Origin of the sequence: Plantibacter sp. M259 (assembly GCF_006065115.1) — a bacterium.
In the GTDB taxonomy this organism is placed as follows: Bacteria; Actinomycetota; Actinomycetes; order Actinomycetales; family Microbacteriaceae; genus Plantibacter; species Plantibacter auratus.
In genome coordinates, this window is sequence record NZ_CP040750.1 from 2,059,585 (window position 1) to 2,117,255 (window position 57,671).

45 protein-coding genes and 3 pseudogenes (2 of these 48 only partly in view) are annotated in these 57,671 nt (G+C 70.3%); 18 read left to right on the forward strand and 30 right to left on the reverse strand.

Annotated elements, in window-relative coordinates; translation table 11 throughout:
* The 5 genes from FGL15_RS09535 to FGL15_RS21240 all read right to left on the reverse strand — a co-directional run.
* Window positions 1–81, reverse strand: the 5' end (the start) of a protein-coding gene (locus FGL15_RS09535) for an EamA family transporter (protein WP_138945855.1). It extends 810 nt beyond the left edge of the window; only the first 81 of its 891 coding nucleotides appear in the window; the start codon lies at window positions 79–81; its stop codon lies off the left edge, out of view.
* A 239-nt stretch (window positions 82–320) separates the two neighbouring features.
* Window positions 321–725, reverse strand: a complete 405-nt coding sequence (locus FGL15_RS09540; RefSeq protein WP_064293914.1) for a RidA family protein — start codon at window positions 723–725, stop codon at window positions 321–323.
* 147 nt (window positions 726–872) lie between these two features.
* Window positions 873–1,646, reverse strand: a complete 774-nt coding sequence (locus FGL15_RS09545; protein WP_138945856.1) for an IclR family transcriptional regulator — start codon at window positions 1,644–1,646, stop codon at window positions 873–875.
* Complete coding sequence (locus FGL15_RS21235; protein WP_255467838.1) at window positions 1,643–2,179, reverse strand: PfkB family carbohydrate kinase; 537 nt, start codon at window positions 2,177–2,179, stop codon at window positions 1,643–1,645. Before FGL15_RS21235 ends, FGL15_RS09545 begins: the two co-directional genes overlap by 4 nt.
* Window positions 2,176–2,691 (reverse strand): PfkB family carbohydrate kinase, encoded by a 516-nt coding sequence (locus tag FGL15_RS21240; protein ID WP_255467740.1) that lies wholly within the window; start codon window positions 2,689–2,691, stop codon window positions 2,176–2,178. The genes FGL15_RS21235 and FGL15_RS21240 overlap by 4 nt, the downstream gene beginning before the upstream one ends.
* Window positions 2,692–2,849: 158 nt before the next feature.
* Between FGL15_RS21240 and FGL15_RS09555 the strand changes: the two genes are divergently transcribed.
* From FGL15_RS09555 to FGL15_RS09570, 4 genes are read left to right on the forward strand one after another with little or no spacing between them, the layout of a single operon-like run.
* Window positions 2,850–4,154 carry an amino acid deaminase gene (locus FGL15_RS09555; protein WP_138945857.1) on the forward strand — a complete coding sequence of 435 codons (1,305 nt, stop codon included), beginning with the start codon at window positions 2,850–2,852 and terminating at the stop codon, window positions 4,152–4,154.
* Window positions 4,155–4,177: 23 nt separating this feature from the next.
* Window positions 4,178–4,837 carry a bifunctional 4-hydroxy-2-oxoglutarate aldolase/2-dehydro-3-deoxy-phosphogluconate aldolase gene (locus FGL15_RS09560; protein ID WP_137242815.1) on the forward strand — a complete coding sequence of 220 codons (660 nt, stop codon included), beginning with the start codon at window positions 4,178–4,180 and terminating at the stop codon, window positions 4,835–4,837.
* A complete protein-coding gene (locus tag FGL15_RS09565) occupies window positions 4,834–6,474 on the forward strand; it encodes an amidohydrolase family protein (RefSeq protein ID WP_205858721.1) in 1,641 nt (546 codons plus the stop codon). The genes FGL15_RS09560 and FGL15_RS09565 overlap by 4 nt, the downstream gene beginning before the upstream one ends.
* 40 nt (window positions 6,475–6,514) lie before the next feature.
* Window positions 6,515–7,987 (forward strand): GntP family permease, encoded by a 1,473-nt coding sequence (locus tag FGL15_RS09570; RefSeq protein WP_086472615.1) that lies wholly within the window; start codon window positions 6,515–6,517, stop codon window positions 7,985–7,987.
* 109 nt (window positions 7,988–8,096) lie between these two features.
* Here FGL15_RS09570 and nucS read toward each other — a convergent pair.
* Together nucS and FGL15_RS09580 are read right to left on the reverse strand one after the other, a co-directional pair.
* Window positions 8,097–8,791, reverse strand: a pseudogene (nucS, locus tag FGL15_RS09575) (endonuclease NucS).
* Window positions 8,792–9,079: 288 nt separating this feature from the next.
* Window positions 9,080–10,324 (reverse strand): MFS transporter, encoded by a 1,245-nt coding sequence (locus FGL15_RS09580; RefSeq protein ID WP_138945858.1) that lies wholly within the window; start codon window positions 10,322–10,324, stop codon window positions 9,080–9,082.
* Between the two features lie 125 nt (window positions 10,325–10,449).
* Between FGL15_RS09580 and FGL15_RS09585 the strand changes: the two genes are divergently transcribed.
* From FGL15_RS09585 to FGL15_RS09600, 4 genes are all read left to right on the forward strand, one after another.
* Window positions 10,450–11,517: a LacI family DNA-binding transcriptional regulator gene (locus FGL15_RS09585; protein ID WP_240773895.1), complete on the forward strand. Its 1,068-nt coding sequence runs from the start codon at window positions 10,450–10,452 to the stop codon at window positions 11,515–11,517.
* A 79-nt stretch (window positions 11,518–11,596) separates the two neighbouring features.
* Window positions 11,597–12,883 carry an amidohydrolase gene (locus FGL15_RS09590; protein WP_138945860.1) on the forward strand — a complete coding sequence of 429 codons (1,287 nt, stop codon included), beginning with the start codon at window positions 11,597–11,599 and terminating at the stop codon, window positions 12,881–12,883.
* Window positions 12,880–13,281, forward strand: coding sequence for a YbjQ family protein (locus tag FGL15_RS09595; protein ID WP_138945861.1), 402 nt, complete (start codon window positions 12,880–12,882; stop codon window positions 13,279–13,281). The genes FGL15_RS09590 and FGL15_RS09595 overlap by 4 nt, the downstream gene beginning before the upstream one ends.
* 97 nt (window positions 13,282–13,378) lie before the next feature.
* Window positions 13,379–14,683, forward strand: coding sequence for a glycoside hydrolase family 125 protein (locus tag FGL15_RS09600; protein ID WP_138945862.1), 1,305 nt, complete (start codon window positions 13,379–13,381; stop codon window positions 14,681–14,683).
* A gap of 26 nt (window positions 14,684–14,709) precedes the next feature.
* Here the strand turns inward: FGL15_RS09600 and FGL15_RS09605 are convergent, their stop codons facing one another.
* The 8 genes and pseudogenes from FGL15_RS09605 to FGL15_RS09640 form a co-directional block, all read right to left on the reverse strand.
* Window positions 14,710–15,339 (reverse strand): response regulator transcription factor, encoded by a 630-nt coding sequence (locus tag FGL15_RS09605; RefSeq protein ID WP_138945863.1) that lies wholly within the window; start codon window positions 15,337–15,339, stop codon window positions 14,710–14,712.
* On the reverse strand, window positions 15,336–16,631 hold the full coding sequence (locus FGL15_RS09610; protein ID WP_138945864.1) for a sensor histidine kinase: 1,296 nt from the start codon (window positions 16,629–16,631) through the stop codon (window positions 15,336–15,338). The genes FGL15_RS09605 and FGL15_RS09610 overlap by 4 nt, the downstream gene beginning before the upstream one ends.
* Before the next feature lie 86 nt (window positions 16,632–16,717).
* Window positions 16,718–17,578 (reverse strand): ABC transporter permease, encoded by an 861-nt coding sequence (locus FGL15_RS09615; RefSeq protein WP_138945865.1) that lies wholly within the window; start codon window positions 17,576–17,578, stop codon window positions 16,718–16,720.
* Window positions 17,575–18,506, reverse strand: a pseudogene (locus FGL15_RS09620) (ABC transporter ATP-binding protein). The gene FGL15_RS09615 and the pseudogene FGL15_RS09620 overlap by 4 nt, the downstream one beginning before the upstream one ends.
* Window positions 18,507–18,680: 174 nt before the next feature.
* Complete coding sequence (locus tag FGL15_RS09625; protein WP_137242804.1) at window positions 18,681–19,256, reverse strand: hypothetical protein; 576 nt, start codon at window positions 19,254–19,256, stop codon at window positions 18,681–18,683.
* A gap of 97 nt (window positions 19,257–19,353) precedes the next feature.
* A pseudogene (locus tag FGL15_RS09630) lies at window positions 19,354–20,609 on the reverse strand (MATE family efflux transporter).
* 149 nt (window positions 20,610–20,758) lie between these two features.
* Window positions 20,759–22,831 (reverse strand): rhomboid family intramembrane serine protease, encoded by a 2,073-nt coding sequence (locus tag FGL15_RS09635; protein ID WP_138945866.1) that lies wholly within the window; start codon window positions 22,829–22,831, stop codon window positions 20,759–20,761.
* Between the two features lie 74 nt (window positions 22,832–22,905).
* Complete coding sequence (locus FGL15_RS09640; protein WP_138945867.1) at window positions 22,906–23,694, reverse strand: DedA family protein; 789 nt, start codon at window positions 23,692–23,694, stop codon at window positions 22,906–22,908.
* Window positions 23,695–23,844: 150 nt separating this feature from the next.
* On the opposite strand from FGL15_RS09640, the gene FGL15_RS09645 reads away from it, so the two are divergent.
* Together FGL15_RS09645 and argG are read left to right on the forward strand one after the other, a co-directional pair.
* The gene (locus FGL15_RS09645; protein ID WP_138945868.1) at window positions 23,845–25,824 is read left to right on the forward strand and encodes a M13 family metallopeptidase; all 1,980 of its coding nucleotides are present in this window, start codon (window positions 23,845–23,847) and stop codon (window positions 25,822–25,824) included.
* Window positions 25,825–26,227: 403 nt separating this feature from the next.
* Entirely contained in the window at window positions 26,228–27,667 is a 1,440-nt protein-coding gene (gene argG, locus FGL15_RS09650; protein ID WP_079704472.1) for an argininosuccinate synthase, read from the forward strand.
* A gap of 371 nt (window positions 27,668–28,038) precedes the next feature.
* Here argG and FGL15_RS09655 read toward each other — a convergent pair whose 3' ends face one another.
* The 5 genes from FGL15_RS09655 to FGL15_RS09675 all read right to left on the reverse strand — a co-directional run bounded on the left by FGL15_RS09655 (window position 28,039) and on the right by FGL15_RS09675 (window position 32,754).
* The gene (locus FGL15_RS09655) at window positions 28,039–29,175 is read right to left on the reverse strand and encodes an FAD-binding oxidoreductase (protein WP_138945869.1); all 1,137 of its coding nucleotides are present in this window, start codon (window positions 29,173–29,175) and stop codon (window positions 28,039–28,041) included.
* Window positions 29,172–30,257 carry a Gfo/Idh/MocA family oxidoreductase gene (locus FGL15_RS09660; protein ID WP_138945870.1) on the reverse strand — a complete coding sequence of 362 codons (1,086 nt, stop codon included), beginning with the start codon at window positions 30,255–30,257 and terminating at the stop codon, window positions 29,172–29,174. Before FGL15_RS09660 ends, FGL15_RS09655 begins: the two co-directional genes overlap by 4 nt.
* Window positions 30,257–31,027 carry an amino acid ABC transporter ATP-binding protein gene (locus FGL15_RS09665; RefSeq protein ID WP_064293895.1) on the reverse strand — a complete coding sequence of 257 codons (771 nt, stop codon included), beginning with the start codon at window positions 31,025–31,027 and terminating at the stop codon, window positions 30,257–30,259. The genes FGL15_RS09660 and FGL15_RS09665 overlap by 1 nt, the downstream gene beginning before the upstream one ends.
* The gene (locus FGL15_RS09670) at window positions 31,024–31,812 is read right to left on the reverse strand and encodes an amino acid ABC transporter permease (protein WP_064293894.1); all 789 of its coding nucleotides are present in this window, start codon (window positions 31,810–31,812) and stop codon (window positions 31,024–31,026) included. The genes FGL15_RS09665 and FGL15_RS09670 overlap by 4 nt, the downstream gene beginning before the upstream one ends.
* Before the next feature lie 69 nt (window positions 31,813–31,881).
* Complete coding sequence (locus FGL15_RS09675; RefSeq protein WP_370282195.1) at window positions 31,882–32,754, reverse strand: ABC transporter substrate-binding protein; 873 nt, start codon at window positions 32,752–32,754, stop codon at window positions 31,882–31,884.
* Window positions 32,755–32,962: 208 nt separating this feature from the next.
* Here FGL15_RS09675 and FGL15_RS09680 point away from each other — a divergent pair, with 208 nt between their 5' ends.
* Window positions 32,963–34,033: a LacI family DNA-binding transcriptional regulator gene (locus FGL15_RS09680; protein WP_138945872.1), complete on the forward strand. Its 1,071-nt coding sequence runs from the start codon at window positions 32,963–32,965 to the stop codon at window positions 34,031–34,033.
* Window positions 34,034–34,153: 120 nt separating this feature from the next.
* Here FGL15_RS09680 and FGL15_RS09685 read toward each other — a convergent pair whose 3' ends face one another.
* Together FGL15_RS09685 and FGL15_RS09690 are read right to left on the reverse strand one after the other, a co-directional pair.
* Window positions 34,154–34,798 carry a cyclopropane-fatty-acyl-phospholipid synthase family protein gene (locus FGL15_RS09685; RefSeq protein ID WP_138945873.1) on the reverse strand — a complete coding sequence of 215 codons (645 nt, stop codon included), beginning with the start codon at window positions 34,796–34,798 and terminating at the stop codon, window positions 34,154–34,156.
* Between the two features lie 222 nt (window positions 34,799–35,020).
* Entirely contained in the window at window positions 35,021–36,565 is a 1,545-nt protein-coding gene (locus tag FGL15_RS09690; protein ID WP_138945874.1) for a leucyl aminopeptidase, read from the reverse strand.
* 87 nt (window positions 36,566–36,652) lie between these two features.
* On the opposite strand from FGL15_RS09690, the gene FGL15_RS09695 reads away from it, so the two are divergent.
* Window positions 36,653–37,429, forward strand: a complete 777-nt coding sequence (locus FGL15_RS09695) for a hypothetical protein (protein WP_138945875.1) — start codon at window positions 36,653–36,655, stop codon at window positions 37,427–37,429.
* A 51-nt stretch (window positions 37,430–37,480) separates the two neighbouring features.
* Here FGL15_RS09695 and FGL15_RS09700 read toward each other — a convergent pair whose 3' ends face one another.
* The 6 genes from FGL15_RS09700 to FGL15_RS09725 form a co-directional block, all read right to left on the reverse strand.
* Complete coding sequence (locus FGL15_RS09700) at window positions 37,481–38,620, reverse strand: Gfo/Idh/MocA family protein (RefSeq protein ID WP_138945876.1); 1,140 nt, start codon at window positions 38,618–38,620, stop codon at window positions 37,481–37,483.
* Window positions 38,617–39,396: a ThuA domain-containing protein gene (locus FGL15_RS09705; RefSeq protein ID WP_064295429.1), complete on the reverse strand. Its 780-nt coding sequence runs from the start codon at window positions 39,394–39,396 to the stop codon at window positions 38,617–38,619. Before FGL15_RS09705 ends, FGL15_RS09700 begins: the two co-directional genes overlap by 4 nt.
* Window positions 39,397–39,455: 59 nt before the next feature.
* Window positions 39,456–40,337 (reverse strand): carbohydrate ABC transporter permease, encoded by an 882-nt coding sequence (locus FGL15_RS09710; RefSeq protein ID WP_086472635.1) that lies wholly within the window; start codon window positions 40,335–40,337, stop codon window positions 39,456–39,458.
* A 14-nt stretch (window positions 40,338–40,351) separates the two neighbouring features.
* Complete coding sequence (locus tag FGL15_RS09715; RefSeq protein ID WP_138945877.1) at window positions 40,352–41,350, reverse strand: carbohydrate ABC transporter permease; 999 nt, start codon at window positions 41,348–41,350, stop codon at window positions 40,352–40,354.
* Window positions 41,351–41,355: 5 nt separating this feature from the next.
* Window positions 41,356–42,615: an ABC transporter substrate-binding protein gene (locus FGL15_RS09720; RefSeq protein ID WP_082916064.1), complete on the reverse strand. Its 1,260-nt coding sequence runs from the start codon at window positions 42,613–42,615 to the stop codon at window positions 41,356–41,358.
* A gap of 70 nt (window positions 42,616–42,685) precedes the next feature.
* A complete protein-coding gene (locus FGL15_RS09725) occupies window positions 42,686–43,915 on the reverse strand; it encodes a Gfo/Idh/MocA family protein (RefSeq protein ID WP_138945878.1) in 1,230 nt (409 codons plus the stop codon).
* A 183-nt stretch (window positions 43,916–44,098) separates the two neighbouring features.
* Here FGL15_RS09725 and FGL15_RS09730 point away from each other — a divergent pair, with 183 nt between their 5' ends.
* Complete coding sequence (locus FGL15_RS09730) at window positions 44,099–45,112, forward strand: LacI family DNA-binding transcriptional regulator (protein WP_240773897.1); 1,014 nt, start codon at window positions 44,099–44,101, stop codon at window positions 45,110–45,112.
* Between the two features lie 42 nt (window positions 45,113–45,154).
* On the opposite strand, the gene FGL15_RS09735 is transcribed toward FGL15_RS09730, so the two are convergent.
* Complete coding sequence (locus FGL15_RS09735; protein ID WP_138945879.1) at window positions 45,155–46,459, reverse strand: esterase family protein; 1,305 nt, start codon at window positions 46,457–46,459, stop codon at window positions 45,155–45,157.
* Between the two features lie 184 nt (window positions 46,460–46,643).
* Between FGL15_RS09735 and FGL15_RS09740 the strand changes: the two genes are divergently transcribed.
* The gene (locus FGL15_RS09740; protein WP_064295424.1) at window positions 46,644–48,035 is read left to right on the forward strand and encodes a glycine--tRNA ligase; all 1,392 of its coding nucleotides are present in this window, start codon (window positions 46,644–46,646) and stop codon (window positions 48,033–48,035) included.
* A 252-nt stretch (window positions 48,036–48,287) separates the two neighbouring features.
* Window positions 48,288–49,310, forward strand: a complete 1,023-nt coding sequence (locus FGL15_RS09745; RefSeq protein WP_168223365.1) for a DMT family transporter — start codon at window positions 48,288–48,290, stop codon at window positions 49,308–49,310.
* On the opposite strand, the gene FGL15_RS09750 is transcribed toward FGL15_RS09745, so the two are convergent.
* Window positions 49,307–50,050 (reverse strand): dienelactone hydrolase family protein, encoded by a 744-nt coding sequence (locus FGL15_RS09750; protein ID WP_138945881.1) that lies wholly within the window; start codon window positions 50,048–50,050, stop codon window positions 49,307–49,309. The two genes, FGL15_RS09745 and FGL15_RS09750, sit on opposite strands and share 4 nt — an antisense overlap.
* A gap of 251 nt (window positions 50,051–50,301) precedes the next feature.
* Between FGL15_RS09750 and FGL15_RS09755 the strand changes: the two genes are divergently transcribed.
* The 3 genes in view from FGL15_RS09755 to FGL15_RS09765 are tightly spaced (each overlapping or abutting the next) and all read left to right on the forward strand, a layout consistent with a single transcriptional unit that may run on beyond the window.
* Window positions 50,302–55,002: a type I polyketide synthase gene (locus FGL15_RS09755; protein WP_168223366.1), complete on the forward strand. Its 4,701-nt coding sequence runs from the start codon at window positions 50,302–50,304 to the stop codon at window positions 55,000–55,002.
* Window positions 54,999–57,155, forward strand: a complete 2,157-nt coding sequence (locus FGL15_RS09760) for an MMPL family transporter (RefSeq protein WP_138945883.1) — start codon at window positions 54,999–55,001, stop codon at window positions 57,153–57,155. Before FGL15_RS09755 ends, FGL15_RS09760 begins: the two co-directional genes overlap by 4 nt.
* Window positions 57,156–57,671, forward strand: partial view of a hypothetical protein gene (locus tag FGL15_RS09765; RefSeq protein WP_138945884.1) — the 5' portion only. 492 nt of this gene lie beyond the right edge of the window; the window shows 516 of its 1,008 coding nt (coding positions 1–516); the start codon lies at window positions 57,156–57,158; its stop codon lies off the right edge, out of view. It abuts the gene before it with no gap.

Here is a 57,671-nt window from a genome sequence, read left to right on the forward strand (position 1 = left end):
GCTGACGCCGTGGGCGATGATGTTCCACGCCGCGTGGCAGACTGCGGCGGCGAGGACGATGGTGACGGCGAGCAGAGACACGTGAGACCCTTCCGATCCTCGCGGGCGCGACGATCAGGGTCCTCCGGGCTTTTATCCTGTCAGATGACGGTCGTCGGCTGGCCGCCGACCGTGGCGCCGCTCGGACCAGTCGAGCTGTCGCTCCGGAACCCTAGGCGCTATCGCGCACCACGCTACCAGCCTCCGGCGAGGCGTGTTCGCTCGCCCGAAGATGGGCGAACGAACACTCGGTCGCCCAGAATTGGGCGACCGGACCTGCCTCAGTCGACGATGGCGATGGCGTCGATCTCGACGAGCATCTCCTCGCGGGGAAGACCCGTGAAGACCGTGGTGCGCGAGGGCAGGACGCCACCCTTGACGCGCGAACCGACGAACTCGCCGTAGGCGTCGTTCATGATCGCGAAGTCCTCGCGCTTCGTGAGGTAGACGCGGAGCATCATGACGTCGTCGAAGGTCGCGCCGCCGGCCGCGAGGATCGCCTCGACGTTCTGGAGCGTGCGGGTGGTCTGCGCGGCGACGTCGCCCGGGAACAGGTACTCGTTCGTCGCGGGGTCGACGGGGCCCTGGCCGGAGACCTGGACGAAGTTGCCCTTGCGGACCCCCTGGGAGAAGGTGTGCGCGGGAGCCGGGGCGTCGGTGGTGGAGATGGCGGTGCGTTCGGTCATGGGGGTGTGTCCTTCGGTTGGTGGCCCTTCGACAAGCTCAGGGACCGGTGGAGGTGGTCTCAGGGACCGGGGGAGGTGGTCTCGGGGACCGGTGGAGGTGGTCTCTCGGACCGGATGGTGGGGCTCAGGGACGGGACGGGCGGGAGGTCAGGCGGTGGCGGGGGCCTCGGCGGGCGCCGGCGGTGCGTAGCCGAGTTCGGCGGAGATCGCGGTCGTGGTGGCGAGGAGCTGCGGCAGGAGCGCCCGGACGCCGCTGTGGGGGAGCACCATCGTCGGAACCGAGATCGACACGGCCGCCGTGACCCGGCCGTCGGGCCCGAAGGCCGGCGCGGCCACGCAGTTCATGAAGCTCTCGTGCTCCTCGTGGTCCTCGGCCCATCCGCGTTCGGTCGAACGCTCGATCTCGGCGAGCAGGGCGTCGGCGTCGGTGATGGTCTTGTCGGTGTACCGCTCGAACACGATGCCCGTGACGACGCGTCGACGCTCCGCCTCGTCGAGTCCGCCAAGGAGGACCTTCGCGACGCCGGTCGCGTACAGGGAGGCGGGCAGGCCGACGCGCGAGTACATGCGGAGGGGCTGACGGGACTCGACCTTGTCGATGTAGAAGACGGAGCCGCCCTCGTAGGCGGCGAGGTGCACCGTCTGGCCCGTGGCCGCTCCGAGCGCCCGGATGTGCGGAGCGGCGACGCCGCGGACGTCCTGCTCGTCGAGTGCGGTCTGGGTCAGCTCGAACATCGCCCGCCCGAGGTGGTACCGGAACGACGCGTCGCGCGTGACGAAGCCGTGCTCCTCGAGCGTGTTGAGCAGGCGCAGCACCGTGGTCTTGTGCACGCCGGCCGTCGCCGCGAGCGCGTCGAGGGAGTTGGTGCCCGAGACGATCTCGCGGAGGAGGTCGAGCGCGCGGGACAGCGATTGGCTCATGCGTCGATCATCCCGTGCGCTCCGACGGTCGTCCACGGCAGCGGGTGGTCCGCGGTGATGCGCCACGACGCCCACTCCTCATCGGCCGCCTCGACGATGGTGCTGACGCCCTGCGCGTCGGGTACGAGCTCGGGGCGGTCGCCGTGGCAGATGAGCGTCGACGCCGCGACCGCGTGGCCGAGCCGCGTGCAGGCGGCGTCGGTGCGACCCGAGGCCAGCCCGGCGAGGTAGCCGGCGGCGAACGCGTCGCCCGCACCGACGGTCTCGACGACGTCGACCGACAACGAACGCACTTCGATGCCCGCCTCGGAGCCGCGGTGGAGGGTGGTCGCGGCGTTCTCCTCGTCCTTGAGCACGATGCGCTGCAGGGTCGGCAGCTCGGCGAAGAGGCGGGCGGCGTCCGTGTGGCCGAAGAACAGCTCCGCTTCGTCGACGCCGAGGAACAGGACGGACGCCTGATCGAGCAGGCGGTGCAGCGGGGCGGTCGAGCGACGCTCCCAGAGTCGCGGCCGGAAGTTGAGGTCGACGCTCAGGACGGTGTCTCGGGGAGCGCGTCGCCCAGTCCGCCCACGAGCAGCGCCGTCGAGTCGGAGAGGGCCGGGGTGATGCCGGAGGTGTGCACGATGGCGGAGGCGGTGATGGCCGCCCGGGTCGCCTCGTGCCGCAGGGTGTCGGCGCCGAGCTGCGACGCTGCGGACTCGCTGCGGTAGTAGTGCATCCGCGGCCGACGGTCGCCGTCGGCGCTCACGACCGTCTCCTTGACGTAGAGGCCGGTGGGCCGGTGGTCGTCGCGTTCGACGGCGTCGGTGAGGACGCCGTCGTGCCGGGCCGTCTCGAGGATGTAGTCGCCGAACCCGTCGTCGCCGAGGCGCGAGATCCAATGGGTTGGGACGCCCAGGCGCGCCAGGCTGGAGGCGACGTTGAACTCGGCACCGCCGACGCCCGTCCGGTATTCGCGGGCTTTGGCGACGGGGAGCTGGCCCTCGGGCAGGAGGACGACCATCGCTTCGCCGATCGTGCTCACGGTGGACGGTGACGTCGTCATCACGGTTCCCCTCGCGTCTCGGCCGGGTCCGGTTGACGGCCTGTGGACGCAATGCTAGAACAGACGTAGCGCCGGATGCAATGTACGTTGCAAGATGCGCAACGCCTGATGCTCACGACGTCGGCGGGTGCGGCGCTCGATCGCGAAACGAGGAGACGATGACGGACGACTTCGATGCCGGCGAGCTAGGCGTGCTCGACGGCAGCCTCAAGGGCTTCCCGCCGGCGTCCGTCGGAACCGACGCCGCCACGTTCCTCGCCGGTCGACCGGCGCTCGCCGACTTCACGACGCCGCTCGTCACGCTCGACCGCTCGGCGGTCACCGACAACGTCGAGACCATGCGACAGTGGTGCGACCGCGCCGGAGTGGGCCTCGCGCCGCACGGCAAGACGACGATGAACCGAGCCCTGTGGCAGCGTCAGCTCGACGCGGGTGCCTGGGGCATCACCGTCGCGACCCCGTGGCAGCTCTCCGTCGCGCTCGACTGGTCGATCCCCCGCGTGATGCTCGCCAACGCCCTCGTGCAGCCCGAACACCTGCGCGCCGTCGGGCGGGCCCTCGACAGCGGCGACGCCGAGATCGTCGTGTGGGCCGACTCCGTCCGCGCGGTGCAGATCATGTCGCGCGTGCTGGCTGAGCAGCCGCCCCGTCGCCCCCTCCACGTGCTCGTGGAACTCGGTGCGCCGGGCGGCCGCACCGGAGCTCGGGACCAGGCCACCGCGCTCGAGATCGCCGAGGCCGTCGTCGCCTCACCCGAGCTCGCACTCGCCGGCGTCAGCGGCTACGAGGGAGCGCTCGCCCACCACGGCGACGACGGTTCGCTGCAGATCGTCCGCGACTACCTGGAGTCGCTCGCCGACCTCCACACCGGACTCCTCGCCGACGGCCGCTACGACGAACGCGTCGGGACCGTCCTCGTGACCGCCGGGGGCAGCGCCTACTTCGACGTGGTCGCCGAGGTCCTCGCCGGACTGCGCGACCTCGACGGTGCACACGGACGCGCCGTCGACGTGCTGCTGCGCTCCGGCGCGTACGTCACCCACGACGACGGCTTCTACCGCGGGATCACCCCGCTCGGACGCCACGACGGCACCGGCGACTTCCGCTCTGCGATCCACGGCTGGGCGACGATCGTCTCCCGCCCCGAGCCCGGCCTCGCGCTCGTCGACGGCGGGAAGCGCGACTTCCCATTCGACGAGGGGCTCCCCGAGGTGCAGGGCGTCCGCCGCGCCGGATCCGCCACCGTCGAGCCGCTCCCAGGCGCGACGACCACGGCCATGAACGACCAGCACACCTTCGTCTCCCTGCCGCCAGGCAGCGACGTCGAGGTCGGCGACGTCATCCGCCTGGGCCTCTCCCACCCGTGCACCACCTTCGACAAGTGGCGTGCCCTCGTGGTCATCGACGACGTCCGTCTCGCCGAACCGAGTGCCGTCGACGCCGTCACCACCACCTTCGGCTGAGCCGAACCGAACAGGAGCCCCGCATGACGCTCGAGACCCCTCCCTCCACGCCGCACGCCCTCGACGCCCTGTACGCCGACCGCGCCATCGCCGTCGTCCGCGTACCCGTCATCCCCGACCCGGTCGAACTCTGCCGGGCGCTCGCCGCGGGCGGGATCCGCAGCGTGGAGTTCACCTTCACCACGCCGGGCGTCGAAGCACTCATCCGCGCTGCGGCCGACGCGATCGGCGACCACGGGGCCGTGATCGGCGCGGGGACGGTCGTGGATCGCGACACCGCGCAGCGCGCCATCGACAGCGGTGCGCAGTTCCTGGTCACGCCCGGTCTGAGCGAGGAGGTGGCCGAGGTCGCCACCGCCGCCGGCATCCCGTTCCTGCTCGGTGCGATGACACCGAGCGAGGTCATGCGCGCGGCGTCGCTCGGTTCCCACGCGGTGAAGATCTTCCCCGCCGCCGCCATGGGTTCCGGCTTCCTCAAGGACCTCAAGGGTCCGTTCCCGGGTCTCCGGCTCGTGCCGTCGGGCGGACTGCACGCCGGCAACGCGCGGGAGTACATCCAGGCCGGCGCCGCCGCCGTGACCGCGGGGTCGAGCGTGGTCGGCGCCGCCGACGTCGCCGCCGCCGACTGGGCCGGGGTCACCGAGCGTGCGACCGCCTTCACCACGGCGGCCCTCCTGCCGTGACATCGCGACCGACGGACGGAACGCGCGCGGTGGTCATCCGCGGCGCTCGCATCGTCGACGGCACCGGCGGACCGAGCGTGCACGGGTCGCTCCTCATCGACGGGGGCCGCATCATCGCGATCGGGGCGTCCGCCGAGTCCGACGCACCCGCTGACGCCCTGATCATCGACGCCGACGGTCTCGTCGCGTCGCCAGGCTTCATCGACATGCACGCCCACTCCGACCTCGCCGTCCTCCGCGACCACGAGCACCTCGCCAAGGTCTCGCAGGGCGTCACCACGGAGGTCCTCGGACAGGACGGGCTCTCCTACGCCCCGACGGACGACCGCACCATGGCGATCGTCCGGCAGCAGATCGCCGGCTGGAACGGCCAGCCCGACGACGTCGACTTCGCGTGGCGGACCGTCGGCGAGTACCTCGACCGGGTCGACCGCGGGGCCGCGCTGAACGTCGCCTACCTGGTGCCGCAGGGCTCCGTCCGGATGCTCGTGGTCGGCACCGAGAACCGCCGGGCGACCGCTGACGAGATCGCTCACATGCAGGAGGTCGTCGCCGCCGGGATGCGGGAGGGGGCCGTCGGCATGTCCTCCGGGCTCACCTACGTGCCCGGCATGTTCGCCGACACCGAGGAGCTCGTCGCGCTGTGCAGCACCGTCGCGGAGCACGGCGGTTTCTACGCACCGCACCAGCGGTCGTACGGCAAGGGCGCACTCGAGGCGTACGCGGAGATGATCGACGTCAGTCGCCGGTCCGGGTGCGCGCTGCACCTCACGCACGCGACGATGAACTTCGGCATCAACGCCGGCCGGGCCGCCGAACTCGTGGCGCTCATCGACGCCGCCATCGCCGACGGGGTCGACATCACGCTCGACACCTATCCGTACCTGCCGGGGTCCACGACGCTGTCGGCGTTGCTGCCGAGCTGGGCGGCGGTCGGCGGGCCGGACGCGACGATCGAGCGTCTGGGCGACGACGACGTCCGTGCGCGGATCCGATACGAGCTCGAGGTGCTCGGCACCGACGGCTGTCACGGTGTCGTCACCGACTGGACCACCATCGAGATCTCCGGCGTCGCGAACCCCGAGCTCGCCGGCTTCGTCGGGCGGACCGTCGCCGACATCGCCGCGGAGGATGCGGGACACGCGTGGTCGGGGGACCCGACAGCCCTGTTCTTCGCGCTCCTCGAAGCCGATCGGCTCGCGACCGGCATCCTCCAGCACGTCGGCGACGAGGCCAACGTGCGCACGATGATGGTGCACCCGGCCCACACCGGCGGGAGCGACGGGATCCTCATCGGCGCGAAGCCACACCCGCGTGCCTGGGGCACCTTCCCGCGCTACCTCGGCCACTACGTCCGCGAGGAGGGGGTGCTCGGGTTGGAAGACGCCGTCGCCCACCTCACCTCGCGACCGGCCGCGCGCCTCGGCCTCAGCGACCGCGGCGTGCTCCGCGTCGGAGCCGTCGCCGACCTCGTCCTGTTCGACCCCACGACCATCGCCGACCGCGCGACGTTCGCCGAGCCTCGGCAACAGGCCGCCGGCATCCCGTGGGTCTTCGTGAACGGTGTCGCCGTCATCGCCGACGGCCGCCGCTCCGACGCCGTCCCCGGCCGCTCGATCCGCCGACGCCCGGCCTGATCGCTTCCCCTTCCTCACCGCCGACACAGAAGGTACTCCCATGCCCATCACCGCCCTCGCGCGCAGCGTCGTAGCCGCCGCCGCACCAGCCCCGAGCGATCCCATCGGGTGGCTGCAGCAGACCACCCCCGGCCTGCTCATCCTCTGCGCCGTCGCCATCGCGGTGCTGCTGTTCCTCATCATCCGGGTGAAGCTCGAACCGTTCATCTCGCTCTTCATCGTCGGCATCGGCCTGGCGCTCGCGACCGGGACGAGCATCTACCAGATCGTCGGCGTGGCCGTGCCGGACCCCTTCGACGACGAGCAGATCAAGCCGGGGGCGTCGCTCCTCGAGACCGGCTTCGGTGGCATCCTCGGGCACATCACGATCATCATCGGTCTCGGCACCGTGCTCGGCGCGATCCTCGAGCGCTCCGGCGGTGCTGACGTCCTCATCCGGAAGCTGCTCGGTCGCTTCGGAGAACGCGGCGCTCCGATCGCGATGGGACTGACCGGTCTCATCTTCGGTATCCCCGTGTTCTTCGACGTCGGCATCTTCGTCCTCGCGCCCCTCGTCTACATCACCGCGCGTCGCGGCGGGAAGTCGCTCGTGCTCTACGCGCTCCCGATGCTCGCCGGCCTCTCCATGACGCACGCGTTCCTGCCGCCGCACCCGGGGCCGACCGCGCTCGCCGGCACCTTCGAGGTCGGGCTCGGCTGGCTCATCCTCATGGGCTTCCTCTGCGGCATCCCGGCATTCATCGCGTCGGGCATCGCTTGGCCGCTCTGGATCGGGAAGCGCGTCATGGTCTCGGTCCCGGAGGAGTACGTGCTGGAGCCCGAGGACGACGCCCCCGAGCGCAAGGACGTCTCGCTCTGGAGCGTCGGTCTCATCATCATCACGCCGATCCTGCTCATCCTCGCCGCCACCTTCGGTGCCCTCGCCCTCCCGAACGGCCCGGTCCTCGAAGCGTTGACGCTCATCGGCAACCCGGCGGTCGCGCTCACGATCGCCGTCTGCCTCGCGTACTACGTGCTGGGGGTGCGGCGCGGCATGACGCTCGCCGAGCTGGGCGAGCTCTCCGGTCAGTCGCTCCGGCCGATCGGCATGATCCTGCTCGTCGTCGGTGCGGGTGCGTTCTTCGGCGCGGTCATCTCGGCGACGGGTGTGGGTGCGGCACTGGCCGAGGTGCTCGGTTCGCTCGGCCTGCCGATCATCGTGTCGGCGTACCTCATCAGCTCCGGCCTCCGCATCGCGCAGGGCTCGGCGACCGCGGCGATCGTCATCACGGCGGGGATCCTGCAGCCGGTCGTGCTCGCCGGCGACTACTCGCAGCCGCAGCTGGCGCTCATCGGCATCGCGATCGCTGCGGGTTCGATCACGCTCTCGCACGTCAACGACGGTGGGTTCTGGATCATCGCGAAGTACTTCAACATGTCGGTGAAGCAGACGCTCGCGACCTGGACCGTGCTCGAGACCATCCTCTCGGTCGTCGGCTTCGGGATGGTCGCCCTCATCTGGCTCTTCGTCTAGCCCGAGTGGTGACCGTCGGTCCAGTGCCTTTCTCAGGAGTGTCCGGGCGCGTCGATGCCGGGTGAAGCCGGCGCGCAGGAGGACTCCTGAGAAAGGGACTCAGTCGACGTCAGAAGAGGCGGGAGTCGCTGTCGTCGAGGCCGCGCATCGCGTCGTAGTCGAGGACGACGCAGCGGATCCCGCGGTCCTGGGCGAGGGTGCGTGCCTGCGGCTTGATCTCCTGGGCGGCGAACACACCCTGCACGGGGCGAGGAGCGGGTCGCGGTTCATGAGTTCGAGGTAGCGGGTGAGCTGCTCGACGCCGTCGATGTCGCCGCGGCGCTTCAGCTCGACCGCGACGGACGCCCCGGTGGCGTCGGTGGCGAGGATGTCGACCGGGCCGATCGCGGTCATGTACTCGCGACGGATGAGTCGGTAGCCGTCGCCGAGGAGCTCGATCTGCTCGGCGAGGAGCTTCTGCAGGTGTGCTTCGACGCCGTCCTTCTGGAGGCCCGGGTCGACACCGAGTTCGTGCGAGCTGTCGTGGTGGACCTCGTGGATCGACACGATGAGGGCGTCACCGGTCTTCTTGTGCGTGACCTTCCACAGCTCGGTGATCCCGGCCGCCGCCTGCGTCTCGTCGGGCTCGACCGTCGTGAGTACGCAGGGCGGGCTCATCCAGTTGAGTGGCTTGTAGGAGCCGCCGTCGGAGTGGACGAGCAGGCTGCCGTCGTTCTTCACCATGAGCAGCCGCTTGGCGAGCGGCAAGTGAGCCGACAACCGTCCGGCATAGTCGACCGAGCACTCCGCAATCACCAAACGCACGACGACGAGCCTACCCTCCGCGCCTGGCTGTCCGACGCGCACTCGGACCCAGGTGGGTGTGCACAACTCCTGCCGGCCGTTGAGAGCGGCCGCTCCCCTCGCGACAGTTCCGCCCGCAACTCCTGCTGATCTTCCCTCCGTCGGGGCCTGAGTCCCCTGTTCTCGGCTCGACGGGGTTGTACGTAATGCGAGGAGCAGGAGTTGCGAACCGTGCGTGGGCGGCGGACTGGCCGCAAGCAGGAGTTGTGAACCCTCGCCGGGCGGGGCGTGCCGGCGAACGAACGGGGCTCAGCGCTTGCGGCGGCTGCTCTCGCGGGCGGCCGGCGACGCGAGGCCGGCGAACACGATGAGTACGAGCACGACGAACAGGGCGTTCAGCAGGCCGATGGCGTCGCCGAGGATGCCGATGAGCGGCGGACCGACGAGGAACGCGCAGTAGCCGATCATCGCGACGGCGCTCACCCGTGCCGCAGCGCGCTTGGAGTCGTCGGCCGCGGCGGACATGCCCACCGGGAACCCGAGGGAGGCGCCGAGGCCCCACAGCACGGTGCCGAGGACCATGAGTCCGGTGACCGGCGTGAGGATGAACAGGACGAGTCCGGCGATCGCCGCGGCGGCCGACACCTGCAGCACCGGCACCCGGCCGAAGCGGTCGATGAGCGGCCCGCCGACGATGCGACCGACGGTCATCGCGGTGACGAACACGCCGTAGACGAGCGCGCCGGTCGTGTTGCTCTGCTCGTGGCCGTCGACCACGGCGAGTGCGAGCCAGTCGTTGGCGCTGCCCTCGGCGAACGCCATGCCGAGCATGATGACGCCGATGAGGATGAGGCGGCCGTCGGCCCAGACCGAGAGGCTCTCGCGGAGACGGTCCTGCCACGGCGCCTTCGGTGCGTCGTCCAGCTCGTCGGCCACCACCTGCTCTGCCGGGACGAAGCGCACGGCGACGACGGCGACGATCGCGATGACGACCGCCATGACGAGCGCGTGCCAGAAGACCTCGAGGCCGGCTGCGGACGCGAGTGCGCCGAGCCCCGCTCCGGCGACCGTGCCGAAGCTGAAGCACGCGTGCATCAGCGGCATCACCGTCTTGCCGAGCTCCTGCTCGGCCGCGGCGCCCTCGACGTTCATCATGACGTCGAGCGCGCCGTTCCCGAAGCCGAAGATGATGAGCCCGACGAGGACGATGCCCTCGAGTGGCACGAGGCTCGCGCCGACCCCGATGAGGAGCAAGCCGGTCGCGACGAGCCCGAGCGTCAGCTGCATGCCGTGTCGCGGGCCGAGACGCGCGAGGAGGTGCTGGGAGGCGACGAGGCCGAGGATCGATCCGATCGACATGCCGAGGATGAGCAGCCCGACGGCTCCGGTGGTCAGTTCGAGGTTGTCGCGGATGGCGGGGATGCGCGCCACCCACGTCGCGATACTGAGGCCGCTCAGGGCGAAGATCACGAAGATCGCGTTGCGCCAGGCGAGGAGTTCGCGGCGTGGGCGCTGGGCGACGGGGGCGGTGTGCGGGTTGGTCGGCTCTGACACAGGGTCCTCGGGATCGGTGCTGGTGCGCCTGGGCGCTCGGTGGAGCGGGGTGGTGAGGCCCGTGCATCTGGGTGGATCTACGGAGAATCGAATCGATTCGATTCCGTCGACTAAGCTAGCAGATCGTGGACCAGGAATCACGCCCTTCGCGACCGACGCTCGCCGATGTCGCCGAGCGCGCGGGGGTGTCTCCGTCGACCGCCTCGCTCGCGTTCAGCGGCGCCGGACCCGTCTCCGAAGCGACCAAGCAGCGGGTGTTGCAGGCCGCAGCCGACCTCGACTACGCCGGCCCCGACCCCCGCGCCCGCTCACTCCGGCAGGGCCGCAGCGGCATCGTCGGAGCGGTCGTCGCCGGTCGGATCGGGCATTCCTTCCGCGACCCGGTGATGGTCCAGACCCTCGACGGACTCGCCGACGAACTCGGGGCGGTCGGTGCTGGGCTCCTCCTGTTGAACGACGCGCAGGAGGGCACGCTGCAGTTGAGCAACGCACCGATGGACGGCGTCGTCCTCATCGGCTGCAGCCCGAACCTCGACAGCTCGGTCGCGATCCTCAGCCGACGGGGGATGCCGATCGTCTCGATCGAGGGGCTCGCAGCCCTCGGCGTCCCCGACATCGCCGTCGACAACCGCGGCGGCGTGCGTGAGGAGGCGCGACACCTCGCCGACCTCGGCCACGAGCGCGTCGCCGTGGTCACCCTCAACCTCGACCCGACCGAACGCCGCGGCCCGCTCACGCCCGAGTGGGAGCGATCCGCCACGACCGTCCCGGCCATCGAACGCCTGCAGGGCCTCCGCGACGTCTTCCCCGACGCGCAGGGGTTCGTCACCACGGGGTCATCGCTCGAGGAGGGGCGGGTCGCCGGACACGCGATCCTCGACGTCCCGGCAGATGAGCGCCCGACGGCGATCGCAGCGCAGAGCGACCTCCTGGCCGCCGGCGTCATCCGAGCAGCCGAGGAACTCGGCATCTCCGTCCCCGCGGAGCTCAGCGTGGTCGGGTTCGACGGCATCCGGGTCGAAGGGCTCGACTACGACCTCACCACGGTGTGGCAGCCCTCGCGGGAGAAGGGGTCGGCCGCCGGCCGCGCGATCGTCGCCATGCTCGACGGCCGCGATCCGGAGTGCGAGCGGTTCAGCGTCCGGTTCCACCCCGGAGCGACGACGGCACGGGTCCCCGCTCCACAGCGCTGAGGTCTCGCCGGGGTTTCGACAGCCACTGCGGCGCGGCGGACCCGCCCCGTAGGGTGGAGGAGACGCTCGAAGGAGACCCATGACCGACCAGCCCATCGCCACCGCCGCACTCGTCCAGCAGGAGGCGGCCGCGCTCGCCGTGTCCCTCGCCCCGGTCTACCAGGACCTGCACGCCAATCCGGAGCTCTCCTTCGCGGAGCACCGGACGGCCGCCCTGGTCGCGGATCGCATCACCGGCCTCGGGTACGGGGTCGCGACGGGGATCGGCGGCACCGGTGTCGTCGGTGTCCTGGAGAACGGCGAGGGACCGACGGTCCTGCTGCGGGCCGACATGGACGGCCTGCCCGTCCTGGAGGAGACGGGCCTCGACTACGCGAGCGTCGCGCGCGGGGTCGACCCGGAGGGCAACGACGTCCCGGTCATGCACGCCTGCGGCCACGACGTCCACGTCACCTGCCTGCTGGGCGCCGCCGAACTGCTCGCCGCACGGCGCGACACCTGGTCCGGGACGCTCGTCGTCCTGTTCCAGCCGGCCGAGGAGGCCGGCGGGGGTGCGCAGGCGATGGTCGACGACGACCTCTACGCACGCGTCCCGAAGCCCGACATCGTGTTCGGCCAGCACGTCGGCCCGCTGCCTGCCGGTGTCGTCGGCACCCACGCCGGTCCGTCGTTCGCCGCGACCGACGCGTACCGCGTCACCTTCCACGGCCGTGGCGGGCACGGATCCCGCCCGCAGTCGACGATCGACCCGATCGTGATGGCGGCGTCGGCGGTCGTCCGCCTCCAGAGCATCGTGTCCCGTGAGGTCGCCGGAACCGACACCGCGGTGCTGACCGTCGGCACGATGCACGCCGGCACCAAGAACAACATCATCCCCGACACCGCGCAGATCGGCGTCAACATCCGCAGCTACGAACCGCACGTGCGCGACCGCGTCGTCGGCTCCATGGAGCGCATCATCCGGGCCGAGGCCGCAGCGTCGGGCGCCGAGCGCGAACCGGTGATCGAACACACGGAGGCCTTCCCGGTGCTCGTGAACGATCCCGCGGCGACCGGCGCGGTGACGGCGGTGTTCGCCGACGCGTTCGGTGCCAACCGCGTCGTCGACCCCGGTCTCGTCACGGGGAGTGAAGACGTCGGCATGCTCGCGACGGCCGCCGACGCTCCCATCGTCTACTGGATCCTCGGTGGCGCCGATCCACAGGCCTTCGCCGCGGCCTACGCCTCGGGCCGCATGGAGCAGGACCTCCCCGGCAACCACTCCTCGAAGTTCGCGCCGCTCATCCACCCCACCCTCGACACCGGCATCGCCGCGCTCTCGCTCGCCGCGCTGTCGCGTCTGGCCGGAACGGCGGCCACCGCATGATCGTCGTGACGACCGACACCGTCGCCGGACACCGCATCGACGCCGTCCTCAGCGAGGTCGTCGGGCTCACCGTGCGAGCTCGCGACTGGGGCTCCTCGATGTCGATCGGCTTCTCGGCGCTCGGCGGCGGCGAGGTCCCGGGGATGACCCAGCTGCTGTTCGAGTCCCGCCAGGAGGTCATGCGACGCCTGGTGGCCGACGCGGAACAGCGCGGTGCGAACGCGGTCCTCGCGATGCGTCTCGAGACCACCGACATCGGCGGTGCGTGGACGCAGCTGACCGCCTACGGCACCGCGGCGTATCTCGTCCCGATCCCCGCCGGAGAGCCCGGAGCGACCGGCCAGTCCGCCTACGCGGCGGAACAACCCGACGCCCCGAAACCCCGCGGCGCCGTCTGATCGCGGGAGGGTGACGGTTGCGCTCTGGTTCCGACCTGCCCTGACCTGCCCGACCTGATCCGTCCCACCACCGCGCCGACACCGACGGAGTATCCCCATGACCGCTTGGATCGACGAACTCATCACCGAGGTGACCACGGCTGTGCGGGAGCGCAGTGACGAACGGGTTGCCGAGATGTTCGAGCGCTGCTTCGCCGACACGCTGCACAGCACGATGACGCCCATGCCGGACGGCACCGTGTTCATGCTCACCGGCGACATCCCAGCGATGTGGCTGCGCGACTCGAGCGCCCAACTCGCGCCCTATCTCCACTTCGCAGCCGACCACCCCGAGCTGGCCGAGCTGCTCGTCGCCGTCAACCGCCGGCAGCTGGACGCGATCGCGCTCGACCCCTACGCGAACGCGTTCAACGCCGAACCGAACGGACACGGTCACCGCGACGACCGCACCGACGCGTCGCCCTGGGTGTGGGAACGCAAGTACGAGATCGACTCGCTCTGCTACCCGCTCCAGCTCGCACACGACATCTGGCTGGCGACGGGGCGCCGCGACCACCTGGATGCGCGGTACCGCTCCGCCGTCGTCGCGGCGATGGAGGTCTGGCGGATGGAGCAGCACCACGAGGAGCGCTCGCCGTACCGGTTCCAGCGGTTCGACGCGCCGCTCTCCGACACCCTCGTCCGCGACGGACTCGGGCCGGAGACGGCGTGGACCGGGCTCTCGTGGTCGGGGTTCCGGCCGAGCGACGACGCAGGGCGGTACGGCTACAACGTGCCGGGCAACCTCTTCGCCGCGGTCACGCTGGCCGGGGTCGAATCGATCGCCACCGACGTGCTCGACGACGCGGCACTCACCGCGGAGGCCGGTGCGCTCCGACGCGAGCTCGAGACCGCGATCGACGCCCATGGTGTCGTGACGACCGATCAGTACGGCGACGTCTACGCCTACGAGGTCGACGGGTTCGGCAACGCGCTCCTGATGGACGACGCCAACGTGCCGAGTCTGCTCTCGCTGCCGTTCCTCGGCTGGTGCTCGCCCGACGACGCCCGGTACCTCGCCACCAGACGGTTTCTGCTCAGTGAGGACGACCCGAGCTACTTCGTCGGGTCCGCCGCCCGTGGGATCGGGAGCCCGCACACGCCCGACGATCACATCTGGCCGATCGCCCTGTCCATCGAGGGCCTCACCTCGCAGGACGAGCCGGATCGCGCCCGCCTGCTCGACACGCTGCTGCGGACCGACGCAGGCACGGGGGTCATGCACGAGTCGTTCCACAAGGACGACCCCGACAGCTTCACCCGCCCCTGGTTCTCCTGGGCGAACGCGATGTTCTGCGAGTTCGTCCTCGACGTGGTGGGTCTGCGCACGCACGTGCGCCGTCCCGTCCCACGAGCTGACTGAGCAGACCCGCCGCCTCGTGCGCCGGCTCAGAGCAGCCGCAGCTCCTGTGCACGGGTGACGGCCCGGGTGCGGTCGGCCACCTCGAGCTTCTCGAAGACGTGCAGCAGGTGCGTCTTCACCGTCGACTCCGAGATGAAGAGTGCCGCCGCGATCGTACGGTTGCTGTTGCCGGCGGCGACGAGCGCGAGGACCTCGAGCTCGCGGGCGCTGAGCTGCGGGCGGGCTGGGGTCCCACCCTGCATGCGGCCGACGAGTGTCGCCGCGATCGTCGGCGCGAGCACCGTCTGACCGGCGACCACCGAACGGATGCCGGCGAGGATCTCCTGCTCGGGCGCCGCCTTCAACAGGTAGCCGCCGGCTCCGGCCTCGATCGCGCCGAGGATGTCGTCGTCGGTCTCGTAGGTTGTGAGGACGAGCACCCGGACGCCTGGCACGCGCTGCACGATGCGCGCCGTCGCCTCCGCACCGCTGAGGACCGGCATGCGCAGGTCCATGAGCACGAGGTCCGGCCGGTGCTCCTCGGCAGCCGCGACCGCCGCAGCGCCGTCCGCCACCTCGGCGACGACCTCGAAGTCGTCCGCGCGCCCCAGAAGCGCGACGATGCCCGATCGCACGATGGGGTGGTCGTCCGCGACGACGATCCTGATCCGCGTCATCGTCCCTCCTCCACGGTCCCTGAGCCTGTCGAAGGGCTGCCGGCCGAGACGCCGTCCGTGGTCCCTGAGCCTGTCGAAGGGCCCGCTTCGATCGTCACCGGCACTCGCACCCGCACGGTCGTCCCCGCTCCGGCGGCACTCGTGAGTTCCACCGTTCCGCCGAGCAGCGTCACCCGGTCGTGCATGCCGTGCAGCCCGAAGCCCGCGCCCGGACTGGTCCCGAGCAGCGCGCCGTCCGGGTCCGCGATCCCGACCCCGTCGTCGGAGATCCGCAGTTCGGCCCAGCCGTCGTCGACGGTGAGCGCCAGCTCGACGCGGTCGGCGGCGGCGTGTTTCCGGATGTTCGCGAGACCCTCCTGCGCACTCCGGAGCAGCACGACCTCGGGCGCCCGTTGGAACCGTTCGGACGGAGCGTCGATGTCGACGGCCACACCTGTCTCGCGGGCGAACCGCTCGCCCAAGCGGCGGAGGCTGTCACCGAGCGTCGTGTCGGCGGCCGGCATCGCCGCCGTCGTGGCCACGAGGGATCTCGCCTCGCGGAGGGCGTCGCGTGCCGTGCTCTCGATGAGGTCGATGCTGTCGAGGGCGGCGATCGGTCGACCGTCCAGCGGGGAGGCGTCCGGCGTGCCCGCGACGGTCTCGCCGACCTCGGAACGGGCGCGTTGCGCGAGCAGCACCACACTCGTGAGGCTCTGCGCGATGGTGTCGTGGATGTCGCGAGCCATGCGTTCGCGTTCGGCGGCCGCCCCGGCCTCCCTGCTCGCCCGTTCCGATTCCGCCTGAGCGGTCTGCAGACTCACGAGGAGTCGTGCCTTCTCATCGCCGAGCTCGGCGATCCGGGTGATCCACAGACCGAGAGACAACGCGAAGACGAGCGAGACGCTCTGGATCGCGAGCCCCTGCAGGATCGCGTCCGGGGTGGCGCCTTGTCCGATGATGAAGCCGACGGCGAGGGTCGCGGCGCTCGCGATGTTGAGGACGATCGCGTTCCGCGTCTTCGGTGTCAGCACCCACAGCAGCGGGAACACGAGGCACTGCAGCGTCAGGACGTTCGGGGAGAACGCCGTGCCGACGGCGGTGAGGGCGATGAGGGTGATCGCGAACCAGAGGCCGCCCTGCGGACGCTCGAGGGTGCGGCGCCCGGCCGTGTAGTAGACGAGGCAAAGCGCCGCCAGTACGATCCAGACGCCGACGACCCGCTCCGGTGCCCCGGCCGCGCTGACGCTCACGAGCGCGCCCACGATCACGCACCCCGCGCCGAACGCGACATCCCACCACCGTCGTCCGTCCATGTCCCAACCCTCCCATCCCTGCCCGCGAACTGTCACTTCCTGCTAATCCCGACGGCGCACACCCGCCGGAACTGACAGTTCGCGGGCTAGGAGCGGCGGACCCAGCGGAAGGTGAGGCGGGTGAGGACGAGGCCGACGACCGCCCAGACGACGAGGACGAGCGCGACCGTCGCGAGGTCCCAGCCGCCGGCCGGCTCCTGCGAGGCGAACCCCTCCGGCAGGAAGACGGAGCGCATGCCCTGCGCGATCCACTTGAGCGGGAAGACACTCGCGACGTTCTGCAGCCACTCGGGGAGCATCGTGAACGAGAGGTAGACGCCGGAGATGAACTGCAGCACGAGCACGATCGGGATGATGACGGCCGTCGCGCTCTTGCCCGTGCGGGGGAGCGCCGACAGGGCGATGCCGAGGACGGCCGACGTGGCGATACCGAGCAGGTAGATCCAGGCGAAGGTGAGCCACCGCTCGGGCTCGGTCGGCAGGCTGACGTCGAACAGGAACCGCGAGACGAGGAGCAGTAGCGCGATCTGGAGCACCGAGGTGACGAGGACCTGCCCCATCTTCCCGAGGAAGTAGGAGATGACCGGGAGCGGGCTGCCGCCGAGACGCTTGAGCGTGCCGTCGCTCTTCTCCGTCGCGATGTCGGTCGCGAGGTTCTGGACGCCCGAGAGGAGGATGCCGGCGGCGATCATGCCGGGCAGGTAGAAGGCGGCCTGGCTGACCCCGCCGGTGCCGTCGGGTGCCTCGCCCACGTTCCCCATCGCGCTGAACGCGGTCGAGAAGATCGCGAGCATCACGACGGGGAAGAGGAAGGTGAAGAACACCTGGTCGCCGGAGCGGAAGTAGATGCGGGTCTCGTAGCCGATCCGGCTGGCTCCGAGCCGGAGGGTGCGTCCGCGGGGGAGTGCCGGGACGAGCGAGTTGGTGGTGCGGTCGATGGTGGTCATGCGCCGACTCCTGTCGTGGTGACCTGCGTGGTCGGTGACGGTGCTGCTGATGGGGTGATTGACGACGCAGCGCCGTCGGCCGCATGGACGAGCCCGAGGTAGATGTCCTCGAGGCTCGGACGGATGACCTCCAGGTCGCGCGGCTCTCCGCCCAGTGTCGCCGTGAGATCGGCGACCCGTGCGGCCGGCGCCTCGGTCCGTTCCTCGTGGAGGCCGTGCTCGTCGCGCCAGCGCACCACGGGGATCCGGGCCTCGGCGCCGCCGATCTCGTCGACCGCGCCGATCTCCACGAGTCGACCCGCCGCGATGACGGCGACGCGGTCGGCGAGCTGGGCGGCTTCGTCGAGGTAGTGGGTGGTGAGGAGGATGGTCGTGCCGTCGCGTTTGAGCGAGCGGATGAGCTCCCAGAACTGTCGACGCGCCTCGGGGTCGAACCCGGTCGTCGGCTCGTCGAGGAAGAGGAGGGCCGGGCGGCCGACCACCCGAGCGCGACGTCCACCCGCCGACGCTGGCCGCCCGAGAGCTTGCCGATGCGCGTGCCCGCCTTGCTCGTGAGCCCGACCGCCTCGATGACCTCGTCCACGTCCCGCGGGTCCGCGTAGTACCGGGCGAACTGTGTGAGCTGCTCCCGGACCGTGACGTTCGCGGCTTCGGCGCTCGACTGGAGGACGATGCCGAGGCGGGCCTTCCAGTCGAGGCCGCCCTTCGCCGGGTCGACACCGAGGACACTCGCCTCGCCGCCCGTCCGGTGCCGGTAGCCCTCGAGGATCTCGATCGTGGTGCTCTTCCCGGCACCGTTCGGGCCGAGGAGGGCGAAGGTTTCGCCCTGGTGGATGTCGAAGGAGACCCCGTCGACGGCGGTGAAATCGCCGTACTGCTTGCGCAGCTCGCGGACCTCGATGATCGGTCGTGTGCTCATGGTGTCCATGCTCGTCCGCTGCGGCCCGCACCGGTAGCGGTGGAGGGGCTGATCCTCGTATCCACCGATCGGTTGATGCGCGAGCGGCCTGACGCCCCGTCGCTCCGGCTCGGTCTGCCGACACGCACGAACGCCCACCCGCCCGACGAGGGCGGATGGGCGTTGGCGTGACGCTGCGGCGCTCTAGCCGAGTGCCGCGGTGGAGACGACGACGACGAGGTCTTCGACGTTCTCGAACCCGGCGGTCTCCTGGGTGAGCTGGGTGAACGGGATGCCGATGATCGTCAGCCCGTCGAGCGATCCGGTGAACGTACCGGCGGCTTCGGTCACGCTCGCGCCACCGGCCGTCGCGTTCGCGGCCGCTGCGGTGAGGGAGGCAGCGCCGCCGGAGAGGACGGCGTAGCTGCCCGAGGCGGCACCCGCTTCGTAGCTGAGGATGCACACGGTCGGCAGGTCGCCGAGGACCGCGGCCGGAGCGAAGGTGGCCTTCGCCGCGGCGACAGCGGCCGCCGGGACCGCGACGCCGCTGGCTGCGCTGAGCGTGTTGACCTGCTCTTCGGTGCACTTCGTCGCGCCCGATGCCGGCTCTTCCTGGGCAGCGTCCTCCGTGGCCTCGGGCGCGGTCGTGGCGCTCGTCGAGGGTTCGGAGTCGGCCGGTGCGTCGCCGCTACTGCAGGCGGCGAGCCCGAAGAGCCCGATGACGGCGACGGCGGTCACCGCGGAGACGCGGAGACGGTGGTGAGCGGAGCGAAGTGACATGGTGGTTCCCCTGGAATCGTGAGCGTTGACGGATGCTCAGGTCCAGGATGGGGGACCGAGGCGGCAGCCTCAATGGGGACAACTCCCCAGTTGTCGGTCAGGCCCCGGTGCGCATCCACGCCGTCGTGCGGGCTCGAAGCCCGAGTGTGGTCCCGCGCGCACCGAGGTAGCCGACGAAGAAGGTGAGCGCCAACCAGGCGAGCCCGGTCTGTCCGCCGGGTGACCAGGCGAGGACCGCGAGCGCGAACGGCAGGAAGACGAGCGTGTTGAGCAGCCCGGTGATCGCGAGGTACTTCGCGTCGCCGGCGCCGATGAGGACGCCGTCGAGGACGAAGACGACACCGCCGAGCGGGGTGGTGACGGCGAGCACGATGATCGCGGGCACGATGAGCGCCGCGAGGTCGGGGTCGCTCGTGAAGAGCAGGCCGATGACCGGGCTCGCGAGCGCGATGACCAGGCCGAGGATGATCCCCGAGCCGACGCCCCACTGCAGGCAGCGGACGAGGACGGCGCGAACCCCTGCCACGTCGCCGGCCCCGAGCCCCTTGCCGACGAGCGCCTGCGCGGCGATCGCGAGGGCGTCGAGCGCGAAGGCGAGGGTGGCGAAGAGGGTCATGACGAGCTGGAACCCGGCGAGTTCGTCGGTGCCGAGGTCGGTCGCGACGAACACGGCGATGAGCATCGCGGCACGGAGGCTGACGGTGCGGAGGAACAACCATCCGCCGGAACGGGCCGCGCCACCGAGGCCGCTGCGGTGCGGGCGGAGACTCGCTCCCGTCCGACGCACGTGGCGCAGGACGACGACGAGATAGGCGACGACCATGCCCCACTGCGCGATGACGGTGCCGATGGCGGATCCCGCGATGCCGAGTCCCAGGCCGTAGATGAAGAGGAAGTTGAGGCCGATGTTCGCGGCGAACCCGGCGCCGGCGACCACGAGGGGCGTGGTGGTGTCCTGCAGGCCGCGGAGGAGCCCGGTCGCACCGAAGACGAGCAGCATGGCGGGGATGCCGAGCATCGAGATGCCGAGGTAGGTGTCGGCCTGCTGGGCGACGGCGTCCGTCGCGCCGAACAGCCCGACGAGCGTGGGGGAGAGGAACCATCCGGCCGCACCGATCACGACGCCGAGTCCGAGCGACAACCAGAGGCCGTCCACCCCGAGCGACACCGCGCCGCGCTCGTCGCCGTGCCCGAGGCGCCGGGCGACCGCGGGGTCGTCGCGTAGGCGAGGAACACCATGAGACCGATGACCGTCTGCAGGACCGCGCTCGCGACCCCGAGGCCGGCGAGTGGCACGACGCCGAGGTGGCCGATCATCGCGGAGTCGGCGAGCAGGAACAGCGGCTCCGCCATCAGCGCCCCGAGCGCGGGGACCGCGAGCCGGAGGATGTCGCGGTCGACAGGCCGCAGCCGTCGCCTGTCCTGTCCCGTGGTCACCCGCCGAGCCTAGCCGCGGGTGGTGACACGCCGCGTCGCCGTCCGAGGCGGGACGAGTCGACGGCCTACCGCACCAGCAACGACCCGCTCAGGCCGGGGAGGTCGCGCAGGCGGATGCCCGTGAGGAAGCCGGCCGCGGCGGCGTAGGCGACCCGCGGTTGGTCGGCGTCCTCGCGGCAGGCGAGGAACAGCGGCACGGCGGTGGCGCCCAGGCGCTCAGCGACGTCGGCGATCTCCGCGAAGCCGAAGAGCGGATCGACCCGGTGGGCGATGCCGGCCATCGTGCGCACGGCGACGCCGTCGGGCTCGGTGCCGTCCTGTGCCAGCCCGGAAGCAGCGAACGAGACCATGGCCGCGCCTTCCGACGCGAATCGTCGGCAGGCGTCGGTCAGGGCCCGCTCGACGGCTCGGCTGGTGTGTTCCTCCGACGCTGTACCCGCACCCGCACCCGCACTCGCACTCGCACCCGCAGCCGTGTCGACGTCGTCGTCCGGCAGAGCACGACGGACCGCATCGAGCGCCCACCCGTGCACGGCGCCGCCGGTCCCGGGGATCGGCAACCAGGACACCGCCGCGAGCACGGCGCCTGCGGCGTCCGTCACGACGGAGACCCGGACCGCGGCGCTCGGCTCCCGGTCGTCGCCATCTGGGGCGTCGATGCTCGAACCCACGGTGAGACCGAGTTCGGGCACGTGCCGGTCGGACACCCACACCGACGACAGCGCGCGGATCTGGCTGCGGAGCTCCCACGGCAGTTCGCGAGCGGCCAGGAGGATCGAGGTTGTCGAATCCGCGCCGGTGGCTCCCGTTGCATCGTCCGGACCAGCGGGTTCTGATGCATCCGCCCCGCTGAGGTCGAGCACGAGGTCTCGACCGAGCGGCGACACCCGCCAACCCTCGGGCACGATGCGCGCGTCGCGAGTGGCGAAGACCGCCGGTGTGAGTCCCTCCTGCTCGGCCGCCGTCGCGAACGCCGACACCGCGGCGACTGCACCGCCGGGGTCGCCGATCGGCTCGCCGAGGGCCAGCGCGACGCCGGCGTGCTGCTGGTAGGCGACCGCATATCCACCGTCGGCCGTGACGAACACCCGGTTCTCGGGTCGGAGCGCCGAGGCCGCCAGCGGTCCGCCGCCGTGTTCGCGCAGCAGTTGCGCCGCCCTGGCGCGTGCTCGCCGCGCACCGGGACCGATCGCCCCGGGTAGGCGTCGCCTGGTCTGGTTCGCCGCGACCCGGAACGCGTGGCGCGACAGCACGAGGACCACCGCCTGTCCCACCCACAGGACGCTCGCGGAGATCCAGATGGTCGACGCCACGAGCGGCACCTGGGCCAGCGAGGCGAGGGCGATGAGGGCGAGGGTGACCAGCAGGTTGCCGACGGTGAGGACCATCGCCGCCCACCAGGCCCAGCGATGACCACGACGGAGCCAGTTCGCGATCACCAGGATCGCGACGGTGTCGACCCCGACGTCGAGGATGGAGCCCTGTGTCAGGGTGGTCGAACCGAGCGGCCCGTCGAGCGGCACGAGGGTGACGAGCAGCTGCACCGCACCGATGACGAGCAGTCCGGAGACCGCGAAGAGTCGCCAGTCGCGCATGGTCGGTCGTGGGGTCGACCGGTGCTCGCCGAGGAGGAGCCGGGCGACGATCACGAAGACGACGGTCGTGATGAAGTGCTCGAGGTCGTCGATCTTCCCGACGTAGAGGAGCGCGATCGACACCCACGACAGGAGCAGCAGCCGCCAGCGCAGCCGGTAGGGGGAACGCATGAATGCGGTCGCGGTCGCGACGCAGGCGAGGATGCCGCAGCTCGGACCGACGTCGAGCGTCGTCACGAGGGACTGTGCCCACGGCCAGTCGAGCTGCGCCAGCGCCACGGCCGCACCGAGTGCGCCGAGGATACCGATGAGGTGTCCGGTCAGGAAGATCGCCGATGCCCGCAGCGTGCCGAAGCGGACCTCGACCCACCCGCCGAACACGGCCGCACCGGCGATCGCGACGAGGTAGGCGAGCGGGTCGGCGGTGATGAACATGCCCGTCAGGACCGTCCACCAGCGCCCGGCTTCGAGGCTCGGGACCCCGTACGCGAACGCCGGGTACCAGGCGGCCTGGTCGATCGGGCGCCACAGGCCACCGGTCACGACGCCGAGCGTGATGAAGACGGTGACGAAGGCGGTGGTCGCCGGGGTCGTCCGCAGGGCCCAGCGCAGCGGCGTCAGGACGACGGCGATCGCGGCGCGCAGATCGGTGCGGACGGGGCAGAGCTGGGGGCCCGGCTGGGTGGTGCATCCACGCGGGCGTCGGCGTCGGCGTCGGCGTCGGTCACAGCCGGGACCGGGCCCGACGGGGACAGCAGCTCGTCGAGCTCCGCCTCGGTCATCGACACGGGCGTGCGATCGGCGGCCGGCTGGGAGGCACGACGACGGATCCGGAACACGACGACCACGGCGATCACGAGCGCCGCGGCACCCGCCAGTGCGAGCGCCGCCCAGGAGAAGCGGTGCAGGAACTCGGTCGCGGCACTCCCCAGGACGGTGACGACCGTCACCACGAGCGAGGCCCAGGCGATGCCACCCGCCGCGTTGGCGACGAGGAAGTGCGGGTACGTCATCCGGAACATGCCAGCGAGTGGTCCGGAGAAGATGCGGAGGACGGCGATGAACCGACCGACGAACACCGCCCACGGCCCCCATCGCCGCATCAGGTGCACGGCGGCGCCCAGCCGCTTCGGCCCCACGTGTTTCGGGAACCTGCGGTTCAGCACCGACAGGAGCCGCCGGCCGTACCGCTTGCCGATCCAGTACCCGATCGAGTCGCCGAGGATCGCACCACCGGCGGCCGCGGCGGCGACGAACACCGGGTTCAGGCCGCTCGACGCGGCGAGGAGGGTCGCCCCGATGAGCACGGTCTCTCCCGGCAACGGCACGCCGAGGCTTTCGACCGCGACGACCAGGAAGACGACGAGGAGCAGGACGCCGGGCGGGAAGTCGGCCAACCAGTCCACGCGGGCTCCTTCCGGCCGGGTGGGTCAACGGTAGTCCCTCGTTCCCCGAAGCGCTCGCGACGCTCCTCCACAGGAGTCGGTCCAGAGCGATACGCCCGCTCTGAGAGAACACCCGAGCCGTGGTCAGGTGCCGTCGCTAGGCTGATCCGCATGACTGACGCGCAGCTCGCCTCCGGCATCGACCGCTCCGAACTCGACCCGGCCGTGCGGCCGCAGGACGACCTCTTCCGCCACGTGAACGGCAAGTGGATGGACCGCACCGAGATCCCCGATGACAAGGCCCGCTGGGGATCGTTCCACCAGCTGGCGGAAGACGCCGAGAACGCCGTCCGCGACATCATCGAGGAGTCACAGACGAACCCCGATGGCGAGGAGGGCGTGAAGATCGGCGCCCTGTACGCCAGCTTTATGGACGTCGATCGGGCCAACGCCCTCGGAGCGACCCCGCTCGCCGACCAGCTCGCCCGCGTCGCAGCGGTCGACTCCATCGAGTCCTTCCTCCGCCTGTCCGGCGAGTTCGAGGCGGAGGGCGTCGGCGGCTTCCTGCAGCTCTTCGTCGACAACGACCCGGGCAACCCCGAGCGCTACCTCGTCTTCGCCGAACAGGGCGGCATCACGCTGCCCGACGAGTCCTACTTCCGTGAAGACACCTTCGCCGACATCCGCGACGCCTACCGGGCACACCTCCAGACGATGTTCGAGCTCGCCGGCATCGACGACGCCGCCGCACGCGCCGACCGCGTGTTCGCGCTCGAGACGGCCATCGCGTCCAAGCACTGGGACAACGTCGCCACTCGCGACAGCGAGAAGACGTACAACCTGTACTCGTGGGACGAAGCGGCGGCGCTCGCCGCGGGCGCCGACCTAGACGGCCCGAACCTCGCCGTCTGGCGCGATGCGATCGGCGCGGCCGACGCGGTGTTCGCCGAGATCGTCGTGCGCGAGCCGAGCTTCCTCGAGGGCCTCGGGGAGCTCCTCGTCGACGAGCAGCTCGAGTCCTGGAAGGACTGGCTGGCCTGGAAGGTCGTCCACGGTGCCGCACCGTACCTCTCCGAAGAGTTCGGTCGCGCCAACTTCGACTTCTACGGCAAGACCCTCACCGGCACGCCGCAGCAGCGCGAGCGCTGGAAGCGCGGCGTCTCGCTCGTCGAGGGCATGCTCGGCGAGGCCGTCGGGCGTATCTACGTCGACCGGCACTTCGGCGCCACGTCGAAGGACGAAATGGACGTCCTCGTCGGTTTCCTCGTCGAGGCGTACCGCGACAGCATCGAGAACCTCGAGTGGATGAGCCCCGAGACCCGCACGCGCGCGCTGGAGAAGCTCGACAAGTTCACGCCCAAGATCGGTTTCCCCGTGAAGTGGCGCGACTACTCGGCGCTGGAGCTCGAGGCCGACGACCTGCTCGGCAACGTCCGTCGTGCCAGCCGGTTCGAGATGGACCGCGAACTGGGCAAGATCGGCAAGCCGCTCGACCGCGACGAGTGGTTCATGACGCCGCAGACGATCAACGCCTACTACAACCCCGGTTTCAACGAGATCGTGTTCCCGGCCGCCATCCTCCAGTACCCGTTCTTCGACGCCGGCCGCGACGCCGCCGCGAACTACGGGGCCATCGGCGCGGTCATCGGCCACGAGATCGGGCACGGCTTCGACGACCAGGGATCGAAGTTCGACGGCGACGGCCGACTCACCGACTGGTGGACCGAGGCCGACCGCGCGGCGTTCGAGGAGCGCACCGCGTCGCTCATCGAGCAGTACAACGCGCTGGCTCCCGCCCAGGTGCCCGACCACCACGTGAACGGCGCCCTGACGATCGGCGAGAACATCGGCGACCTCGGCGGGCTCGGCATCGCCTGGAAGGCGTACCTGCTGTCGCTCGAGGGTGCGGAGCCGCCGGTCATCGACGGCCTCACCGGCGCGGAGCGGTTCTTCCTCTCCTGGGCGCAGGCCTGGCAGCAGAAGGGACGCGACGCGGAGGTCATCCGACTGCTGTCGATCGACCCGCACTCGCCGAACGAGTTCCGATGCAACCAGATCGTCCGGAACATCGACGCCTTCTACGAGGCGTTCGGCGTGACCGAGTCCGACGCGGCATGGCTCGCCCCGGAGGAGCGCGTCACCATCTGGTAGCCGACCTGCCGGTCCCTGCCCCTCACCACCCGGTCCCTGAGCTTGTCCCACCCGGTCCCTGAGCTTGTCCCACCCGGTCCCTGAGCTTGTCGAAGGGTAGGAACCGCTTGTCGAAGGGCCAGTTCCGCCTGTCGCCCCCTACCGATGACCCCAGTAGTGGGACGTGCGGAAGGCCGACAGTCGCTGCGAGAATCATTCCGGAGTCGACGAATCGTCATCCCGATGCACTCGTGAAGCTCATGGCGCGAGACCCGAACAGCGCCTGAGCGGACCTGGTCCGATCCGTCCGGTTCACAGCAGCGTCGCCGTCGATATCGCCATAGCCCCCGCCGTCCCCCGGCCCGGGCGAGGCGGTACCGGCGGCGACGTGCTCCACTCCCCGCGAACCCGTAGAATCGCAGGCGTGTCTAAAGTCTTGAGCAGCCTCCCCGTCGGCGAGCGCGTCGGCATCGCCTTCTCCGGAGGTCTCGACACCTCCGTCGCCGTCGCCTGGATGCGCGAGAAGGGTGCCATCCCGTGCACCTACACCGCCGACATCGGCCAGGCGGACGAACCGAACATCGGCGCCGTCCCCGACCGCGCCAAGGAGTACGGCGCCGAGATCGCGCGCCTCGTCGACGCGAAGTCGGCGCTCGTCGAGGAGGGCCTCGTCGCCCTCCAGTGCGGTGCGTTCCACATCCGCAACGCCGGCAAGACCTACTTCAACACGACGCCACTCGGCCGCGCCGTGACGGGCACCATGCTCGTCCGCGCGATGAAGGAGGACGGCGTCGACATCTGGGGCGACGGCTCCACCTACAAGGGCAACGACATCGAGCGGTTCTACCGCTACGGTCTGCTCGCCAACCCCCGCCTGCGCATCTACAAGCCGTGGCTCGACGTCGACTTCGTCAACGAGCTCGGTGGCCGCAAGGAGATGAGCGAGTGGCTCGTCGCCCGCGACTTCCCGTACCGCGACTCCACCGAGAAGGCGTACAGCACTGACGCCAACATCTGGGGCGCCACCCACGAGGCCAAGCGCCTCGAGGAGCTGAGCTCCGGCATGGAACTCGTCGAGCCGATCATGGGCGTGCCGTTCTGGCGTGAAGACGTCGCGATCGCCTCCGAGGTCGTCACCGTCACCTTCGAGGCCGGTCGCCCGGTCGCGCTCAACGGCGTCGAGTACGCCGACGCGGTCGCGCTGGTCCTCGAAGCCAACGCCATCGGTGGTCGTCACGGCCTCGGCATGAGCGACCAGATCGAGAACCGCATCATCGAGGCCAAGAGCCGTGGCATCTACGAGGCCCCCGGCATGGCGCTCCTCCACATCGCGTACGAGCGTCTGCTCAACGCGATCCACAACGAGGACACGGTCGCAAACTACCACAACGAGGGTCGCCGACTCGGCCGCCTCATGTACGAGGGCCGCTGGCTCGACCCGCAGTCGCTCATGCTGCGCGAGTCCATCCAGCGCTGGGTCGGCTCCGCCGTCTCCGGCGAGGTCTCCATCCGTCTGCGCCGCGGCGACGACTACACGATCCTCGACACCTCGGGCCCGGGCCTCAGCTACCACCCCGACAAGCTCTCGATGGAGCGCGTCGGCGACGCGGCGTTCGGTCCCGACGACCGCATCGGCCAGCTCACCATGCGCAACCTCGACATCGCGGACTCGCGCTCGCGGCTCGAGCAGTACGCAGCGGCCGGCATCGTCGGCGGCGCGACCGCGGACCTCGTCGGCAAGCTCGAGCAGGGTGAGGCGCAGGAGATCCTCGGCGGCGAACTCCTCGACCCGACCGCAGACGCCCTCGAGCGCGCGACCGACCTCGCTTCCGAGGGCGCCGCGTTCGACTCCGGCACCGACTAGTCGCATTCGCAACGCAGAACGCCCGCCGCACTCCAGGAGTGCGGCGGGCGTTTCGCGTCGGCGCTGCCTGCCCCAACTCAGGAAGGACGCGGCGTGTCGACCTGCAACCCCGCCGACACACCGGCCGACTCCTGAGTGAGGGCAGGAAGGCGGTGCGGTGTCAACAGCGCAGGACAACCGCGGTGTGTCCTAGCCGTTTTCTCAGGAGTCCTGCGGCGTGGCGGGCTGGAGCGCTTGCGACACGCCGGAGGGCTCCTGAGTTAGGGACGGCGGGGGTTCACAACTCAGGACCGGTGCGGCGCGTCCCGCCGGACACGCCGGGTGGCCGATGTGACCCGCCGGGGCCGTCCTGAGTTGCGAACCGACCAGGCCTACGCGGGGACGGGCGACTCCGCGTACCGCTCGGGCCGGAAGGTGGCGAGCAGCGGCGACGGTTCGCCGTCGACGATCTCGTCCGCGAGGAGTTCACCGGCGATGAGCCCGAGTGTCGCACCGCTGTGGCTGAAGGCCGTGAAGAGTCCCGGCAGCTGCGGGACCGCACCGAAGACCGGCTCGCCGTCACCCGGGATCGGCTTGTAGCCGGCCCCGATGTGGTCGAGTTCGAGGGTCGGGTTGCCGGCGAGCACCCGCGATCCCTCGGCCAACAGCCGCTCCACGGTCGAGTCCGAGATGTGCAGCGAGCCGTCGTCGCGGACCTCGATCTCCTCCTCCGACCACGCGGAGTCCAGCGCGAAGCCGCCCTCACTGGTGCGACGGACGGCCACCTTCGGCGTGTTCAGGACAGCGGCGAGCTCGGATGCGACGGGCTTCGTGAACGCGACGAACGCGGCCGGGCTCTGGTCGCCGATCGTGATGCCGAGTGCGGCGAGCTGGGCCGGGACGTCGGGACCCGTGGCCAACAGGACCGCGTCGGCCTCGATGCGGTCGCCGTTCGCGAGCACCGCGCCCACGGCACGTCCGCCGGACGAGGCGATCTCGGCGCCGGCGTCCGTCACGATCCGTCCGCCGCGGGCGACGAACTCGCGGGACAGCACCTCGATCACGGACGGCAGCTCGACCCAGCCCTCACCCGGGTTGAAGATCGCGCCCTCCGCAGCCACGGCGGCCGGATCGACTCCCGGCGTGACCGAGGCGACCTCCTCCGGAGCCAGCCACCGGGCGTCGTAGCCGATGCCGCGCTCGTAGGCGAAGGTCTCCGCGTAGGACTCGCCCTCCGGTGCCCACATCAGTCCGCCGTCGAAGCGGAGGAAGTCCGCGCTCGGGATCTGCGCGGCGAAGGTCCGCCAGCGGTCGATCCCGAGGACGCGGAGCGCGTGGTACTCGCTCGACCGCTGGGCCGCGGAGTTCAGCCAGGCGAGCGATCGTCCCGAGGCGCCGCTGGCCAGGGAGCGGTCGGTCACGAGGGTCACGTCGGCACCTCGGCGGGCGAGGGCGACGGCGCTGGACGTTCCGAGGATGCCGCCGCCGATCACGACGACGCGTCGGCTGGTCTGGGTGCTGCTGCTCATGCTGTCTGCTCTTTCTGTTCTGGAGTGGTGCGTTCGTGCGGTGCTGCGGCCGCATGGACGGCCTCGATGATCTCGAGGACCGCGATGGCGTCGGCCGGATCGACCGGTGGCGGTCCGCCGTCGTGGAGGGCGGTCGCGAGGAGGCGGGTGAAGGCGGCGTAGTCGCCGTCGGCCATCGGGACGGGTTCCGTCGCACCGTCGACACCGATCGATCCCCGACCGGACGGGTCACGGCGACCGAACCCGTCGTCGCGGGGGTCGGCGCCGGCCTTCAGCGCGGGCTCCTGCCCGTCGAGCCCCCACGAGGTGTAGGCACCGGAGGAGCCGAGGATGCGGAACCGCGGGCCTGCTTGGGCGACGAGCGACCCCATCCACAGGTGCGACCGGACCCCCGAACGGTGACGGAGCGCCACGAAGGCGTCGTCGTCCGCGACCGCTCCGGGCCGGACGACACCGAGTTCCGCCTGGACGTCCTCGACCTCGCCGAACAGTCGGATGGCCTGATCGATCACGTGCGTGCCGAGGTCGTAGAGGATGCCGCCGCCCTCCGCTGCGGTCGCGGCCGTCTTCCACGATGCGGGCGGATCGGGCTTCCACCATTCGAACCGCGACTCGAAGCGATGGACGCGCCCGAGCGCGCCCTCGTCGAGCAGCCGCCGAACGGTCAAGAAGTCACCGTCCCAGCGGCGGTTCTGGAAGACCGTGACGAGGCGGTCGGCGGCTGCAGCACGATCGACGATCGCGCGGCCCTCAGCCGCGGTGACGGCGAACGGCTTGTCGACCACGACGTGCAGGCCGGCGTTCAAGGCGGCTGTCGCGAGCGCGGCGTGCGTGCCGGACGGCGAGCCGATGACCACGAGGTCGAGCTCGTCGGCTCGGCCGAAGAGCTCCTCGACGGTCGACACGACCTGGACACCCGGGTACCGGCCGAGCGCCTCGGCCCGTCGATCCGGGTCGGAGGTCACGACGAGGTCGAGTGAGTAGTCGGGATCCGCGGCGAGGAACGGCGCGTGGAACACCGCGCCGGAGGTGCCGAAGCCGATGACGCCCGTCCTGATCGTGCCGGAGACGCGTGCCGCCATCAGAGGACCTCGGAGAGGAAGCGCTGCAGGCGCGGGCTCTGCGGTGCGTCGAACAGCTGCGACGGGGTGCCCGCCTCGACCACTCGGCCCTCGTCCATGAACACGACCTGGTCGGCGACCTTGCGGGCGAAGCCCATCTCGTGGGTCACGACGAGCATCGTCATGCCGCGCTGCGCGAGACCGGCCATGAGGTTGAGGACGCCCTTCACGAGTTCGGGGTCGAGGGCGCTCGTGGCCTCGTCGAACAGCATGACCTCGGGCTCCATCGCGAGCGCTCTGGCGATTGCGACGCGCTGCTGCTGGCCGCCCGAGAGGTCCCGGGGTCGGTGGTCCGACCGCTCACCGAGTCCGACGTCGTCGAGGCGTGCTGCGGCGACCCGGAGCGACTCGCTCTTCGACATGCCCTTCACGTTGCGGAGCGCGAGGGCCACGTTCTCGAGCGCGGTGTGGTCGGGGAAGAGGTTGAAGTGCTGGAACACGAGCCCGACCCGCGTCCGGAGCCGTTCCGGCTTCATCTTCAGGGCGCTCTCACCGGCGAGGAGGACGTCGCCGGAGGTGGGCTCGTGCAGGCGGTTCACCCCGCGGAGCAGTGTCGACTTGCCCGAGCCCGACGGCCCGATGATGCAGGTCGTGGTGCCGGGCTCGACGTCGATGCTCACCTCGCGGATGACCTCGATGTCGCCATAGGCCATCGAGACGTCGCGCAGTTCCAGGCTCGAGCCGCGGTAGAAGTGTCCGTCGGTGACGGGCAGGGGAGAGGTGTAGGTCATGTGTTGCTCCCGGTGGTGACTGGCAGGGGTGGCTGCACCTCGTCGAGTTCGTCGAGGCCGCTCTTCGGCGGGGTGGCCTTCCGGCGTCCCGTGCGGAAGCGGTTGTCGAAGAAGTTGACGAGGTGGGTGAGGGGCACGGTGATGACGAGGTAGAACAGCCCCGCCATGACGAGCGGGGAGAGGTTGCCGGTGAGGACGGCGGCGTCCTGACCGACCCGGAACAGCTCGCGCTCGCTCACGAGGAGCCCGAGGAAGTAGACGAGGCTCGAGTCCTTCACGATGGCGATGAACTGGTTCACGAGCGCGGGGAGGACCCGGCGGATGCCCTGCGGCACCACGACGAGTCGCATCGCCTTGCCGTAGCTCATGCCGAGCGCCCGGCAGGCCTCGAGCTGGCCACGGTCGACGCTCTGGATGCCGGCGCGGAAGATCTCGCCGATGTAGGCGGAGGCGATGAGGCTGAGCGCGAGGATGCCCAGCGGATAGGGCGAGGGGCCGAACAGCTGCTGGCTGAAGCGGGCGAAGCCCTGGCCGATGAGGAGGATGGTGAGGATCGCCGGCAGGCCACGGAACACGTCGGTGTAGATCCGCGCGGGCACTCGGAGCCAGCGTGAGGGCGAGATGCCCATGATGGCGATGATCATGCCGAGGACGACGCCGATCACCGTGGCGGCGATCGAGATGACGAGGGTGTTCACGAGCCCGGTGCCGAGCAGCTGCGGGAACACCTGCCACATCGCGTCGAAGTCGAAGAAGGTCTTGATGATGCTGTCGAGCCAGTCCATGCTGTCTGCTCCTGAGGGGTGGGATGGTGTGGTGCGGGCCGGTGCTCGGCCCGCACCACGAGACGGGGACTACTCGGTCGACGAGGTCGGGCTGGGGCTGGAGGTCTGCTCTGCCTTCGGCAGGTACTGCTCGGGCATCGGGGAGCCCGGGAACCACTTCTGGTAGAGCTTCTTCCAGGTGCCGTCCTCCATCGCCTCGGCGAGGGCCTTGTCGAGGGCCTTCTTGAACTCGGGCTTGTCCTTCGCGATCGCGAACCCGGCCGGCGCGTCGAAGGAGGGGATGTCGATCGCGTTCACGAGCCCGTACTGGGCCGCGTACTCCTTCGCCGCTTCGTAGTCGAGGAAGTGGGCGTCGATGCTGCCGCTGTTGACGGCCGAGATCGCCGAGTTGTTGTCGGGGAAGCGCACGAGCTCGGTGTCGGTGAAGTGCTTGACCGCGTAGGCCTCCTGGAGGGTGCCCTGGACGACGCCGAGACGCTTGCCGGCGAGGCTGTCCGCGTCGGTGATGCCGGAGTCCTTGGACGCCATGACCGTGAGGTATCCGGCAAGGTAGCCGTCGGAGAAGTCGACCGTCTGCTCGCGTTCCTTGGTGATGCCGATGGCCGCGACGCCGACGTCGAACTGTCCGTTCGCGACGGCGGAGAGCAGACCGGAGAAGTCCTGACCGGTGAACACGACGTCGTCGATCCCGATCCGCTTGGCGACGTCGGTGAAGAGCTCGACGTCGAAGCCGGTGAACGTCCCGTCGGCGTCGGTGAAGGTGTACGGCTTCGAGTCGCCGAGGCTGGCGACGCGGATCTGTCCGGGGGTGATGAGTCCGTACGGGTTGTCCTCGGTGCTGCTCGCGGTTCCGGCACCACCGGAGCACGCGGAGAGGATGAGGGCGGTCGCCGCAGCGACGGCGAGGAGGGCCGTCCTGCGGAGGGTGAAGCGATTCGTCACGGCGAGTCCAATCGTGGGGAGGAGTTCGTGGTGCGTGGAGGGAACCGTCGGCTCGTGTCTTGTGGACGCCGTCAGCTCCATTGCTGTCGTTCTGCTGGTGAGACCGGTCTCAATGTCGTAGGTTGAGACCGGTCTCAACAGGTTGTCCAGGACAGTACCCTGGTTCTCGGACAACGTCAACGACGCAGCAGACCCCATCGGAGGGCACATGGCAACGGATCCGGGTACCGGCAGACGCGAGGCGACGGTGTCGGACGTCGCGAAGGCCGCTCGGGTCTCGAAGGCCACGGCGGCCCGCGCGCTCGGCGACTACGGGGCCGTGAGCGACGACGTGCGGGACCGCGTGCAGGCCGCCGCGGAACGCCTCGGTTACCGCCCGAACGCCCTCGCGAAGAGCATGAACACGGGGAAGTCGAACACCATCGGGGTGGTCATCGGCGACATCGAGAACCCCTTCTTCGCCCGTGCGACCCGGGGGATCTCCGACGTCGCGCAGGCCGCCGGATTCGACCTCATCCTCGCGAATTCCGACGAGGAGGTCGACGCCGAGACAGCCGCGATCGAGCTCCTCCTCGACAAGCGCGTGGACGGGTTCATCGTCACGCCGGCCTCCTCGATCGAAACGAGAAGTTTACAAACGGCGCTCGCCGAGGGGCGTCCCGTGGTGCTCCTCGACCGTCGCGCGGCCGGTATGGAGGCAGACACGGTCGTCGCCGACAATGCCTCCGGGGCTGCCGCGGCCACCCGGCACCTCCTCGCCGCCGGACACCGTCGGATCGCGTTCATCTCGACGCTCGGGCACGGGGAGCCGTATGTCTCCGGGGACGATGTCGGCTCCTCCTCGGTGGGCGATCGGATCGACGGGTTCACGAGTGCACTCCGCGAGGCCGGCGTCGAAGACCCGGCCGCGTCCGTCCACCTCAACGCGCGTGCGGAGGGGATCGACGTCATCACCCGGAAGGTCCTCGGCGATCCGGACCCCGTGACCGCGATCATCGCCTCCGACAGCCTGGTCGGTTCCGCGGTCTTCCGGACCATCCGCGAACTCGGCCTCGCGATCCCCGACGACGTGTCGCTCATCGCCTTCGACGATGCCGACTGGACGAACCTCACCACGCCGCCGATCACCGTCGTGTCGCAGCCGATCTACGAACTCGGGGCCGAGTCCGCACGCCGGTTGATCGCCCGGATCGGTGGGGCGGGGGCCGACGCGGAGGAGTTCGTGCTCGCCCAGACGCTCATCGAGCGCGGCTCCGTGGGTGCGCCTCCGACCCGCTGACCCCTGACTTCTCACCGCTGACCTGATTCGACCTCGCTCCTGTCCCTAACTCAGGATCGCCGCGGCGTGTCGGGTGCGACACGCCGACGGGTCGGCGCGACGCGCCGGGACGGTCCTGAGTTAGGGACGGCGGCGGAGGACGAGGACGCTGTCGTCGAGCTCGGCGGGCTCACCGTCGGGCCCGATCGCGGCGCGTGCGACGAGGGCTGCGGTGACGACCTCCAAGTCGCTCGCCTCCAGCTCCAGCGAGGCGTGGACCTCGTCGGGCGTCGGGAAGTGCGCGTGCGCGATGTGCTCGGTCGCCCAGGGTGGCGGACCGGCGTGGCCGACGACGAGGAGCGTGCCGCCAGGAGCGACCGCCGAGGCTGCGCGGCGCAGGACCGCCTCCCGTGGGAACTCGACGGGGGAGTGCAGGAAGGTCGCGGTGACGAGGTCGAACGACGCCGACGGTTCCCACTCGACGAGGTCGGCCTGCACCCAGGTGATGCGATCGGCGACCCCCGCCTCTGCCGCGGTCGACGCTCCGAGGGCGAGCGCGCTCGGGGAGATGTCGACGGCGGTCACGGACCACCCCTGCCGGGCGAGCCAGACGGCGTCGGCGCCCTCTCCACTGCCGAGTTCGAGTGCGGTGCCGGGCGCCAACCCGTCCACCTCGCGCTCGAGTGCGGCGTTCGGTTTGCCGCTCCACACCTGGCCCCGGCTGCTGTAGCGGTGCTCCCAGAAGGCGGCGGGATCGGTGATGGCGGGCTCGTGCTCGGAGGTCATGGCATCAGCCTGCCGTGACACCGGCTGCGGACGGCCGTTTCTTGCCGGAACGGCAACGGGGGTTGTCGCCGGGTGGCCTTCGACACTTCGACAGGCTCAGTGACCGAGTCGCGGATGGGCTGATCCAGTCACTGAGCCTGTCGAAGTGCTCGCGGGGAAAGACGGTCCGGTCGCCGCCCTTCGACAGGCTCAGGGGACCGGGCATCGACGCCGCGTCCTGCGTCAGGCGCGGAAGTTGAGCGCCAGGTCGATCAGGAGGCGCGTGCCGTACCCGGTCGCACCCTTCGAGCGCCACGACTCGTCCGACTCCACGAGCATCGTGCCCGCGATGTCGAGGTGCGCCCACGGGACGTCGCCGACGAACTCCGCGAGGAACAGTGCGGCGAGCGTCGAACCGGCGAACCGGCCGCCGATGTTGGCGAGGTCCGCGACGTCCGAGTCGAGCTGCTTGCGGTAGCTGCGTTCCAGCGGCAACTGCCACAGCTGCTCGTCGGTGGCCTTCGACGACGCGAGCGTCTGGTCGACGATGCCCTGGTCGGTCCCGTGCACGGCCGCCGTCTTCGTGCCGAGCGCCATGATCGCGGCACCGGTCAGCGTCGCGATGTCGACGATCGCGTCGGGCTCCTCCTCGACGGCGAGGCTCAGGCCGTCGGCGAGGACGAGACGACCCTCGGCGTCGGTGTTCTTGATCTCCACGGTGGTGCCGTTGCGGAACGTCAGCACGTCGCCGAGCATCGTGGCCGAGCCTGAGGGCATGTTGTCCGTGCACATGAGGAACGCCGTGACGCTGCTCGTGCAGTGCAACTCCTCCAGCGCCGTCATGGCGGACAGGATCGCTCCGGCGCCCGCCATGTCCATCTTCATCGCCGCGTGGGACGGGTCGGACGGCTTGAGCGAGATGCCGCCCGAGTCGTACATGATGCCCTTGCCGACGAGCGCGAGGTGTCCTGCGGCTTCGATCGGCGAGCCGTCGTCGTCCTTCGGCGTGTACCGGAGCTTGATCATGCGCGGTTCCTCGACGCTGCCGGCGTTGACGCCGAGCAGGCCGCCGAGACCGAGCTCGATGAGCGCGTCCTTGTCGAAGACCTCGACGTCGAGCCCGTTGGCGGCGCCCAACGTCTCGGCCACCTCGGCGAGGTCGGTCGCCGTGAGGTGTCCGGGAGGCGTGTTCGCGAGGTCGCGCGCGAGGTTCGCCGAACGGGCGAGGACCTCGCCACGGTGTGCGCCGGTCGCGGTCTCTGGGAGGTCTTCAGCACCGGCTACGAGGTGGAGCGCGACGAGCGGTGTGCGCTTCGTCTCCCGCTTCAGCTCGGTGTAGCGGTAGCGGGCGAGGAGCGCGCCCTCGACGACGAGCTGGCCGGCGGATGCCGGGTCGAGGTCGAACGAGCGCGCCACGTCGAGGCCGATGCTCGCGAAGGAGGATGCCGCCCGGGCGAAGGCCGCAGCGATGTCGCGGAGCGCTGCCGGGGTGCGCTTCTCGGGCGCACCGACGCCGACCGCGATGTACGTCGGGGCGTCCTGGCTGGGGATGACGAGCGTCTGGCCGACCTCACCGGTGAACCCGGCGCGGGTCAGGGCCGCGCGGTCGAGTCCGAGCGCGGCGGGGATGTCGTCGCCGGCGCCGTCGGCTGCGGGGGCGACGCCCAGGCCGACCGCCTCGACGCCCTCGGGGAGTTCGATCGCGACGCTCAGCTCGACCGCCTCGGCGTCGAGTGAGGGGGTGCGGGAGAAGGTCGGCGGGATCAGCTTGGTGGGGCGGGATGGCATGCAGCGTCCTTCGTCTCGGAGTCGGGCTGGATCCATCGTATGGGCCTCACCTGGCCGCTGACGCGACGGGTCTGGCAGGATGCCGGGATGGGTGCATGGGGAACGGCGATCTTCTCGAACGACACGGCGTCGGACATCCGCACCGAGTACCGCGAGTACGTGCAGGACCGGGTGCCGGACGACGAGGCGGCGCGACGGACCATCGCGTCCTTCGCCCACCTGGTGGAGCGCGAAGACGGCGAGCTGTGGATCCCGCTCGCGGCCGCGCAGAGCGAGGTCGGCCGACTCGATCCCGACGTGCGGACGCGGGCGCTCGCGGCGATCGATCGCGGTGCCGACCTCGAGTTGTGGGCCGAAGCGGGCCCGGGGGAGGTCGCCAGGCGGGCCGCGGCCCTCGACCGCCTCCGCGAGAAGCTCCTCGGCCCGCAGCCCGCGCCGAAGCGCCTCCGTCGATCGTGGCGCCACGTGGAGGACGACCTGACGCCGGGTGACGTCCTCGCGTTCACGGCGCCGAACGGACGGACCGCCCTGTTCCGGGTCGCCGGCATCCATCGGTCCCGATACGGCGACTCACCCGAGCTCGACGTGCTCGACTGGGTGGGCGAACAGGTCCCCGGGCCGGAGACCCTGGCGACGTTGCGAGCGAAGCGCGAGCCGGCCTCGGGCAACCTGCCGGAGCGCCCGGTCGTCTGGCAGCCGCACCGTTTCCGCAAGACGGACCCCGTGTGGCACGAGGTCGGCTTCGTCCGTGTGGCACGTTTCGATGGGTGGCCGAACCGACCGGGCCAGACGCCGGGCCACTCCGGCCTCTGGCGGGTGCTCAACCTGGTCGTGACCCGAGACCTCCTCGACGGGACCTGGTGAGGTGAGGCGGATCGTCGCTCTCGGGGTGCGCGGGCGACGATCCGCCTCACCTCAGCGGGAGGCGACGAGTGCAGCCCGGACGTCGTCGCGCGGCTCGGCCCCGATCGCCTGCGTGTGCGCCTGGGCGAGCACGTCCGCGATGACCACGCGCTCGCCGGACTCGGCGGACCGCACGGCGGCCTCCACCATCGCGAGGCTCAGTACGTTGGCGTGCACTTCACCCGACGGGACACGCCCCGTGCGCAGAGCATCCACGAACTCGACGAGCGAACCGGCGATCTCCTCCGGTACGTCCGGCTCGAGCTCGGCGGCCTCGACCGCCGACGGTGATCCGCCCTGCGGCGCGAGCTGCCGCTGCGGAGCGGAGTCGCCGTCCCAGGTGGCCGTGCCGTACTCGCCGTTCACTCGCCAACTGCCGTTCCACGAGGTCTCCACGCCGTCCGCACACCAGCTGCCGCTGTAGGTGTAGCGGACTCCTCCGGCGAACTCGAAGATCGCGGTCGCGGCGGCGTCGGCGGAGAACCAGCTCCAACCGGGGTTGTACTCCTCGCAGTACACGGCGATCGGGTCGCTGCCGAGGACGTAACGGGCGGCGTCGAAGGCATGGATCGCCATGTCGACGAGCAGCACGTGCGGCATCTCCTCACGGAATCCACCGAAGTGCGGTGCCTTGAAGAACTCCGTGGTCGCGGACCCGAGCCGACCGAGCGTCGCGACCTGCTCCCGGAAGGCGGCGATCGACGCGTAGTAGCGACGCGACTGGCTCGTCATGAGCAGCTGCCCGCTGACCTCGGCAGTCGCCGCCAGGGAAAGCGCCTGCGCCACCGTCGGCGCGATCGGCTTCTCGCAGAGCACCGGCAACCCGGCGAAGAGCGCCTCGGTGTTCACCGGGTGATGCGCGGCGGGCACGGTGACGTTGACGACCGCGTCCGCCCCCGTCGCCTCGGCGACGACCGACACGCTGGTGCCGATGACGACACCCCCGGGGCCCACGCCGAGCCCCGCCTCGGTCACCGCCGACTCGGCGAGGGCCGTGTCGAGGTCGACGACGCCGACGAGTTCCGTGTCCGGGTTCGCGAGGATCGTCCGCAACCACGCCCGTCCCATCCCGCCCGCACCGACGAGCACGAGCCGGACCGGCCTGGTGGCGTCCGCGAGCGTCGCGAAGCCACCGTCGGCAGGAGCACTCATCGCGCGAGTGCCCCTTCATACCCGCGGCCGTTGTAGAAGTCCTCGGTCTCGTACCGCAGCAGGACCGGCACCGCGCGTTCGGGACGCAGCGTCTGCGCCCACCGGACGCCGTTCGCGAGGACGCGACGGACGTGCTCGTGGTGGTAGACGGGGTAGTCCTGGTCGCCGGGGGAGAAGAAGAAGATCTTGCCGAAGCCGCGCTTGTAGGTCATGCCGGAACGGAAGACCTCGCCACCCGTGAACGTCGACAGGAAGACGAGCTCGTCGGGCGCGGGGACGTCGAAGAACTCGCCGTACATCTCCTGCGCCGGGATGATGAACGGGTGCGGGATCCCCTGGGCGATCGGGTGGGTGGGGTCGACGGTCCAGACGATCTCGCGGTCCTCCTCCGACCGCCACCGGAGCGTGCACGAGGTGCCCATGAGCTTGCCGAAGATCTTCGACCAGTGACCGGAGTGCAGCACGAGCAGACCCATACCGGCGAGTACGTGCTGGTGCACGCGCTCGACGACCTCGTCGGCGACCTCGCCGTGAGCCGCGTGACCCCACCAGACGAGCACGTCGGTCGCGGCGAGCACCTCCTCGGTGAGCCCGTGCTCCGGTTCGTCGAGCGTGGTCGTGGTGACCACGGCATCGGCGCCGAGGTGCTCTTCGATGCCCTCCTTGATGGTCGTGTGCATGCCGTCCGGGTAGATGGCGCGGACCTTCTCCTCGATCTGCTCGTGGCGGTTCTCGCCCCAGACGAGGACGCGGATGGGGGTGCTGCTGTCGGACATGGTGGTGCTCCTTCGAGGATGCGTTGCGTGGTCGGTGAGGGTGTCGGAGTGGTCGTCGGTCATTTCACGGCACCGCCCGTGGCGCCCGCGGCGATGAACCGCTGGGCGATGACGAGCAGGAGGATCGCGGGCAGCGACGACAGGACGGCGGTCGCCATCACCGCGCTCCAGTTCGAGACCTGCGAGCCGAGGTACTGGTAGATGCCGAGCGTCACGGGCCGGACGTCCTCCGTCGTCGTCAGCGTCAGGGCGAACAGGAAGTCACTCCAGGAGAAGAGGAAGGCGAACAGACCGGCGGTGATGAGCACGTTGCGGCTCACCGGGAGGACGATCGAGACGAAGGCCCGCACATGCCCGGCGCCGTCGACCCGTGCCGCCTCCACGATCGACGGCGGGATGGTCTGCATCGACGCCCGCAGGATGAGGATCGCGAACGGGATGGCGTGCGAGGCGTCGGCGAGGATCAGCCCGGGGATCGAGTTGAGCAGGCCGAGGTCGTTGTACGCCGAGTAGAGGGCGTTCGCGATCACGATGCCCGGGATCATCTGGGCGATCAGGATCACGAGGAGCGCGATGCTGATCCAGCGGAACCGGAACTGTGCGAGGGCGTAGGCCGCCGGGGCTGCGATCGCGAGCGACAGGACGACGGTACCGAGCGAGATGACGAGGCTCGTGACGAGGTGCCCGCCCTGGTCGGCGATCGCCTTCTCATACCCCGCGAAGCTCGGGTTGATCGGGAAGAAGTCGCCCGTGAGTGTGTTGCCCGACGGCTGCAGTGACGCGTTCACCATCCAGTAGACGGGGAAGAGCATGATCGCGAGGATGATGACGCCGACGACGGTGTAGCCGAGGTGGCGTCGGTCGCCGCGGTGTCGACGAGGGCCGACCGGGGCGAAGCGGCGCGTCTGCCGTCCGCCGGTCACGATGCTGGTCGTGGTCATGAGGGTCCGTGTCCTTACTCGTCGACCGCGCGTCGGTTCACGCGCAGGTAGACGATGGCGAAGAGGAGCGAGATGACGATGAGGATGTTGCTGAAGGCCGCACCGACACCGAACTCGAAGTTGACGAACGACTCCTGGTACGACCGCACCGCGAGGGTCTGCGTGGCGTTCGCCGGCCCGCCGTTCGTGAGGCCGAGGATGATGTCGAGCACCTTGATCGTGTAGACGACGCCGAGCACGAGTACGACGCTGACGACGGGCCTGAGGTTCGGCCAGGTGATGTGACGGAACGCCTTCCAGCCGGTCGCGCCGTCGAGCGCTCCCGCCTCGTAGAGCTCGTCGGGGATGTCCTGGAGGCCGCCGTAGAGGATCGTGACGTTGAACGGGATGCCGATCCAGATGTTGACGAGGACGACCGCGAACAGGGCGACCGACGGGCTCGTCAGCCAGGGGACGCCCGACAGGCCGATGGATCCGAGGGCGGCGTTCAGGACGCCGCTGTCCTGGTCGAGGATCGACCGCCAGGTGGCGCTCGACACGATCAGGGGGAGGAGCCAGGGGAGCAGCAGCATCGCGCGGAGGAACGAGCTCAGGGGGAAGCGTCGCTTGAAGAACACGGCGAGCGCGAGCCCGATCACGAACTGCCCGGCGATCGACCCGATCGTGAACAGCGCCGTGTTGAGCAGTGCCGGTGTGAACAGCTGGGAACCGAACACGGTCACGTAGTTCGCGAACCCGACCCACGGGGCCTCGCCCGTGAAGAAGGTCTTCGTCGTGTACTCCTGGAAGCTCATCGTGACGTTCTTGACGACCGGATAGCCGAAGAAGAGGACGATGTAGAGCGCTGCTGGGAGGACGAAGCCGAGCTTGATCAGGTCTTCGCGGCGGAAGCGTCGGCTCCGGCGGCCGGCCCCGGCGGGGGTGCGCTTGGTCGGCGCGCCCCCGTCGGTGCCGCTGGACCGCTGGTCGGTCTTCCGGTCCTGGAGCGATGCTCCGGCGATGCCACTGCTCATCGGGATCAGCCCGCGGCCGCCTGCTTGAACGCCTCTTCAGGCGTCGCCTGCCCGGTCAGGGCGAGCTGGATGGCGGTGTAGATCTCGGTCGCGGCCTCGGGCCACTCCTCGCCGAGCTCACCGGTGCGCGAGCGGGCGTTGGCGACCTGCTCCGTGAACGCGGCCATCTCAGGGACCTTCGCGACGTACTGCTCGGCGAGGGCCGTCTTCGTCGGGACGGTGAAGCGGGCCTCCGCGAGGGCGAGCTGGTTCTCGTCACTCGAGATGCACTCGACGAACTTCGCCGCCTTCGCCTGCTTGTCCTTGTCGCCGGTCACGGGGACGGTCCAGACCTCGCCACCGAGCGGGGCGACGGGCGTCTGGCCGGCCTTGTTGACCGGAACCTGGACGCTGCCGTACTTGAGGTTCGTGTCGGCGCTGAGGGCCGGGATCTGCCACGGGCCGTTGATCATCATCGCGGCCTTACCGGCCATGAACTGGTCGTTCACGTCGGCCTGCGACCAGTTGATGACGCTCTTCGACGCCGAACCCGAGTTCACGAGGTCGACCTGCAGCTGGAGGGCCTCCGCGACGGCGGGCGTCGTGAGGTCGGCCTCGTCGCCGCCGTTGGTCCACATGAACGGCAGGAACTGCCAGCTGCCCTCGTAGGTGGCGATGGAGCTGAAGGCCAGCCCGTAGGTGTCGCCCTCGGTCAGTGCAGCGGCGGCCGTTTTGAGCTCGTCCCACGTGGTCGGCGGGGTGATGCCCTTCGCCGCGAGGAGGTCCTCGTTGTAGAAGAGGCCGAGGGTGTTGACCGTCGGCGCCAGGCCGTAGACCTCCCCCTCGTAGCTCGCCGCGTCGAGGATGCCCTTCGCGAAGCCAGAGGTGTCGACGCCGTAGTCGCTGAGTGGCGAGAGACCGCCGGTCGCGGCGATCTCCTGGACGTCCGGGTTGTCGAGCATGAGGACGTCGGGCAGCGTCTTGGACGACGACTGCTGGAGCACCTTCTGGATGAGGTCCTTGCCGGGGACGGTCTCGCGCTTGATCTTCACGCCGACGTCGTCCGCGCACCGGTCGAGGGCGTCGCCCACGAGGGTCTTGTCGGGTTCGTTGTTGTAGTAGTCGAGGATCGTGAGGGTGCCGGCGTCGCCTCCGGCCGCCGCGCCACCGCCACCGCTGCACGCGGTGAGGGCGAACGGGGTGATCGCGAGGATCGCGAGCGATCCGAGCACGTGCGGCCGACGGATGATGCGAGGCCGGGTGTCGCGGGTGGTCGTGGATCTCATGTCATGGCTCCTTTGCCTGGTGAGTGGTGGTCGTGATGCGGTGGTGATCGTGATGCGGTGGGTGGTTCGTTCAGTGGTCGAGTGGGATCCAGGCGGCGCCTGCGTCGGCGCTCGCCGAGACCGCGGCGAGCACGCGCTGTACCCGGAGGCCGTCGGCGAAGCCCGGTTCGGGCGCCCGACCGGCGGAGAGGTCACGGGCGAGGTCGGCGACCTCGTGGACGAAGGTGTGCTCGTAGCCGAGACCGTGCCCGGCCGGCCACCAGGCGTCCGCGTACGGGTGACCGGGTTCGGTGACGAGGATGCGCCGGAAGCCCGCCTCCTCGGCCGGGAGCGTGTGGTCGTGGAACTGCAGCTCGTTCATGCGCTCGAAGTCGAAGACGAGCGATCCGTCGGAACCGTCGACCTCGAGCCGCATCGCGTTCTTGCGACCGGTGGCGAAGCGGGTGGCCTCGAAGGTCGCCAGCGCGCCGCCGTCGGTGCGGGCGATGAACACGACCGCGTCGTCGACGGTCACCCGGCCGGTGAGGGGTTCGGTCGCCTCGCCCGTCGCCGGGCCGCTGTCCGCGGTGGCACTGAGGCCGCTCGACGAGGTGGGGAGCGGCCGCTCGGTGACGAAGGTCGACGTCAGCGCGCTCACACCGGTCAGCTCCTGCCCCGTGACGAACCGTGCGAGATCGATGATGTGGGCGCCGAGGTCTCCGAGCGCACCGGAGCCGGCCTGGTCGGCGTCGAGTCGCCAGACGAGCGGGAAGGTGGGATCCGCGATCCAGTCCTGCAGGTACTGGGCCCGGATGTGACGGATCGTCCCGAGGCGGCCGTCGGTGACGAGCCGTCGTGCATAGGCGAGCGCGGGGGTGCGTCGGTAGCTGAAGCCGACCATCGCGCGCACGCCGCGCGCCGCCGCCCGTTCGGCCGCGGCGTTCATCCGCTCGGCCTCCTCCAGCGTGTTCGCGAGCGGCTTCTCGCACAGGACGTGGATACCGGCGTCGAGCGCGGCGATCGCGATCTCGGCGTGGAGATGGCCAGGGGTGCAGATGTCGATCACGTCGATGTCGCCGCGGGTGAGGAGCGCTCGCCAGTCGGTCTCGACGTCGGCGATCCCGAACCGGTCGGCGAACGCGCGGGCGGCGTCGGAATCGCGACCGCTGACGGCGACGAGGTCGACCCCGCGGCCGAGGTCGAAGAAGCGGGGAGCGGTGGTCCAGGCCTGCGCGTGGATGGTGCCCATGAAGCTGTACCCGACGATCGCGACGCGCAGTGGCTGCTCGGACCGGCGGTCGTCGGTGGTCGGTACAGGCATCAGCACGGCTCCTTCGCCGGTCGAGGTCGGATCGCGCAGCCCGGAAAGTTAACCGGTTTACTGCGCGCTTCGGGAACCAGCATGCACCGCGCCGCGGGAGTCGTCAAGGAGCAATTTAACCGGTTTACCGAATCGTGATCCGTGAGAGACTGACCGGACAGCACCGCACCTGAACGGGGATCCATGGCAACGATGCGTGACGTCGCGCGACTCGCAGGGGTCTCGGTCGCCACGGTGTCGTTCGTCGTCAACGATTCGAAGCCCGTGTCCCCGGCCACCCGACTGCGGGTGGAGTCGGCGATGGTCGAACTGGACTTCCGCCGGAACGCGGTGGCCCGCGCGCTCGCGAGCCGTCGGACCCGCATCATCGCACTGCTGTTCCCGGTGCTCCAGCATCGACTGTCCGACAACGCTGCCCGCTTCTTCACCGGTGCTGCGGAGGCTGCCGCCGAGCTCGGGTACACCGTCGTCCTCTGGCCGGAGCCGAGCGACCCCGAGGCGCTTCGCGAGTTCACCTCCGATGGCCTCATCGACGGCGTCATCCTCATGGAGGTGCGGCTCGACGACCATCGGGTCGACCGTCTGCTCGCGGCCGGGACGCCGCTGACGCTCATCGGTCGGACGCGCGATCCCTCCGGCCTCGACTACGTCGACGTCGACTTCGAGGGGATGGTCGAGCTGTCCATCGACCGCCTGCAGGCCCTCGGTCATCGGGAGTTCGCCCTGCTCGAGGAGGTCGAGCGGGCCGATCTCGACGGTTACGGGCCGGTGGTCCGAGTGCAGGAGACCTTCCACGCCGTGTGCGCGGCCCGTGGACTCCGCGCTCGGACGCTCCAGTGCACTCCCGATCCGGCCGGTGGTCGCGCGATCGCGGCGACCCTCCAGGAGGAGGCGCCCGAGGTCACCGCCGTCCTCGTGCTCAACGATCGGGCGGCCCTCGGTTTCGTGAGCGAGCTCGGCCGGCGCGGCGTCTCGGTCCCCGACGACCTGTCCGTCGTCCTCGTCGCCTCCACCCGAGAGGTGTCGGAAGCGGCCGACCCGGCGCTCGCCGTCACGTTGCTGCCCGCCGCCCAGCTCGGCCGGATGGGCGTCGAGACCCTCGTCGGCCGTCTCGACGGCACCCTCGGCGAGTTGCGTCATGAACTCGTCATGGGCGCCTTCCTCGAGGGCGCGTCCCTCGCGCCGCCGCCGCGCTGACCGTCGATCGAGCGATCGCCGGAGCGACCGTCCCCGTCCCCGTCACGGTCTCTGGAGGCCGATCCGCGGGTAGAGCGCGCGGAGCGTCTGGTCCAGCCCGCCCGTGAGCGAGCTGGCGCCGTGGTCACCGCCCGGTATCGCGAAGGTCTGGACCTTCCAGCCGGCCGCCGTCGCCGTGGCTGCGGCGCGCCGCATCATGTCGGTGTAGACCGCGTCCGCCGTCCCGGCGGAGAAGAACGCCTCCGTGTCGGCGTAGTTCGTTTTCGCCATGATGGTCGCCGGTTTGATCGCGTCGTACGCGTTCTGGTCGCCGTTGAACATCACGCGCAGGTTGTCCGCCGGGAGGCCGGCTCCGGGATACTCCTCACCCGAGACACTGACGACGTTGCCGAAGGTCTGCGGGTACTTGGCTCCGTAGTAGATCGCACAGCTGCCGCCGGCCGAGTATCCGGCCACCGTCCAGTCCTTCGGCGACTGGAGGATGTGCAGGTTCGCCTTCGCCCAGGGGAGGACGTCCTGCGTGACGTAGGTCTCCACCTTCCCGTACCGCCCGTCGATGCACAGCGGATCCACGGAAGGGTCGCCGAGCTGGTCCACGACGAGCGCGATGGGGGCGAGCCCCTGGTGGTCGGCGGCGATCGCGTCGAGCGCCTCGCCGATCCACTTCGCGTCGGGGTCACCCGGTTGTCCCATCATCATGAGGACGAAGGGGAGCGCCGGGGGATCTTTCACGAGCGCGGCGGGTGGGTAGTAGACCTGCGCCGGGCGGGCGTTGAACCCGGAGTTCGTGTTCGGGATCCGGTCGCCCGTGGGAAGCGGGCCGAACCTGCCCGTCTTCGGCAGATCGGCCGGCGGCTTCCACGTCTCGTACAGCGGACGGGCCGGATCGCCGGTGGGCGTGCTCGTCGGCGTCACGAGGGTGATCGGCTTGCGGTTCTGGACGTGGAACATCGACCCGAGGGTGGTCTGGACGCCGTACGCGCCGTTGACGCCCAGCGCCGCGGTCGCGCCGAAGACGAGGATGCAGGCGACGGCGATGACGCGCCGCTGCCACGAGACGCGCCAGCAGATCGTGAGGACGGCGAGCGCGATGCCGGCGAAGGCGCCGATCAACCAGGGCTCCGCGGAGCGGATCAACGGCCCGCCGAAGAGGTTGAGCACGTCGAAGACCAGCCACACCGTCCCCAGGGCGAGGAGCGCGCCGGCCAGGAGGGCGATGGCGGCGCTCAGGTACCACAGCAACCCGGACCGACGGATGACGAGGTACAGCAGGCCGGCGATGCTGAGCCCGTCGAGCACCCAGACGAGTGGACCGTCGATGACGTCGAGGTTCCACAGCCAGTCCATCGATGCTCCATCCTGCGTACCGCGATGGTTGTCAGGCTAGGCGGCCGCCCTGAGCGGGACAAGGGCTGTTGGGCGTCCTCACGGGCTCGCCCATAGGATTGAGGGGTTCCGGGAGCGGGCGCCAGCCAGGCGTCAGCACCGGAAGGTACCGCCGCGTGGCAAGCGGCACGGAGGATCCACACCCATGGCAGAGCAGTCCCATCTCGAGTCCGTCATCACCCTGGCCCAGCACCGCGGCTTCGTCTTCCCCTCGGGAGACATCTACGGCGGCACGCGGTCTGCGTGGGATTACGGGCCCCTGGGTGTCGAGCTCAAGGAGAACATCAAGCGCCAGTGGTGGAACGCGTTCGTTCGCGGCCGCGGCGACATGGTCGGTCTCGACTCCGCCGTCATCCTGCCCACCCCGGTCTGGGAGGCGTCCGGTCACGTCAAGGTCTTCAGCGACCCGCTGACCGAATCGCTCATCACCCACAAGCGGTATCGGGCCGACCACCTGTTCGAGGCGTATGAGGCCGAGCACGGCCACCCGCCGGAGAACGGCCTCGCCGACATCCCCGACCCCGAGCACCCCTCGAAGGTCGGCCAGTGGACCGAGATCCGTCAGATGTCGGGCCTCCTGAAGACCTTCCTCGGCGTCGTCGACGACGAGTCTGGTCTCCACTACCTGCGTCCCGAGACCGCGCAGGGCATCTTCACGAACTTCGCGAACGTGCTGCAGACGGCCCGCAAGAAGCCGCCGTTCGGCATCGGCCAGATCGGCAAGGCGTTCCGCAACGAGATCACGCCCGGCAACTTCATCTTCCGCACCCGTGAGTTCGAGCAGATGGAGATCGAGTTCTTCGTCGAGCCCGGCACGGACGACGAGTGGCAGCAGACCTGGATGGACCTCTGCTGGGCCTGGTTCATCGACCTCGGCATGACGCCCGACAACATCCGTTGGTTCGAGCACCCGCAGGAGAAGCTGGCGCACTACTCGAAGCGCACCGTCGACATCGAGTACAAGTTCGGCTTCGCCGGCAGCGAGTGGGGCGAACTCATGGGCGTCGCGAACCGCACCGACTACGACCTCAAGGTGCACGCCGAGCAGTCCGGCAAGGACCTCAGCTACTTCGACCAGGCCAAGAACGAGCGGTACATGCCGTACGTCATCGAGCCGTCGTTCGGTCTGACCCGTGCGCTCATGGCCTTCCTCGTCGACGCGTACGAGGAGCAGGAGCTGCCGCCGAACGCCAAGGGCAAGATCGAGAAGCGCACCGTGCTGCACCTCGACCCGCGTCTCGCGCCCGTCAAGGTCGCCGTGCTGCCGCTGTCCCGCAACGAGGCGCTGTCGCCGCTCGCCCGCCAGATCGGCGACGAGCTGCGCGGCTCGTGGAACATCGACTTCGACGACTCGGGTGCGATCGGCCGCCGCTACCGTCGTCAGGACGAGATCGGCACCCCGTACTGCGTGACCGTCGACTTCGACTCGCTCGAGGACAACGCCGTGACCGTGCGCGACCGCGACAGCATGCAGCAGGAGCGTGTCGCCATCGACGAGCTGTACGCCTACCTCGCCACCCGCCTCAAGGGCGCGTAGGCCTCCGCCGTTTCGCACGAACGCCCGCTCGCCCAATTCTGGGCGAGCGGGCGTTTCTTCGCCCGGGAACGGGCGAACGGATGCGGGTCGGTACTTATCCACAGCCTCCGACGACTTTGGAATTTCAGATTTCAGAGTTTGTAGCATCGAACCCATGCGTGCAATCGACCGCACCGTCGCTCCCGCGCACCTCGACCTCCTCGTCGACACGGTCATCACGATGGGCGACCTCGTCGCGGCCCAGGAGTGCGGGTGAACCGCGGCCCGGCCGCTCTCGCGGGAGTGGTGTGGGCGGTGCTGGCCACCGCGCTCTGGGGCTCGACGTTCCTCGGTCCGGCGCTAGCCGAACCGGTCGGTCCGCTGACACTCGTGTTCGGCAGGTACGCGGTGTTCGGCCTGCTGTCCATCGGTGTGCTGGCCGTGCGCCGCCGGCTGGTCTCGGCGATCGGTCCTCGCAGGATCCTCATCGCGCTGCACCTGGGCGCGGTGGGCTACCTCGGGTTCTACCTCTGCTTCTCGCTCGCGGCCGACATCGGCGGAGGGGTCCTGGCATCGATGGCGACAGGCGTCATGCCCGCAGCCGTCACGGTCGGCGCGAACCTCGTGCACCGAGAGACCCCGTGGCGCCGGCTCATCTGGCCGATCATGATCTCCACGGCCGGCCTCGTCGTCCTGAACTGGCAGCGCCCCGAGGCCGCTCCAGCTGTCGACGGAGCGGGTGCGGGGATGATCCCGGCGACCCTCCTGGCGCTTGCGGCCTGCCTGTTGTGGTCGTACTTCGTGGTCATGAACGGCGCGATCCTGCGCCGGAGCGGCGCGGGATCGGTCGACAGCACGTCATGGACCGCGTTGCTGGGCCTCGGAGCCTTCATCGCTTCGTTCGTCCTCCCGCCGCTGGCGGTGCTGCACGGCGAGGTCTCGCTCCTGGAAGTCGGCGAGGCTCAACTGATCCGCTTCCTCGTCTTGAGCGTCCTGCTGGCGACGTTCGGGTCGTGGTGCGCATCCTGGTGCTGGAACCGCGCCTCCGGGCGAGTCTCGACCGTGCTGCTCGGCCAGCTGATCGCACTGGAGACCCTGTTCGGAGCGGTCTTCAACCTGCTGCTCGAGCAGCGCCTGCCACACGTGAACGAGGTGGTGGGTGCCGTCCTGGTGACCACCGGGGTGCTGCTCTGCGTGCGATCGAGACAGGAAAGCGAAGCCCGCTCGCCCAAGAATGGGCGAGCGGGCGTTCGTTCGCCCAAAAACGGGCGAACGGATGCGGATCGCTCGGGCTAGGCGTTGCCGAGTGAGGTGTCGAGGAACGCGAGCGTCTTCACCCAGGCGTCGGCGGCCGCGTCCTCGCGGTAGGTGATCGTGTTGGTGTCGTTGAAGAAGGCGTGACCGGCGTCGGGGTAGACGGTCGCGGTGAACTCGACCCGTGCGTCCTCCATCGTCGTGGTCAGCTCGGGCAGGCTCTGCATGAGGCCCTCGTCCTGGTCGCCGTAGAACGCGAGGACGGGGCAGGCGATGCTCGTCACGGCCTCGGGCTCCGGCGGGTAGCCGTAGAACGGGACAGCGGCGCGGATGCGGCGGTCGGCCGCGGCGAGCGCGAAGCTGTAGCCACCACCGAAGCAGAAGCCGACGACGGCGACGCGGCCGTCGATCCCCTCCTCGTCGAACAGGGCGTCGACGGCCTTCCCCAGGTGCCCGAGCGCCTCCTCGGCGTACTCGGGCGACTTCGAGGCCGAGAGCTTCTCGCGCAGCTTCGGCTGTGCCGCGGTCCTCGTCGCCTCGTCGCTGTTGAAGACGAGGCTCTCCAGCTCCGCACCGATCTCGGGCGTGACGCCGGCGCCACTCAGGATGTCGGGTGCGATGACGAGGTACCCCTCCGCGGCGAACCGGTCGGCGACGTCGGTGATGTGCGGGACGAGGCCCCAGATCTCGTGGATGAGCACGAGCCCGCCGCGGAGCTCGACGCCCTTCGGCGGGTCGGCGCGGTAGGCGGTCAGGCCCTTGGTCAGCGTGATGGTCGTCATATCGCCAGTGTTCCAGCCGACCCTCCGCACCGGCTGGGGGTTGCGCTGCCTCGCGAGTTATCCACAGATTCCGAACGAGCATCCGAACTGATGTTTCAGATGACTACAGTCGAGCTGTGGCGTGCCCACGGGCCGGCTCTCCTCACGGCGAGGCGGCCCCTGGACCTCGACCCACTCCGCTCGGAGTCGTCGACATGCCGACCTGCCCCCTCGTTCCATCCGCGATCAACACCCTCGGAGGTTCTCTCGTCGTGCCCGTTCGACCACTCGCCATCGTCGGCCTGTCCGCCCGCTTCGGTGGCGCGGCAGACGCTCACCAGTACTGGCGCAACATCCTGACAGCCCGGCGCAGCGGCTCCGCCGTCCCCCGCTCGAGATGGAATCACGCCTCCTTCTTCGCGCCGCACGACCCCCGAGCGGTGCATCACGCCTACTCCGACCAGGGGTCCTTCATCGACGGCGTCGAGCAGTTCGCCGCGCGGCACTTCCGCATCCCACCCAGTCGCGCGCACGCGATGGACCCGCAACATCGCCTGCTCCTCGAGGCAGCGCGAGCCGCCTGGATCGACGCCGGGTTCGAACGTCGTCGCATCGACCGGTCGTCCATCGGCGTCTTCGTCGGGATGGCGGCGAACGACTACCGCGAACTCTCCTCGCTCCGCATCCGGACGCAGCTCCTCGGCGACGACTCGGTCCACGCGGAACGCGCCGGCCCCGACCTCACGGCGGCGATGGGCGCGCGCGTCGCCGGTGTGCGCCCGTTCCACGCGTTCTCGATGCCGGGATGCCTGCCCAACATGGGGCCGGCGCTGGTGAGCAGCACGCTCGACCTCGGCGGCCCGAGCTTCGCGGTCGACGCCGCGTGCTCGAGCAGCCTCGTCGCGCTGCACCAGGCGATCGCCGCCATCCGGTCCGGGCAGTGCTCGGCGGCGCTCGTCGGTGGCGTCAACCTCAGCCTCGTCCCGGACGCGATGGTCGCCTTCTCGCGGATCGGCGCGCTGTCACGGAGCGGGGTGTGCCGGCCGTTCGACGGCGACGCCGACGGATTCCTCCTGGGCGAGGGCGTCGGCATGATCGTCGTCAAACCGCTCGAGGCAGCCATCGACGACCACGATGACGTCTACGCGGTCATCAGAGGCTCAGGGGTGTCCAACGACGGCCGGGCGGAAGGGCCGATGACGCCGACGACGGACGGACAGCTGGCGGCGCTCCGCCGGGCCTACGAGGATGCCGCGGCCGACCCCGCCGACCTGGGCGTCGTCGAGGCGCACGGCACGGCCACCCCGGTGGGCGACCGCACCGAGCTGGAATCGCTGGCGGCGCTGCGTCGCCTCGGGGCATCGCCGCACCGGACCGCCACGGTCACGGCCGTGAAGGCGCTCGTGGGGCACACGATGGCGGCGGCCGGGATCGCCAGCATCGTCAAAGCGGCACTCATGGCGAGGCATCGGGTCGTCCCCGGGCAGCCCCGCCTGCGTTCGGAGGCGCACACCGAGGCCCTCCGAGACGGCCGCCTGGCGCTCGCCTCCCGCACCATCGACCCGGGCGACGACGGTCTGGGCCTGATCGGCGTCAGCTCGTTCGGGTTCGGCGGCACCAACGCTCACGTCGTGCTCGAATCACCGCCGGCGCGAGCAGGTCGAGTCCGTCGGCGTGCCGCCGGGGGACCGGCCGACGAACCGCTCCCGCACCTGCTCGTGTTCTCGGCCGCCGACCCCACGCTGCTCGGCGAGCACCTCCGTGCGGTCCTCGCCGTCCTCGAGGCCGCCGACGCACCATCCATCGCCGGTCTCGCACGGACCCTGAGCTCTCGGGCGCTCGCGAGCACGCGTCTGGCGGTGGTGTGCCGCACCGCCGCCGAGCTGATCTCCGGGCTGTCGGCCGCCGTGGAGCAGCTCGCTAGCGGAGCCACCGGGGTGATCTCCGCGGACGTCTGCACCGGGGTCCGTGTCGACGAGGCCGCTCGGCGGATCGCCTTCGTCTTCCCCGGGCAGGGCAGCCAGACACCGCGGATGCAGTCGGACCTCCTCGATCGATTCCCCGCCTTCCGTGCAGCGGCCGAGACCTTGAACGAGCAGGTGCTCGACGAGACCGGGGTCGATGTGCTCGCGGCGCTCTCCGAGGCCGACGCCGACACCCCCTCCGGAATCGACCGTCTGACGTCCACCGAGGTCTGCCAACCCGCGCTCGCGGTGACGGCGCTCGCCGCCGTGGCGCTGTCGCGCGAGATCGGCGTGGAGCCCGACCTCGTCATCGGGCACAGCGTCGGCGAGCTTCCCGCCATGGCGACGGCGGGCGCGCTCGATGAGCCCGACGCCGTGCGGCTCGCCGCGGTCCGCGGACACCACATGCGGTCGGCTGCGACGCGACCCGGCGACGGCATGACGGCCCTCAGCTGCGACGCCGAGCAGGCCGCAGCGCTTCTCAGCGGCATCGACGACGCGTGGATCGCGGCCGCCAACGATCCCCGGCAGACGGTGGTGAGTGGAACCGGCGAGGCCCTGCGCGCCGTCGCGGAACGGTGCGTCGAGCACGGGGTGTCGACACACCCGCTGCGCGTCGCCACCGGGTTCCACTCGCCCCTGCTCGAGCCGATCCGGCCGGCCCTCGTGGCGGACCTGTCGCGATTCCGACCTCGCGCGCCGCAGGTGCAGCTCGTCTCCACCGTGACGGGCCGCACGGTCGAGACGGGCGAGGAGCTGGGCCGTCAGCTCGAGGAGAACGTCTTCTCCACGGTGCGGTTCCGCGAGGCGATCGAGTCGGCGTCCGCATCCGAGATCGGCGTCTACGTCCAGATCGGTGGGGGGTCGGCGCTGCTCGGGTCCATCCGACGCTCCCTGGGTGATGCGCCCGACGTGCACGTCATCCCGAGCAGCGCGTCGGCGCCGGACGACGCGGCGACCTTCCTCCGACTGCTCGGCCGGCTGACGGTGCTGGGCGCCGACCTCGACCTGTCATCGCTCGTCCCGCCAGACACCGCGGGTGTGGCGCTGCCGATCGCGCCGCTGCCGACCGAGCCGTACTGGATCGTCCGACCGGACGCCACCGACCCGACGACACCCCGAGAACTCACATCCGAACCGCACCGACCACCCTCCCCCATCGAACAGGATCCTCACTCCATGCACCACAACCCCCGCGATCTGCCGTCCTCCCCCCTCGCCGGACGACCGTCGGCAGGACCGTCGATCCAGCCGCGAGCCGCCGACGTCCAAGCCGACCACCTGCCCGGACTGCTCGCCCTCATGAACCGCCAGCTGAGCCTCATCGAGGGTTCCGGGCAGGCCGGTCACGCGCCCGCGTCGACCGATGCGTTCCGCTGGTCCGCGGAACCCGGCTCGCCGCAGGCGGAGGTGGTCGCACGGATGGGCCTCGCAGCCTCCCGGTCGCATCGTGCGGAATCCGACGCGGTCATCCTCGGCATGGTGTCGCGCATCAGCGGGTTCCCGCTGGACCTGATCCGGCCGGAGATGCACCTCGTCGAGCAGCTCGGATTCGATTCGCTGATGATGCGTGAGCTGATCATTCAGCTACACACGGAGTGGCCCTCGCTGCCGACCCCCGCCCAGCTCGGCGAGCGCTTCGCCGGGCGGCCCACGGTGGAGCAGGTGCTGGACGGCGTCGGCTCCCTGCTGCACCCGTTCGCCGAGGAGCCGCAGCACCGGCTTCCGCGGGTCGAGACGAAACCGGTGGCTCCCGCTTTCCCGGCGTCGGTCGACCGCCCGACCCGATGGACCGAGGCCGACGCCCGCATCGAGTGCTTCCCGGAGGCGGTCGCCATGCGGGAACGCCGGCAGCAGACGGACCGCAACCCCTACTTCCTGCTCCATGAGGGGATCATCGACGCCACGACGACGATCGGCGACGCCCAGCTCGTGAGCTTCTCCAGCTACAACTACCTCGGTGTCACCGGCCACCCGGTGGTCGCCGAGACGATCACCGATGCCGTGGCCCGGTACGGCAGCTCGGTGTCCGCCAGCCGGTTCCTGTCCGGCGAGCGCCCGATCCACGCGGAGCTCGAGCAGGAGCTCTCCGACCTCCTGCAGGTGGAGTCAGCCCTCACCCTGGTGAGCGGCCATGCGACGAACGTGAGCGTCATCGGCCACCTCGTGGAGCCGGGCGACCTCATCGTCCACGACAGCCTCGCGCACGACAGCATCATCCAGGGGGCCAAACTCTCCGGAGCCACGCGACGGTCGTTCCCCCATAACGACTTGAACGCGCTCGACGAGCTCCTCGGTGCGATCCGCGGCGGGTTCCGGCGGGTCCTCATCGTCGTGGAGGGCGTCTACAGCATGGACGGCGACCTCGTACCGCTCCCGCAGCTCATCGAGCTGAAGCGGCGGCATGGCGCACTGGTGCTCGTCGACGAAGCGCACAGCATCGGAACGGTCGGCGCCAACGGCGGCGGGGTCGGCGAGCACTTCGGGGTCGACCGCTCGGACATCGACCTCTGGTGCGGCACGATGTCGAAGTCGCTCGCCGGATGCGGCGGCTACGTCGGTGGCACCGCCGCCGCGATCGACTACCTCAAGTACTCCGTGCCCGGGTTCGTGTACAGCGTCGGCATCACCCCGGCGAACGCGGCCGCGTCGCTCGCCGCCCTCCGGCTCATGCGCGACGAGCCCGAGCGCCTCAGCCGCCTGCGGCAGAACGCCGACCTCTTCCGCGAGACGGCCCGGGCCGCCGGCATCGACATCGGCGACAGTGCCGACTCGCCCGTCGTGCCGTGCATCGTCGGCAGCTCGGAACGGGCACTCGCCCTGGCGACGGCGCTCTTCGACCGCGGCTTCAGCGTCAACCCGATCCTGTACCCGGCCGTGCCCGACGACCAGGCGCGGCTCCGCTTCTTCATCACCGCGGAGCACACCGCCGAGCAGATCCAGCGGGTCGTGGACATCACGGCATCCGAACTCAACCGCATCACCCACGACATCGAGGTATCCGCATGACGCACCACTCCGGAACGACCCCCAGACGACGGGCGGTGATCACGCTCCTGATCGGCCTGGTGTTCGCGATCGTGGCGGGCATCGCGGGGGCCGACGTCCTCGACAACCTCAAGACGGGCGGGTTCGACGACCCGCAGTCCGACTCCGTGGCCGCAGCGGACGTGCTCGCCGACCGGTTCCCTGGCAGCGACCCGAAACTCGTCCTCGTCGTGGACGTCTCCGACGGACTCGACAGCGCCGACGGCAGGGAGGCGCTCGACGACATCGTCGGCGCTGTGGACGACGTGGACGGCGCCAGCGTCACCGGCTCCTACGCCGAATCGGAGCAGCTGCGGAGCGGCACCGATCGCGGCGTCGTGCTCGTGGCGCTCGCCGGAGACGAGGACACCGTGCAGCGGGCGACCACCGCGCTCCGCGGGACGATCACCGAGGAGGTGACGTCGGCCACGGTGCGGTTCGGCGGCATCGCGGGGATCAACGACGACCTGAACGCGCAGGTCAAGACGGACATCATCGTCGCGGAGACGATCGCCATCCCGATCACCCTCGTGCTGCTGTTCTTCGCGTTCCGTGGCGTGGTGGCCGCGCTGCTGCCCGTCGGCGTCGCGGGGGTCACGATCCTCGGCTCCCTCGGTCTGCTGAACGTGGTCGCGCAGCTCACCTCGGTCTCCCTGTTCGCGGTCAACCTGGTCACCGCGTTGGGCCTCGGACTCGCCATCGACTACTGCCTGCTGTTCCTCACCCGCTATCGGGACGAACGCTCGGGCGGATCGACCGACGAGGAGGCGTTGCGGATCGCTCGGCGGACGACCGGCCGGACCATCGTGTTCAGCGGTGTCGTCGTCGCCGCGGCGCTCGCCACGCTGATGCTGTTCGACCAGTACTTCCTGCGCTCGTTCGCCATCGCGGGACTCGTCATCGTGGCCTGCTCCGTGGTGGGCGCGGTCGTCCTGCTCCCCGCCGCCCTCACCCTCCTGGGTCGCCGGTTCGACTGGGGCCGACTGCGCTCCCGGCGCCAGGTCGGGGCCGAGGGCCGGTTCTGGTATCGGGTGGGCGACCACGCGTATCGCCGTCCGTGGTTGGCGGTGCCAGTCATCGCGCTCCTCATCGCCATGGCCGCGCCGTTCACGCACGCGGAGTTCGGGGTGCCCGACGAACGGGTGCTCCCCGCCGACGCGGAGAGCCGTGTCGTGGCGGACATCATGCGGTCCGACTTCGACGTCGCCGATGCGGACGCCGTCTCCGTCGTCACCGAGGACTGGGCGGGGACGGACCGAGAGCTCGACGAGTACGCCGCCGAACTCTCCTCGATCACGGGCGTCGACGCCGTCACGACGTCCCTCGGCAGCTTCGTCGACGGACGCCTCGTCGTCCCGGCCGAGGCGCGGACGGAGCAGCACTTCCGCGACGGTTCGGCGCTCTGGCTGCAGGTCGCGACCGACGTCGTCCCGTACTCGCCCGAGGGCTCGGAGCTCGTCCGCGACGTCCGCGCGGTGGACCCTGGAGCCGGCTCGACCGTCCTGGTCGGTGGCCTCGCGGCGCAGATGATCGACATCGGTGACTCCATCGCGGCGCGGCTGCCGTTCGCCGCCGCGGCCATCGCGCTCATGACGCTGATCATCCTCTTCCTGTTCACGGGGAGCGTGCTGCTCCCGATCAAGGCGCTGGTGCTGAACGTGGTCGGGCTGGTCGGCATCCTGGGCGTCATCGTGTTCCTCTTCCAGGACGGCAACCTGTCGGACGTGCTCGGCTTCACCCCGTCGCCCATCGCCATCTCGATCCCGATCCTGCTGTTCTGCATCGCCTTCGGGCTCTCGATGGACTACGAGGTGTTCCTCCTCGCTCGGATCCAGGAACGGTTCCGTGCCACGGGCGATCTCGCGGAGGCGGTGCGGAGCGGACTCGGCGCGAGCGGCCCGATCATCACGGCCGCTGCGGCGATCCTCGCGGTGTCGTTCTTCGCCATGGCGACCTCCGGGGTGTCGATCATCAAGATGCTCGGCATCGGAACCGGCATCGCGATCCTCATCGACGCCATCCTGATCCGCGGCGTGCTCGTCCCGGTCTTCATGCGCGCCGCCGGACGATACAACTGGTGGGCGCCGCGGTGGCTCGCGGCGATCCACCGCCGCATCGGGATCACGGAGGGCTGAGTGGACGCGCGATTCAATGCCCCGTCGGCCGACGACGACCTCTCGACGCTCGTGTCCGAGGCGGCTCGCGCGGCGAACGCCCACAACACGCAGCCGTGGGGCGTGGACCGTCAGGGCGACGAACTCGTCCTCCGCCGGGATCGCACTCGCACCCTCGGCGCGAGCGATCCGCGAGGACGCGACACGATGCTGTCGTTCGGGGCGTTCGTCGAGTCGCTCCTCATCTGCGCGGCGTCGGCCGGTGTCGGACTGGGCTTCGAGGCCTCGACCGGCGCTGACGCGGGGACTGATGAGGTCGGCCGGTTCTCGCGCCACCCGGAGGGCTACCAGACGAGGTTCTCCTCGGCGGACGTCCGTGGACGACGTGTCTGGCGAGGGCGATGGCGGGACAGCGCTCCCGGACCCGACCTCCTCCAGGAGGCCGCGGTGGAGACGGAGCGCATGGACTTTCGGCTCGTCTCCATGCCGACACAGGACGCGCGCCCGATCCTCGTGCGAGCCAACCGGTGGTTCTTC

What these genes read in the sequence shown, in the direction of transcription:
- FGL15_RS09660 (WP_138945870.1), bottom strand. Translation starts at nt 30,257, where the DNA reads ATGGCGGCACGCGTCTCCGGCACGATCAGGACGGGCGTCATCGGCTTC.
- FGL15_RS09665 (WP_064293895.1), bottom strand. Translation starts at nt 31,027, where the DNA reads ATGACCTACACCTCTCCCCTGCCCGTCACCGACGGACACTTCTACCGC.
- FGL15_RS09625 (WP_137242804.1), bottom strand. Translation starts at nt 19,256, where the DNA reads ATGTCACTTCGCTCCGCTCACCACCGTCTCCGCGTCTCCGCGGTGACC.
- FGL15_RS09595 (WP_138945861.1), top strand. Translation starts at nt 12,880, where the DNA reads ATGATCGTCGTGACGACCGACACCGTCGCCGGACACCGCATCGACGCC.
- FGL15_RS09670 (WP_064293894.1), bottom strand. Translation starts at nt 31,812, where the DNA reads ATGGACTGGCTCGACAGCATCATCAAGACCTTCTTCGACTTCGACGCG.
- FGL15_RS09730 (WP_240773897.1), top strand. Translation starts at nt 44,099, where the DNA reads ATGGCAACGATGCGTGACGTCGCGCGACTCGCAGGGGTCTCGGTCGCC.
- FGL15_RS09720 (WP_082916064.1), bottom strand. Translation starts at nt 42,615, where the DNA reads ATGAGATCCACGACCACCCGCGACACCCGGCCTCGCATCATCCGTCGG.
- FGL15_RS09590 (WP_138945860.1), top strand. Translation starts at nt 11,597, where the DNA reads ATGACCGACCAGCCCATCGCCACCGCCGCACTCGTCCAGCAGGAGGCG.
- FGL15_RS09610 (WP_138945864.1), bottom strand. Translation starts at nt 16,631, where the DNA reads ATGGACGGACGACGGTGGTGGGATGTCGCGTTCGGCGCGGGGTGCGTG.
- FGL15_RS09685 (WP_138945873.1), bottom strand. Translation starts at nt 34,798, where the DNA reads ATGACCTCCGAGCACGAGCCCGCCATCACCGATCCCGCCGCCTTCTGG.
- FGL15_RS09545 (WP_138945856.1), bottom strand. Translation starts at nt 1,646, where the DNA reads ATGAGCCAATCGCTGTCCCGCGCGCTCGACCTCCTCCGCGAGATCGTC.
- FGL15_RS09715 (WP_138945877.1), bottom strand. Translation starts at nt 41,350, where the DNA reads ATGAGCAGTGGCATCGCCGGAGCATCGCTCCAGGACCGGAAGACCGAC.
- FGL15_RS09750 (WP_138945881.1), bottom strand. Translation starts at nt 50,050, where the DNA reads ATGACGACCATCACGCTGACCAAGGGCCTGACCGCCTACCGCGCCGAC.
- FGL15_RS09740 (WP_064295424.1), top strand. Translation starts at nt 46,644, where the DNA reads ATGGCAGAGCAGTCCCATCTCGAGTCCGTCATCACCCTGGCCCAGCAC.
- FGL15_RS09655 (WP_138945869.1), bottom strand. Translation starts at nt 29,175, where the DNA reads ATGAGCAGCAGCACCCAGACCAGCCGACGCGTCGTCGTGATCGGCGGC.
- FGL15_RS09555 (WP_138945857.1), top strand. Translation starts at nt 2,850, where the DNA reads ATGACGGACGACTTCGATGCCGGCGAGCTAGGCGTGCTCGACGGCAGC.
- FGL15_RS09645 (WP_138945868.1), top strand. Translation starts at nt 23,845, where the DNA reads ATGACTGACGCGCAGCTCGCCTCCGGCATCGACCGCTCCGAACTCGAC.
- FGL15_RS09560 (WP_137242815.1), top strand. Translation starts at nt 4,178, where the DNA reads ATGACGCTCGAGACCCCTCCCTCCACGCCGCACGCCCTCGACGCCCTG.
- FGL15_RS21240 (WP_255467740.1), bottom strand. Translation starts at nt 2,691, where the DNA reads ATGACGACGTCACCGTCCACCGTGAGCACGATCGGCGAAGCGATGGTC.
- FGL15_RS09540 (WP_064293914.1), bottom strand. Translation starts at nt 725, where the DNA reads ATGACCGAACGCACCGCCATCTCCACCACCGACGCCCCGGCTCCCGCG.
- FGL15_RS09710 (WP_086472635.1), bottom strand. Translation starts at nt 40,337, where the DNA reads ATGACCACGACCAGCATCGTGACCGGCGGACGGCAGACGCGCCGCTTC.
- FGL15_RS09700 (WP_138945876.1), bottom strand. Translation starts at nt 38,620, where the DNA reads ATGAGTGCTCCTGCCGACGGTGGCTTCGCGACGCTCGCGGACGCCACC.
- FGL15_RS09615 (WP_138945865.1), bottom strand. Translation starts at nt 17,578, where the DNA reads ATGACCACCATCGACCGCACCACCAACTCGCTCGTCCCGGCACTCCCC.
- FGL15_RS09725 (WP_138945878.1), bottom strand. Translation starts at nt 43,915, where the DNA reads ATGCCTGTACCGACCACCGACGACCGCCGGTCCGAGCAGCCACTGCGC.
- FGL15_RS09735 (WP_138945879.1), bottom strand. Translation starts at nt 46,459, where the DNA reads ATGGACTGGCTGTGGAACCTCGACGTCATCGACGGTCCACTCGTCTGG.
- FGL15_RS09695 (WP_138945875.1), top strand. Translation starts at nt 36,653, where the DNA reads ATGGGTGCATGGGGAACGGCGATCTTCTCGAACGACACGGCGTCGGAC.
- FGL15_RS09600 (WP_138945862.1), top strand. Translation starts at nt 13,379, where the DNA reads ATGACCGCTTGGATCGACGAACTCATCACCGAGGTGACCACGGCTGTG.
- FGL15_RS09705 (WP_064295429.1), bottom strand. Translation starts at nt 39,396, where the DNA reads ATGTCCGACAGCAGCACCCCCATCCGCGTCCTCGTCTGGGGCGAGAAC.
- FGL15_RS09605 (WP_138945863.1), bottom strand. Translation starts at nt 15,339, where the DNA reads ATGACGCGGATCAGGATCGTCGTCGCGGACGACCACCCCATCGTGCGA.
- FGL15_RS09690 (WP_138945874.1), bottom strand. Translation starts at nt 36,565, where the DNA reads ATGCCATCCCGCCCCACCAAGCTGATCCCGCCGACCTTCTCCCGCACC.
- FGL15_RS09680 (WP_138945872.1), top strand. Translation starts at nt 32,963, where the DNA reads ATGGCAACGGATCCGGGTACCGGCAGACGCGAGGCGACGGTGTCGGAC.
- FGL15_RS09760 (WP_138945883.1), top strand. Translation starts at nt 54,999, where the DNA reads ATGACGCACCACTCCGGAACGACCCCCAGACGACGGGCGGTGATCACG.
- FGL15_RS09570 (WP_086472615.1), top strand. Translation starts at nt 6,515, where the DNA reads ATGCCCATCACCGCCCTCGCGCGCAGCGTCGTAGCCGCCGCCGCACCA.